56 protein-coding genes and 3 pseudogenes are annotated in these 55,669 nt (G+C 66.3%); 32 read left to right on the top strand and 27 right to left on the bottom strand.

All coding sequences use genetic code 11. From position 1 onward, the window contains the following. Positions 1-102: 102 nt before the first annotated feature. From C489_RS04940 to C489_RS04910, 7 genes are all read left to right on the top strand, one after another. Positions 103-996 carry a 1,4-dihydroxy-2-naphthoyl-CoA synthase gene (locus C489_RS04940; protein ID WP_006430062.1) on the top strand — a complete coding sequence of 298 codons (894 nt, stop codon included), beginning with the start codon at positions 103-105 and terminating at the stop codon, positions 994-996. 32 nt (positions 997-1,028) lie between these two features. Next, positions 1,029-2,240 (top strand): DUF7350 domain-containing protein, encoded by a 1,212-nt coding sequence (locus C489_RS04935; protein ID WP_006430061.1) that lies wholly within the window; start codon positions 1,029-1,031, stop codon positions 2,238-2,240. 67 nt (positions 2,241-2,307) lie between these two features. Beyond that, a complete protein-coding gene (locus C489_RS04930) occupies positions 2,308-3,252 on the top strand; it encodes a 1,4-dihydroxy-2-naphthoate polyprenyltransferase (RefSeq protein ID WP_006430060.1) in 945 nt (314 codons plus the stop codon). Continuing rightward, positions 3,249-4,340, top strand: a complete 1,092-nt coding sequence (locus C489_RS04925) for a mandelate racemase/muconate lactonizing enzyme family protein (RefSeq protein ID WP_006430059.1) — start codon at positions 3,249-3,251, stop codon at positions 4,338-4,340. The genes C489_RS04930 and C489_RS04925 overlap by 4 nt, the downstream gene beginning before the upstream one ends. Next, positions 4,337-5,971 carry a class I adenylate-forming enzyme family protein gene (locus tag C489_RS04920; protein WP_006430058.1) on the top strand — a complete coding sequence of 545 codons (1,635 nt, stop codon included), beginning with the start codon at positions 4,337-4,339 and terminating at the stop codon, positions 5,969-5,971. The genes C489_RS04925 and C489_RS04920 overlap by 4 nt, the downstream gene beginning before the upstream one ends. Before the next feature lie 72 nt (positions 5,972-6,043). Continuing rightward, entirely contained in the window at positions 6,044-6,880 is an 837-nt protein-coding gene (locus C489_RS04915) for an NRDE family protein (RefSeq protein ID WP_006430057.1), read from the top strand. A 72-nt stretch (positions 6,881-6,952) separates the two neighbouring features. Then, a complete protein-coding gene (locus C489_RS04910; RefSeq protein ID WP_006430056.1) occupies positions 6,953-7,303 on the top strand; it encodes a helix-turn-helix transcriptional regulator in 351 nt (116 codons plus the stop codon). A gap of 62 nt (positions 7,304-7,365) precedes the next feature. Here C489_RS04910 and C489_RS04905 read toward each other — a convergent pair whose 3' ends face one another. From C489_RS04905 to gatC, 3 genes are all read right to left on the bottom strand, one after another. Then, on the bottom strand, positions 7,366-7,779 hold the full coding sequence (locus C489_RS04905; RefSeq protein WP_006430055.1) for a hypothetical protein: 414 nt from the start codon (positions 7,777-7,779) through the stop codon (positions 7,366-7,368). A gap of 120 nt (positions 7,780-7,899) precedes the next feature. Beyond that, complete coding sequence (gatA, locus tag C489_RS04900; RefSeq protein WP_006430054.1) at positions 7,900-9,174, bottom strand: Asp-tRNA(Asn)/Glu-tRNA(Gln) amidotransferase subunit GatA; 1,275 nt, start codon at positions 9,172-9,174, stop codon at positions 7,900-7,902. A gap of 2 nt (positions 9,175-9,176) precedes the next feature. Beyond that, positions 9,177-9,455 (bottom strand): Asp-tRNA(Asn)/Glu-tRNA(Gln) amidotransferase subunit GatC, encoded by a 279-nt coding sequence (gene gatC, locus C489_RS04895; RefSeq protein WP_006430053.1) that lies wholly within the window; start codon positions 9,453-9,455, stop codon positions 9,177-9,179. A 363-nt stretch (positions 9,456-9,818) separates the two neighbouring features. Between gatC and C489_RS22850 the strand changes: the two genes are divergently transcribed. Next, the gene (locus C489_RS22850) at positions 9,819-9,944 is read left to right on the top strand and encodes a hypothetical protein (protein WP_006430052.1); all 126 of its coding nucleotides are present in this window, start codon (positions 9,819-9,821) and stop codon (positions 9,942-9,944) included. A 190-nt stretch (positions 9,945-10,134) separates the two neighbouring features. Here C489_RS22850 and nirK read toward each other — a convergent pair. Continuing rightward, positions 10,135-11,186: pseudogene (nirK, locus tag C489_RS04890) on the bottom strand (copper-containing nitrite reductase). A gap of 251 nt (positions 11,187-11,437) precedes the next feature. Between nirK and C489_RS04885 the strand changes: the two are divergent. Continuing rightward, positions 11,438-12,376 carry an alpha/beta fold hydrolase gene (locus tag C489_RS04885; protein WP_049890629.1) on the top strand — a complete coding sequence of 313 codons (939 nt, stop codon included), beginning with the start codon at positions 11,438-11,440 and terminating at the stop codon, positions 12,374-12,376. Here the strand turns inward: C489_RS04885 and C489_RS04880 are convergent. The 3 genes from C489_RS04880 to C489_RS04870 all read right to left on the bottom strand — a co-directional run bounded on the left by C489_RS04880 (position 12,360) and on the right by C489_RS04870 (position 13,261). Then, entirely contained in the window at positions 12,360-12,623 is a 264-nt protein-coding gene (locus C489_RS04880) for a DUF2249 domain-containing protein (protein WP_006430050.1), read from the bottom strand. The genes C489_RS04885 and C489_RS04880 overlap by 17 nt on opposite strands. A gap of 108 nt (positions 12,624-12,731) precedes the next feature. Continuing rightward, positions 12,732-12,965: a DUF2249 domain-containing protein gene (locus C489_RS04875; RefSeq protein WP_006430049.1), complete on the bottom strand. Its 234-nt coding sequence runs from the start codon at positions 12,963-12,965 to the stop codon at positions 12,732-12,734. A gap of 68 nt (positions 12,966-13,033) precedes the next feature. Then, complete coding sequence (locus tag C489_RS04870; protein ID WP_006430048.1) at positions 13,034-13,261, bottom strand: DUF2249 domain-containing protein; 228 nt, start codon at positions 13,259-13,261, stop codon at positions 13,034-13,036. A gap of 135 nt (positions 13,262-13,396) precedes the next feature. Here C489_RS04870 and C489_RS04865 point away from each other — a divergent pair, with 135 nt between their 5' ends. The 6 genes from C489_RS04865 (at position 13,397) to C489_RS04840 (ending at position 19,461) form a co-directional block, all read left to right on the top strand. After that, a complete protein-coding gene (locus C489_RS04865; protein WP_049890628.1) occupies positions 13,397-14,071 on the top strand; it encodes a helix-turn-helix domain-containing protein in 675 nt (224 codons plus the stop codon). Positions 14,072-14,437: 366 nt separating this feature from the next. Beyond that, positions 14,438-16,099 carry a 4Fe-4S ferredoxin N-terminal domain-containing protein gene (locus tag C489_RS04860; protein ID WP_006430046.1) on the top strand — a complete coding sequence of 554 codons (1,662 nt, stop codon included), beginning with the start codon at positions 14,438-14,440 and terminating at the stop codon, positions 16,097-16,099. After that, a complete protein-coding gene (gene nrfD, locus C489_RS04855; RefSeq protein ID WP_006430045.1) occupies positions 16,096-17,448 on the top strand; it encodes an NrfD/PsrC family molybdoenzyme membrane anchor subunit in 1,353 nt (450 codons plus the stop codon). Before C489_RS04860 ends, nrfD begins: the two co-directional genes overlap by 4 nt. After that, complete coding sequence (locus C489_RS04850; RefSeq protein ID WP_006430044.1) at positions 17,445-17,756, top strand: hypothetical protein; 312 nt, start codon at positions 17,445-17,447, stop codon at positions 17,754-17,756. Before nrfD ends, C489_RS04850 begins: the two co-directional genes overlap by 4 nt. A 142-nt stretch (positions 17,757-17,898) precedes the next feature. Next, positions 17,899-18,990 (top strand): Mrp/NBP35 family ATP-binding protein, encoded by a 1,092-nt coding sequence (locus C489_RS04845; RefSeq protein ID WP_006430043.1) that lies wholly within the window; start codon positions 17,899-17,901, stop codon positions 18,988-18,990. Positions 18,991-19,134: 144 nt separating this feature from the next. Next, entirely contained in the window at positions 19,135-19,461 is a 327-nt protein-coding gene (locus C489_RS04840) for a cupin domain-containing protein (RefSeq protein ID WP_049890627.1), read from the top strand. Positions 19,462-19,476: 15 nt separating this feature from the next. Here the strand turns inward: C489_RS04840 and C489_RS04835 are convergent, their stop codons facing one another. Further along, positions 19,477-20,610: an asparagine synthetase B family protein gene (locus C489_RS04835; protein WP_006430041.1), complete on the bottom strand. Its 1,134-nt coding sequence runs from the start codon at positions 20,608-20,610 to the stop codon at positions 19,477-19,479. Continuing rightward, positions 20,607-21,290, bottom strand: coding sequence for a PHP domain-containing protein (locus C489_RS04830; protein WP_006430040.1), 684 nt, complete (start codon positions 21,288-21,290; stop codon positions 20,607-20,609). Before C489_RS04830 ends, C489_RS04835 begins: the two co-directional genes overlap by 4 nt. Positions 21,291-21,419: 129 nt before the next feature. Here C489_RS04830 and purL point away from each other — a divergent pair, with 129 nt between their 5' ends. The 3 genes from purL to C489_RS04815 all read left to right on the top strand — a co-directional run bounded on the left by purL (position 21,420) and on the right by C489_RS04815 (position 25,080). Beyond that, the gene (gene purL / locus C489_RS04825; RefSeq protein WP_006430039.1) at positions 21,420-23,573 is read left to right on the top strand and encodes a phosphoribosylformylglycinamidine synthase subunit PurL; all 2,154 of its coding nucleotides are present in this window, start codon (positions 21,420-21,422) and stop codon (positions 23,571-23,573) included. Positions 23,574-23,740: 167 nt separating this feature from the next. Beyond that, positions 23,741-24,328 carry a response regulator transcription factor gene (locus C489_RS04820; protein WP_006430038.1) on the top strand — a complete coding sequence of 196 codons (588 nt, stop codon included), beginning with the start codon at positions 23,741-23,743 and terminating at the stop codon, positions 24,326-24,328. 71 nt (positions 24,329-24,399) lie between these two features. Continuing rightward, a complete protein-coding gene (locus C489_RS04815; RefSeq protein WP_006430037.1) occupies positions 24,400-25,080 on the top strand; it encodes a class I SAM-dependent methyltransferase in 681 nt (226 codons plus the stop codon). 39 nt (positions 25,081-25,119) lie between these two features. Here the strand turns inward: C489_RS04815 and C489_RS04810 are convergent, their stop codons facing one another. The 5 genes from C489_RS04810 to C489_RS04790 all read right to left on the bottom strand — a co-directional run bounded on the left by C489_RS04810 (position 25,120) and on the right by C489_RS04790 (position 31,204). Next, on the bottom strand, positions 25,120-26,976 hold the full coding sequence (locus C489_RS04810) for a sensor histidine kinase (protein WP_006430036.1): 1,857 nt from the start codon (positions 26,974-26,976) through the stop codon (positions 25,120-25,122). A gap of 233 nt (positions 26,977-27,209) precedes the next feature. After that, the gene (locus tag C489_RS04805) at positions 27,210-28,442 is read right to left on the bottom strand and encodes a GNAT family N-acetyltransferase (protein WP_006430035.1); all 1,233 of its coding nucleotides are present in this window, start codon (positions 28,440-28,442) and stop codon (positions 27,210-27,212) included. Between the two features lie 122 nt (positions 28,443-28,564). Next, positions 28,565-29,722 carry a pyridoxal phosphate-dependent aminotransferase gene (locus C489_RS04800; protein ID WP_006430034.1) on the bottom strand — a complete coding sequence of 386 codons (1,158 nt, stop codon included), beginning with the start codon at positions 29,720-29,722 and terminating at the stop codon, positions 28,565-28,567. Positions 29,723-29,724: 2 nt separating this feature from the next. Continuing rightward, entirely contained in the window at positions 29,725-30,210 is a 486-nt protein-coding gene (locus C489_RS04795; RefSeq protein ID WP_006430033.1) for an Lrp/AsnC family transcriptional regulator, read from the bottom strand. A 328-nt stretch (positions 30,211-30,538) separates the two neighbouring features. Further along, positions 30,539-31,204 (bottom strand): hypothetical protein, encoded by a 666-nt coding sequence (locus C489_RS04790; RefSeq protein ID WP_006430032.1) that lies wholly within the window; start codon positions 31,202-31,204, stop codon positions 30,539-30,541. A gap of 117 nt (positions 31,205-31,321) precedes the next feature. Here C489_RS04790 and C489_RS04785 point away from each other — a divergent pair, with 117 nt between their 5' ends. The 4 genes from C489_RS04785 (at position 31,322) to C489_RS04770 (ending at position 34,341) form a co-directional block, all read left to right on the top strand. Beyond that, positions 31,322-31,546: a hypothetical protein gene (locus C489_RS04785; protein WP_006430031.1), complete on the top strand. Its 225-nt coding sequence runs from the start codon at positions 31,322-31,324 to the stop codon at positions 31,544-31,546. Positions 31,547-31,627: 81 nt separating this feature from the next. Further along, positions 31,628-32,191 carry a thioredoxin family protein gene (locus C489_RS04780; protein ID WP_049890626.1) on the top strand — a complete coding sequence of 188 codons (564 nt, stop codon included), beginning with the start codon at positions 31,628-31,630 and terminating at the stop codon, positions 32,189-32,191. A gap of 80 nt (positions 32,192-32,271) precedes the next feature. After that, positions 32,272-33,060, top strand: coding sequence for an HpcH/HpaI aldolase family protein (locus C489_RS04775; RefSeq protein WP_006430029.1), 789 nt, complete (start codon positions 32,272-32,274; stop codon positions 33,058-33,060). 120 nt (positions 33,061-33,180) lie between these two features. Then, complete coding sequence (locus C489_RS04770; protein WP_006430028.1) at positions 33,181-34,341, top strand: mechanosensitive ion channel family protein; 1,161 nt, start codon at positions 33,181-33,183, stop codon at positions 34,339-34,341. 30 nt (positions 34,342-34,371) lie between these two features. Here C489_RS04770 and C489_RS04765 read toward each other — a convergent pair whose 3' ends face one another. Then, a complete protein-coding gene (locus C489_RS04765; protein WP_006430027.1) occupies positions 34,372-35,490 on the bottom strand; it encodes an NADH:flavin oxidoreductase/NADH oxidase in 1,119 nt (372 codons plus the stop codon). 136 nt (positions 35,491-35,626) lie between these two features. On the opposite strand from C489_RS04765, the gene C489_RS04760 reads away from it, so the two are divergent. Next, the gene (locus tag C489_RS04760) at positions 35,627-36,505 is read left to right on the top strand and encodes a BtpA/SgcQ family protein (RefSeq protein WP_006430026.1); all 879 of its coding nucleotides are present in this window, start codon (positions 35,627-35,629) and stop codon (positions 36,503-36,505) included. A gap of 17 nt (positions 36,506-36,522) precedes the next feature. Here the strand turns inward: C489_RS04760 and C489_RS04755 are convergent, their stop codons facing one another. The 4 genes from C489_RS04755 to C489_RS04740 form a co-directional block, all read right to left on the bottom strand. Beyond that, positions 36,523-37,761 carry a tripartite tricarboxylate transporter permease gene (locus tag C489_RS04755; protein ID WP_006430025.1) on the bottom strand — a complete coding sequence of 413 codons (1,239 nt, stop codon included), beginning with the start codon at positions 37,759-37,761 and terminating at the stop codon, positions 36,523-36,525. A gap of 159 nt (positions 37,762-37,920) precedes the next feature. Further along, on the bottom strand, positions 37,921-38,274 hold the full coding sequence (rpl12p, locus tag C489_RS04750; protein WP_006430024.1) for a 50S ribosomal protein P1: 354 nt from the start codon (positions 38,272-38,274) through the stop codon (positions 37,921-37,923). A gap of 21 nt (positions 38,275-38,295) precedes the next feature. Next, positions 38,296-39,345, bottom strand: a complete 1,050-nt coding sequence (locus tag C489_RS04745; RefSeq protein WP_006430023.1) for a 50S ribosomal protein L10 — start codon at positions 39,343-39,345, stop codon at positions 38,296-38,298. Between the two features lies 1 nt (position 39,346). Continuing rightward, on the bottom strand, positions 39,347-39,979 hold the full coding sequence (locus C489_RS04740; protein WP_006430022.1) for a 50S ribosomal protein L1: 633 nt from the start codon (positions 39,977-39,979) through the stop codon (positions 39,347-39,349). A 278-nt stretch (positions 39,980-40,257) separates the two neighbouring features. Here C489_RS04740 and C489_RS04735 point away from each other — a divergent pair, with 278 nt between their 5' ends. After that, the gene (locus C489_RS04735) at positions 40,258-40,863 is read left to right on the top strand and encodes a hypothetical protein (protein ID WP_006430021.1); all 606 of its coding nucleotides are present in this window, start codon (positions 40,258-40,260) and stop codon (positions 40,861-40,863) included. A 243-nt stretch (positions 40,864-41,106) separates the two neighbouring features. Here C489_RS04735 and C489_RS04730 read toward each other — a convergent pair whose 3' ends face one another. From C489_RS04730 to C489_RS04715, 4 genes and pseudogenes are all read right to left on the bottom strand, one after another. Continuing rightward, positions 41,107-41,595 (bottom strand): 50S ribosomal protein L11, encoded by a 489-nt coding sequence (locus C489_RS04730; protein ID WP_006430020.1) that lies wholly within the window; start codon positions 41,593-41,595, stop codon positions 41,107-41,109. A 91-nt stretch (positions 41,596-41,686) separates the two neighbouring features. Continuing rightward, positions 41,687-42,064: pseudogene (cutA, locus tag C489_RS04725) on the bottom strand (divalent-cation tolerance protein CutA). A gap of 50 nt (positions 42,065-42,114) precedes the next feature. Beyond that, complete coding sequence (locus tag C489_RS04720) at positions 42,115-42,306, bottom strand: HEWD family protein (RefSeq protein ID WP_006430019.1); 192 nt, start codon at positions 42,304-42,306, stop codon at positions 42,115-42,117. Between the two features lie 126 nt (positions 42,307-42,432). After that, positions 42,433-43,944 carry a phosphoenolpyruvate carboxykinase (ATP) gene (locus C489_RS04715; RefSeq protein ID WP_006430018.1) on the bottom strand — a complete coding sequence of 504 codons (1,512 nt, stop codon included), beginning with the start codon at positions 43,942-43,944 and terminating at the stop codon, positions 42,433-42,435. A 295-nt stretch (positions 43,945-44,239) separates the two neighbouring features. Between C489_RS04715 and C489_RS04710 the strand changes: the two genes are divergently transcribed. Beyond that, positions 44,240-47,539, top strand: coding sequence for a disk-shape morphogenesis protein volactin (locus tag C489_RS04710; RefSeq protein WP_006430017.1), 3,300 nt, complete (start codon positions 44,240-44,242; stop codon positions 47,537-47,539). A gap of 95 nt (positions 47,540-47,634) precedes the next feature. On the opposite strand, the gene C489_RS21480 is transcribed toward C489_RS04710, so the two are convergent. Next, complete coding sequence (locus C489_RS21480; RefSeq protein WP_006430016.1) at positions 47,635-47,766, bottom strand: rubrerythrin-like domain-containing protein; 132 nt, start codon at positions 47,764-47,766, stop codon at positions 47,635-47,637. A gap of 122 nt (positions 47,767-47,888) precedes the next feature. After that, the gene (locus C489_RS04705; protein WP_049890614.1) at positions 47,889-49,115 is read right to left on the bottom strand and encodes an MFS transporter; all 1,227 of its coding nucleotides are present in this window, start codon (positions 49,113-49,115) and stop codon (positions 47,889-47,891) included. 167 nt (positions 49,116-49,282) lie between these two features. On the opposite strand from C489_RS04705, the pseudogene C489_RS04700 reads away from it, so the two are divergent. Both C489_RS04700 and C489_RS21475 read left to right on the top strand, forming a co-directional pair. Next, positions 49,283-49,884, top strand: a pseudogene (locus tag C489_RS04700) (class I SAM-dependent methyltransferase). Positions 49,885-50,010: 126 nt separating this feature from the next. Continuing rightward, positions 50,011-50,151 (top strand): rubrerythrin-like domain-containing protein, encoded by a 141-nt coding sequence (locus C489_RS21475; RefSeq protein ID WP_152423099.1) that lies wholly within the window; start codon positions 50,011-50,013, stop codon positions 50,149-50,151. Between the two features lie 48 nt (positions 50,152-50,199). Here the strand turns inward: C489_RS21475 and C489_RS04695 are convergent, their stop codons facing one another. Next, positions 50,200-50,670: a hypothetical protein gene (locus C489_RS04695; protein WP_006430013.1), complete on the bottom strand. Its 471-nt coding sequence runs from the start codon at positions 50,668-50,670 to the stop codon at positions 50,200-50,202. Between the two features lie 244 nt (positions 50,671-50,914). Here C489_RS04695 and C489_RS04690 point away from each other — a divergent pair, with 244 nt between their 5' ends. Next, positions 50,915-51,700, top strand: coding sequence for an HAD-IIA family hydrolase (locus C489_RS04690; protein WP_006430012.1), 786 nt, complete (start codon positions 50,915-50,917; stop codon positions 51,698-51,700). An 82-nt stretch (positions 51,701-51,782) separates the two neighbouring features. Then, a complete protein-coding gene (locus tag C489_RS04685; RefSeq protein ID WP_006430011.1) occupies positions 51,783-52,010 on the top strand; it encodes a glycine zipper 2TM domain-containing protein in 228 nt (75 codons plus the stop codon). An 86-nt stretch (positions 52,011-52,096) separates the two neighbouring features. On the opposite strand, the gene C489_RS04680 is transcribed toward C489_RS04685, so the two are convergent. Continuing rightward, positions 52,097-52,546 carry an acyl-CoA thioesterase gene (locus C489_RS04680; RefSeq protein WP_006430010.1) on the bottom strand — a complete coding sequence of 150 codons (450 nt, stop codon included), beginning with the start codon at positions 52,544-52,546 and terminating at the stop codon, positions 52,097-52,099. Positions 52,547-52,717: 171 nt separating this feature from the next. On the opposite strand from C489_RS04680, the gene C489_RS04675 reads away from it, so the two are divergent. The 3 genes from C489_RS04675 to C489_RS04665 all read left to right on the top strand — a co-directional run. Continuing rightward, the gene (locus C489_RS04675) at positions 52,718-54,487 is read left to right on the top strand and encodes a TraB/GumN family protein (RefSeq protein ID WP_006430009.1); all 1,770 of its coding nucleotides are present in this window, start codon (positions 52,718-52,720) and stop codon (positions 54,485-54,487) included. Then, positions 54,487-55,125, top strand: coding sequence for a zinc metalloprotease (locus tag C489_RS04670; RefSeq protein ID WP_006430008.1), 639 nt, complete (start codon positions 54,487-54,489; stop codon positions 55,123-55,125). Before C489_RS04675 ends, C489_RS04670 begins: the two co-directional genes overlap by 1 nt. Positions 55,126-55,195: 70 nt before the next feature. After that, positions 55,196-55,669: AIR synthase related protein (locus C489_RS04665; protein WP_006430007.1), on the top strand; the 474-nt coding region annotated here is incomplete at its 3' end.

Genomic DNA, 55,669 nt, shown 5'->3' with positions numbered 1-55,669 from the left:
CCACGCTGCGTTCACATCGTATGGGTTGGGTGGACCGGCCTCAACTGCTGAAGAGATCTCGACGCGAACCTATTTCATATCCCGCGACCCAACGTCGAGCAAATGGTTTCGGAACTCTTCGACCCGGAGCAGTGGGAGCCGGTCGCGGACCTGAACGACGAGTTCGACGATATTACCTACCACCGCGCGGTCGACTCCGGCACGGTTCGGATCGCGTTCGACCGACCGGACGTTCGCAACGCCTTCCGGCCGGGGACCGTCGACGAGCTGTACGACGCACTCGACCACGCCAAGCGCCAGACCGACGTGGGCTGTATCTTGCTAACTGGCAACGGACCGTCTTCGAAAGACGAGGGCTGGGCCTTCTGTTCCGGCGGCGACCAGACGATCCGCGGCGAGGACGGCTATCAGTACGAGGGTGACGAAGAGCGAGCCTCCGAACAGGGGCGACTACACATTCTCGAGGTCCAGCGGTTGATTCGCCACATCCCGAAGGTGGTCGTCGCCGTGGTGCCGGGCTGGGCCGTCGGCGGCGGCCACTCGCTGCACGTCGTCTGCGATCTCACTATCGCGAGCGAGGAGCACGCGAAGTTCCTCCAGACCGATCCCGACGTGGCGAGCTACGACGCCGGCTTCGGCTCCGCGTACTTAGCCAAACAGATCGGCCAGAAGAAGGCCCGCGAGGTGTTCTTCCTCGGGAAGACCTACGACGCCGAGGAAGCCGCCGACATGGGCATGGTCAACGAGGCGGTCCCACACGACGAACTCGAGGAAACCGCCCTCGAGTGGGGAGACCGCATCAACTCGAAAAGCCCCACGGCGATGCGGATGCTCAAGTACGCGTTCAACATGACCGACGACGGGATGGTCGGCCAGCAGGTCTTCGCCGGCGAGGCCACCCGGCTGGGGTACATGACCGACGAAGCGGCGGAGGGACGGGACGCCTTCGTCGAGGGCCGCGAGCCCGACTTCGACGACTTCCCGTGGCACTACTGATCGGCTGATCGGTACCGACTCGAGTGACGACCATGAATCGACGAACGTTCCTCCGACGGACGGCACCGATCCCGGCCGCGCTCGCCGTCGCCGGCTGTGCGGCTCCGGGTAGTGAGAGCGACGGTCGGAACGCCAGCGGTGACCGCGAAAACGGGGGGAGTAGCGATGACGACGTTACGGGAACCGCGCCGATCCCGATGCTCGAGGACCCGCCGGAGGCGGTCTATCTCCCCGGCCACCGGAAATCGATGCGAGCGCTCGAGCCGATCACTGCCGGCGACTATGCGATAGCACCGATGCTCTCCTACCCGCATCCGTTCTGGGTCGTCACCGGAACCGACCGCCGGCTGGTCGAACCCGAGTCCGGACGCGGCGTCCACCTCATGCTCGTCTGCTGGGATCGGGAGACGGACACGGTCCTCCCCGGTGGGGCCGAGCCGACGGTGACGATCGAAGGCGACGGCGAGCGACTCGCATCGCGGTCGCTGTGGCCCATGCTCTCCCAGGAGATGGGGCTGCACTTCGGCGACAACGTCTCCCTGCCGGCCGACGGGACCTACGCCGTCAGCGTCGAACTGCCGCCGCTGCCGACCCGTCGAACCGGGTCCCTCGCGGGCCGGTTCGCGGACGGCGGGACCGCGACGTTCGAGTTCACCTACGACGAGGCCTTTCGCGAGGAAGTCGTCGACGGCATCGAATTGCTCGATCGGGAGCGATGGGGCGAACAGGGTGCGCTCGAGCCGATGACTCGCGGCAGCGACGGAGGAATGGACGGAATGGCCGAAATCCCATACTCCGCGCTCCCGCCGGCCGAGGAGTATCCCGGAACACGGCTGGTCGACCCAACCGCGGACCCAGACGGCGCGTCCGCTGGTGATCTCCCCAGAAGCGGCGACGCGGCCTTTGTGGTTACGTTGCTCGAGTCCGGCTCCCGGCTCGCCGACGGCGACGGTCGATACCTGCTCGTCTCGCCGAGGACGCCGTACAACCGCGTACCGCTGACGAACACCTCGCTGCGCGCCGTCGTCGAGCGCGACGGCGAACCGGTCGGCGACAGCCCGGTCGAACTGGGACAGACCCTCGACGGCGAGGTGGGGCTGCACTACGGGCGCTCGCTCGCCGATATCCGAGCCGGCGACGCGGTGACGATCGAGATCGAGTCGCCCCCGCAGACGGCGCGCCATCAGGGGTACGAAACGGCGTTTTTCGAGATTGAGCCACTCGAGCTAGCGGTCCCCGACTAGCTGTTCGCCCGCGGGTGACGACTCGCAATGCCAACGTTGACACTCTCTCGAGTGGGACACTCGAGCCATGAGTTCGGCCGAGGTCGAGATATCACGGACGAAGGCGTGGCTGATGGCGGCCCGCCCCCAGACCTTGCCCGCGGCTGCGGCCCCGATCATCGTGGGGACGGGACTCGCAGCCACTGAGGGCGTGTTCGCGCCGCTGCCGGCGGTGATGGCGTTCGTCGGGTCGGCGCTGATACAGATCGGGACGAATTTCGCGAACGACTATTACGACGCGATCAAGGGTGCCGACACCGAGGACCGCGAGGGCTTTACCCGCGTCACCCAATCGGGGCTCATCTCCCCCGAGCAGGTCAAGCTCGCGACCGTCGTGACGTTCGGGCTGGCGATCCTCACCGGGACGTATCTGGTCTACGTCGGGGGACTTCCGATCCTCGTCGTCGGGCTCGTGAGCGTCTTCTGCGGGTGGGCCTACACCGGCGGCCCCTACCCGCTGGGCTATCACGGACTCGGCGATCTCTTCGTGTTCGTCTTCTTCGGCCTCGTCGCGGTGACGGGAACGTACTACGTCCAGGCCGCGGCCGTCCTCGCGGAGCCGCTGACGACGACGGTTCCGGCGGGAACGGTCACGCGCGAAGCCGTCCTCGCGAGCCTGCCCGTCGCCGGCATCTCGACGGCGATCCTCGTCGTGAACAACGTCCGCGATCTGGAGACCGACGCCGAGACCGGCAAACGGACCCTCGCGGTCCGGCTGGGCTATGGATGGAGCCGCCTCGAGTACGTTGCCATGCTCGCACTCGCCTACGTCGTCCCGGTCTGGTTCTGGCTCGGTTCGGGATTCGGCTCGGGTGTGCTACTGCCGCTTATCACGCTGCCCTACGCCGCGATGGTCGCAAAGACCGTCTGTACACGAACCGACGGCGAGGCCCTCAATCCGGCCCTCGAGGGGACCGGCAAACTGCTCGCGATGTACGCGGTCACGTTCGCCGGGGGATTGGTGTTGTTATGACCCCAAACGACGACCTCACGCTCGAGTACCGCCCGTTTTCGCTCGACCTCGCCGAGCCGTTCGAGACGGCGGGCGAGACGATCGACTCCCGCGACGGCTTCCTCGTTCGGCTGGCCGACGAGGGAACGGACGCGTCCGACGCGGGCGACGAACCCGCCGTCGGCTACGGCGAGGCGACGCCGCTGCCGGGCTGGACCGAATCCCGCGAGGACTGCGAGCGGGCCCTCGAGCGCGCACGGGAGGCGATTCGAACGGGCGGGCCGAGCGAGGCCCTCGAGACGGTCGACCGGCAGGTCGCGGCCCGGCACGCGCTGTCGCTCGCCCTCGCGGACCTGCAGGCCACCCGCGACTCGACGCCGCTCTATCGCTACCTCGGGCAGGGGCCGATGGTCGGCCGCGTTCCGGTCAACGCGACGATCGGCGACGGCTCGCCGGCCGAGACCGCGAGCGAGGCCCGCGAGGCCGTCGACCGCGGGTTCGACTGCTGCAAGCTGAAAGTCGGCCTCCGGAGCGTCGAGGAAGACGTCGAGCGCGTCCGTCGGGTGCGCGACAGCGTCGGCGAGACCACGGAACTGCGGGCCGACGCGAACGAGGCGTGGACCTACGAGGAGGCCGAATCGGCCCTCGAGGCCTTCGGCGAACTTGGCGTCTCGATCCTCGAGCAGCCGTTACCTGCCGGCGCGCTCGAGGGTCACGCCGACCTCCGAGCGGGGAACCACGGCGTCTCGATCGCGCTCGACGAGGGGCTGCTCGAGCACGGCGTCGATTCGATCTGCGAGGCCGACGCGGCGGACGTAGTCGTCCTGAAACCGATGGCACTCGGAGGCATCGACGTCGCGCGCAAGGTCGCGGCGTGGCTGACGGAACTCGACGTCACGCTGCTGGTGACGACGACCATCGACGGGGTCGTCGCGCGGACCGGCGCGGTCCACCTCGCGGCGGCAATTCCGGATGTGCCCGCCTGCGGGCTCGCGACCGGCGACCTGCTCGCGACGGATCTGGGACGGGATCCCGTCTTGCTCGAGAAGGGGTCGGCCGTCGTCCCCCAAGCGAAGGGACTCGGTGTACAGGGTGTCTGGAAGGCATGACGGGCGAGCCCGTCGACTGGCCGACGCGCGATCCGGTCGCCCACCGCGTGGCGGCGACGCCCCAGCGGACGGCCCTGATCGACATCGAAACCGGCGCGGCGTGGAGCTTCCGCGAGCTCGATCGCCGCGTCGACCGCGCCGCGTCGGGGCTGGTCGCCGCGACTGAGCAGGACGATCGTGCCCGGATCGGCGTTCTCATGGACACTAGACCCGCCTTCGCGACCCTCTTTTTCGCCGCGATGCGGATCGGGGCGACCGCGGTCCCGCTGAACGTCCGCGAGACGGCCGGCGAACTCGCGTCGAAGGTCGACCGGACCGATCTCACCGCGATCGTTTGTGAGGCGGACACGGAGGAAACCGCACTCGAGATCGCGGCCGATCCGGCAGTCGTCGTGCGCTCGGTCGACGACCCGACCGCTGACCGGACGGAGCCGCTGATTCCGTCGGAGAGGAAGGGTGGACCCGGGCCCGGCTCTCGCTTCGATCTCGAGTCCGAATCCGCGCTTGAGCCCCAGCCAGAGTCAGAATCGCGGTCCGTCGACCCGGTCGCCCTCGAGCGCGAGGACACCCAGCTGATCATGTTCACGTCGGGGACCTCCGGCGAGCCGAAGGCGGTCAGGCTGACCGTCGGCAACCTCGTCGCGAGCGCGACCGCCTCGGCGTTCCGGCTGGGCGTCGATCCGAGCGATCGGTGGCTGTGCTGTCTCCCGATGTATCACATGGGAGGGCTGGCACCCGTCATCCGGTCGGTGCTGTACGGCACCACCGTCGTGATCCAGCGCGAGTTCGGGCCAGAAAGCACCGCACGCGCGCTCGCAGAGCACGACGCAACCGGCGTCTCACTCGTCCCGACGATGTGCAAGCGGCTGCTCGACGCCGGCTGGGAACCGACCGACGCGCTGCGGTTCGTCCTGCTCGGCGGCGCGCCCGCGTCGGACGACCTGCTCGAGCGCTGTCGCGACGCGGGCGTTCCGGTCTCCCCGACCTACGGGATGACCGAGACCGCGTCCCAGATCGCGACGGCGACGCCCGCGGAGACCGCCGCGCACGAGGGAACCGTCGGACAGCCGCTGCTCTTTACCGACGTCTCCATCCTCGAGGACGGTGAGCCGGTCGCGCCCGGAGAGCCGGGCGACCTCGTCGTCTCGGGGCCGACGGTGACGCCGGGGTATCTCGACGAGGAGGCGACTGCGGCGGCGTTCGGCGCGCGCGGACTCCACACCGGCGATATCGGCTACAGGGACAGCGACGGCCGGCTGTGGATCCTCAACCGCCGCAGCGACCGCATCGTCACCGGCGGCGAGAACGTCGATCCCGGCGAAGTCGTCGCGGCGCTCGAGTCCCATCCTCGCGTCGACGCGGCCGCGGTCGTCGGGCTGGCAGACGAAGAGTGGGGCGAACGAGTCGCGGCGCTCGTCGTCCCCGACTCGGAGCCGAACTCGAGCAACGGTGGCTCGCTCGAGCCCCGGTCCCTGCGCGCCCACTGCGACGACCGCCTCGCCGGGTTCAAATGCCCGAAGACGATCGCCATTGCCGACGCGCTTCCCCGGACGGCCTCGGGGACCGTCGACCGGGACGCGGTTCGGGAACGGCTGCTCGAGAACGGAACGGACGTAACCGAGTCGTCGTAATCCCGACGGCCCACCTCCTCGCAGACTGCCGCCGGACCCGGAGTTAAGGCGCTGGCACCCCTACCGCGAGTCGTGTGTACGCTCACGCTCGCGTGGCGGGTCTTCGACGACGCACCGGTCGCGGTCGCCGCGAACCGTGACGAGGCACTCGAGCGCGAGTCGAAGCCGCCCGCCGTCTACGACGACCCAGTGATCGTCGCGCCCCGCGACGCCGCGGCCGGCGGGACGTGGATCGGCTACAACGAGTTCGGCGTCGTCGTCGGCATCACGAACAAGTGGACCGACGCCGATCTCGCCGGCGAGCGCTCTCGCGGGCTGCTCGTCGCAGATGCCCTCACAGCCAGATCCGCGGCGGACGCGAAGTCGATCGTCGAGGACGCCACCGCGGCCGACGAGTACGGCGGCTTCTACCTCGTCGTCGCCGACGCGGCCGAGGCGTTCTGCTACCAGTGGGACGGCGACCTCGCCTTGACCGAGTTCGATCCGGGAGTCCACGTCGTCGTCAACGTCGCCGTCGACGACGATGTCGACGCGCCCTCGATCCGCCCGGATGCGAGCCGCGAGCAGGCGGAAAACGCTCGAGCGGTTCGAGACGCGCTCGCCGCCGAACCGGGAGAGACGGCCGCGGACTGGCTTGAGCGCGCCGGCGGCGTCCTCGGCGATCACGAGTATGGCGTCTGCATCCACCGGGACGGCTTCGGGACCCGGTCGTCGTCGCTGATCGCGCTCGGTCCCGAGACGACGCGCTACGCCTACGCGCCGGGGCCGCCCTGTCGAACGAGCTACGAGGACGTCGACCTCCCTGATCTCGACGGTCCCGGTCCCGCCGCCGGTGCTGACAGCGACCGCCGCGCCGAGGACGCCGAGGGCGGCGACGACCCGTCGCTCGAGGGGGAAGGGCACATTTAAGCGGCTCGCTCTCTCTGTTGTGGATATGGACGCACTCCTGCCAGTAGCGACGCGCACGGCGAGGTGGTCACCGTGAGCGTTTCCGCGGCCGAAGCCGAACTCACCGAGGACGAACGGGCCGGCCTCGAACTCGTTCGTGAGTCCGGCGGCATTCACCAGAGTGATTTCTGGAAGGAACTGGACGTCTCCTCGCGGAAGGGCAGCCGGATCGTCGAGTCCCTCGTCGAGAAGGAACTTGTCGATCGCGAGGACACCGTCTACGACGGACACAACACCTACTACATCACGCCGACCGCCCGCGATCTGGATTTCACCCTCCTCATGGCCGGCGACATGCTCTCGCCGTTTATCGGCGAGGAAGAGGTCGATCCCAACAGCGACGCCTTCTCGCAGTGGATCATGAACCTCGCCTACGAGGAGTAACGACGTCTCGGGACCGGGTGACCGGTTCCAGAACCAGTTTTCCGCGCTCGAGTCTCCGAGAGCTACTCGTAGAGGTCGAATCGCTCGATGAGAACGAACGGGTCGCGTTCGCGGTTGTAGTGGGGAACGTCGCCGTCGAGGGCTTCGATGAGGCGACGGTGGACTTCGCGTGCGGCCCGGCCTTCGTCGGGCTCTAAGTGGTGTTGGCCGCGCATGTCGGTCCAGAAGCCGCCGTCGAGCCAGAGCAGCGTCTCGTCGTTGGACTGGTAGACGACTTCTCCCTGTTCGGTCAGGCCATCGATCGCGAGTTGGCGACCGGAGAGCTGTGCGCGGGCGAGGACGGCGATGAGCTGACGGCGCGAGACGGGCGCGGACAGCGCGATATCGTCGATGGTCTCGCCGAAATACGCCTCGACGAGGTCGCATGCCCGCGAAAATTCGTCGAACTCGACTTCGTGATCCTGTGTGAGGTTCATGACATTCGATCCGAATGACTCGTTCGGTACCACTACTATCACGAAATAGTATAAAAGTTTATCCGTTATGTGAGTGCGGCGACACCGTCGACCGCACCCGGCCCCCTGAGTCGCCGGCGGTTAGGCGAGCGCGCTCGCAGCCCGGATCAGCCGCTCTTCGCCGAAGGCGGGACCGACGAGCTGGAGACCGACGGGAAGGCCGTCGGTCTCGCCCGCCGGAACCGAGATGGCCGGCAGATCCGCGAGGTTCACGGGGACGGTGTTCGCGTCGGCGAGGTACAACTGGAGCGGGTCGTCCAGGCTCTCGCCGAGTTCGAACGGCGGCACCGGCATCGTCGGCGACGCGAGCACGTCGGCCTCCGAAAGCGCCTCGTCGAAGTCCTGTTTGACCCACGCACGAGCGTCCTGTGCCTTCTTGTAGTACTTGTCGTGATAGCCCGCCGAGAGCGCGTACGTGCCCAGCAGGATCCGGCGCTTGACCTCGTCGCCGAAGCCTTCCTCGCGAGCCGTCGCGAAGGCTTCGTTCCAGTTGCCGTCGTAGCCGCCCGAACGGCCGTAGCGAACCCCGTCGAACCGCGCGAGGTTCGAGGAGGCCTCCGACATCGCGATCACGTAGTAGGCCTCCACGGCGTGTTCGACCGACGGCAGACTGACTTCGTGGTACTCCGCGCCGCGGTCCTCCAACTCGGCGAGGGCATCCCAGAACGTCTCGACGACGCCCTCGTCGGCCCCCTCGAGTAGCTCCGTCGGAACGCCGATACTGAGCCCGTCGACGTCGCCGGTGGCGGCGTCGGCGTAGCTCTCGTCGGCCTCGAGGGGCGTCTCGCGGGTGGTCGCGTCCCGGTCGTCGCTGCCGGCGATCACGTCGAGCAGCGAGGCGGCCTCTTCGACGGTCTCGCCGAAGGGGCCGATCTGCTCTAAGCTGTTGCCGTAGGCGACGAGGCCGTACCGCGAGACCAGCCCGTACGTGGGCTTGATACCGACGACGCCGCAGAAGGCGGCGGGACAGCGGACCGAGCCGCCGGTGTCGGAGCCGAGCGCGAGGTCGGCCTCGCCGGCGGCGACCGCGGCCGCGGAGCCGCCCGAGGAGCCGCCGGGGACGTGCCCCGGTGCGGCGGGGTTGTCCGTCTCGCCGAAGTACGACGTTTCGGTGGTCGTCCCCATCCCGAACTCGTCCATATTTGCTTTGCCGACGATGGTCGCACCGGCGTCTTTCAGGCGGGAAACGACCGTCGCGTCGTAGGGCGGGACGTAGTCCTCGAGCATCCGTGAGCCGCAGGTCGTCCGGACGCCTTCGGTCGAGATGTTGTCCTTGACCGCGACTGTTTTGCCGGCGAGCGGCCCGTCGTCGCTGCCGTCGATCCGCTCTTCGGTGATGAAAATGTTTTCCGACATGGTTACGAGACGTTCGGCCCCTTGAAGTAGCCGTCCTCGGTTTCCGGCGCGTTCCGGAGCGCCTCCTCGCTGTCGAGCGAGGCCCGTTCCTCGTCCGGTCGCATCACGTTCGCGAGGTCGGCGTCGCGATCGACTTCCGGCACCTCGTCTAGGGTCTCAAAGTACTCGAGGATGTCCGCGAACTGCCCGGTGAACCGGTCGACCTCGTCGTCTGCGAGGTCGACGCGAGCCAGCTCCGCGACGTGGCGGACCTCCTCGGGACTGACGGCGTCGTCGCTCATACGTGTTCGCACCGGCCTCCGGAGAGTAAGGGTTTCGATACCGCCGGCGCGATCGCAGTCGCTTCGGCCGTGCTCTCAGCTACCGGCTCTCGCTCCGCTCCTCCCGAGGTGCGGGTCCGTGACGCGGCTGCCCAGCGCGGTCGACGGCCGCTCGAGGCGACTCGTGGAATAATCTGAATCCCCGCGGGAACCGCTCGAGGGCGAAGCTAAAACGTCGGAGCGACTTCCCGGTCGAACCATACGCCAGGCTGTCGGGTCAATCGCGAATTACCGCTTCCTAATTCGGTATTACCGGGACGAGCGCTCGAGTACAACCAGTATAATAACTGTATACTCAAGACCGATAGTGGCGATCGAACCAGTATGCACTGCGATAACTGCGACGCCGACGAGGTCGCGTACACCTTAACGACCTACGTCGAGCCAGATGGGCAGGACGATGTCGAACTGCACTTCTGTTCGACCGACTGTCTCGACGTCTGGACCTGACGGCACACGGGTACGGATCGGATACTATCGGGAGACGAGCCGATCCGCCCCGAACTTCAAACGAACGGATCTCGGACAGTCGCTCGAGAAAAGGAGCCGCTGTGTGCGGGCGGTGCCCGCTCACGGATCTTCGTCGTAGACGTCTCGAGTGGGTTCGCCGTCGACGCTGACGACGCCGAGTGCGCCGNGCTCACGGATCTTCGTCGTAGACGTCTCGAGTGGGTTCGCCGTCGACGCTGACGACGCCGAGTGCGCCGCGGCGGGCGGCGCGGGTCAGGGCGTGGTCGACGATTTTGACCGGGCCGGGGACGGGGAACTCCATCTCGGCCGCGGCGGTGGTGCCGGGAGCGACGGGCGCGGTTTCGATGTTCAGATCGGGGTCGGTCAGGAGGTCGCCGTCGCGGTAGAAGCGACTCCAGACGTTCCCGATGGGGTGCCACGAACTCAGGAGGTTCGGGCCGCCGTTGGCGAAGTACACCCGGGCGGTTTCGCCCGTGTTAGCCTGCATAGGCTGGCCGCCATCGGGGGCGAAACCGTAGGCCTGGCCGTTGAAGACGACGTAGGTGGGCTCTTCCTTGAGCATGGCGTCGAAGTCGAACTTGTGGTGGCCCTCCTCGCCGAGGTCGCCGTCCGTGTAGATCTCGTGCTGGCCGAGGTAGTACTCGGTGTCGACCTCGGGGAGGCCGTCCTCGGGTTCGACGAGGATCGAGCCGAACATCCCGCTGCTGATGTGCTGATCCATGTTCGGGATCGNAAGCTGATCTGGGTCGGGTCGTCGCCGGGCGTGATCGTCGTCGCGTCGGCCCCGCCACCGGGGCCGTAGACCGCGTGGAAGTCCATGTTATGGGCGGCCGTGTTCAGGTCCTCCGGCACGTCGAAGGTCAGGTTCACCCGGTCGCCCCGGCGGACCCGGACCATCGGCCCCGGCACCTGCCCCTCGAAGGTCATGTACTCGAACGTGACCCCCGGCTCGATCTCCGCCGTGACTCGTTCCGTCTGAATCGTGATGTCGTGTTCCCGGGGCTCGTTCCAATCGACCGGGTCCGGAATGTCCGTCGGATCCCGCGCGATCCGGTCGACATCGACGTCTTTCGCCGCCGGCAGCCCCTCCTCGCTCGCTGACTGATCGCCTTCCGCACCGTTCCCCTCGGTCTCGCCGCCGAGACAACCGGCCACCGCAGCGACGCCGGTCGCCCCGAGCGCTTGCACCATCTGCCGTCGGTTGAGTCGAGTATTGGTCATCGGTCTTCCTCCTCACTTGGTAATTCGGGTGGACATATGATCAACCGCGGCGACGGTTCTCATCGATTAGTAATCCAATCGATCGATCCCACTATATCAGGGTCAATTAAATACCCCCTCGAGTCGACTCCCGTCCGAATCGGATTCGACTGGGCATCGGCGGCTTTCGAATCGGCTGTCGATCGCTTGAGGCCGGAGCACACACGATCGCGACCCAACCGATATGCCGATCCGCGATGCAGACTGCGACGATGCGATCGACCGAACCACCGGTGGCGGAAACGGACCTCGAGTCTGTCGTCCCACCAACGGTCACGGCGGAGTCGACGGTACGGACCGTCAACGGGGTCGAGTTACACGTCGTGGCCGCCGGCGATACAGCCGATCCGGCGGTCGTCCTGCTCCACGGCTTCCCCGAGTTCTGGTACGGCTGGCGAGCCCAGATCACACCGCTCGTTGAGGCCGGCTACCGCGTGCTTGTGCCCGATCAGCGCGGGTACAATCGAAGCGAGAAGCCGACCGGCGTCCGGGCGTACCAAACCCCCGAACTGTCGGCGGACATCGCCGCCCTGATCGCGACCGAGGGGCGCGAGACCGCACACGTCGTCGGCCACGACTGGGGCGGGATGGTCGCGTGGGACCTCGCGCTTCGGTATCCCGAAACTGTCGATCGGCTCGCCATCATCAACGCGCCGCATCCGGTCGCCTATCGCCGTCAGCTCCGCTCGAACCCCGAACAGCTCCGTCGGAGCTGGTACGCGATGGGGTTTCAGCTCCCGTGGCTGCCCGAAATCGCCTGTCGATACGACGACCACCGCCTGCTCGAGCGAGCGCTTCGAGACACGGCCGCACCGGGGACGTTCAGCAACGCCGATCTGGACCGCTACCGCCGCGCGTGGGGGCGAGACGGGGCGCTCACGGGAATGCTCAACTGGTATCGGGCGGCCGCGCGGTATCCGCCGCGCCCGCCGACGGAGCGGGTCGACGCGCCGACGCTCGTCATTTGGGGCGAGGACGACGCGGCGCTCGTCTCCGCACTGGCGATCGACAGCGCGGGGTTCTGTCGGGAACGCCGCCTCGAGTTACTCCCGGAGACGAGCCATTGGGCCCCCCACGAAGCAGCCGAGGCCGTAACGGCGCTGCTGTGCGAGCACTTTGGGGCCAACGCGGGAGTCAGGTCCGCCAGATGACAGTGACGACTTCGTCCTCGAGTTCAGTGGTCTCGTACTCGTAGCCCCGGTCCTCGAGTTTCGGGTAGAGGAACTGCGGGGCGCGGTCGTTGCGCTGGATCAACACCGTCTCGTCGGGTAGTTCGACGAGCAACTCGAGGGTCTGCTGGAGCGGGTTCGGCGGGCCGAGCGACCGCACGTCGAGGGTCTCCTGCGGTCGGTCGCCCGGCGCGTCGGTCCGGTCGACGACGGTGGTGGGTGAGGCCATACGTGCCGATTGGGTCGCCCGCTAGCTATCTTTCGTCCCGTACGTGTTCGGCGGCAGTGCAGTCCGGTGGGAACCGACGAGAGCGATACCGTCGGTCATGGAGCGCCGTTACGCCTCTCCCTTCGGGAACGTGGCGACGAACTCGTCGGGAGCGACCTGTTCGACCTCGTAGCCGTCCGCGTCGAAGCTGTCGACCTCGGCCTCGAACTCGTAGAACAGCGGTTTGGGTTCGTGGTCGTTGATGATCTGCAGCGACTCGCCCGGCTCGAGGGCCTCGAACGCGTCGTGGATTTTCGGATGGCGGTTCACCGGCGGAACGTCCCTGACATCGAGTTCCGTCATGCGGTTCGTACTCGGAACGAACGATCCATCGACGTTTGGGCGAATATGTTCGGTCTCGGTTCGGCCGGCTACGTGTGCTCGATGACTACGTGCCAGATACCGCCGTCGCGTTCCTCGCTCTGATGGTCGAACCCGCGGTCGTCGAGGACCTCGTAGAGCGGTTCCGGCTCGAAGGGGGCGATCAGCCGCAGTCGTTGCTGCGACTCGAGGCGCTCGAGTGCGGTCATGATGTCGTCGAACGGCGGTCCGTCGATCTCTCTGACGTCCAGCGTTCGTTCGGTGGATTCGGTTGCCATCGGTTTTGCGTTCGGCTCGCGACCCGTTGGGCGTTCGTCCGAACGTGTTCGCTACCCGTGATCTTCCCGCCCGGCGGGAATTCGACGAACATATTCGTAGCTACCGGCATATAGATGCGAACGGAACACGTTCGTATGGCTCAAGCCACGCTCACTCTCACGATGCCCGAGGAGGTCTGGATACAGCAGATATCGACTGATCACCCCGAGTCGACCTTCCGGGTCCTCGCCGCCGTCCCCGGCGCAGAGTCCGGCTTTGCGCTCGTCCGGATCACCGGCCCCGCCGTCCCCGAGGTAATCGATGACATGGACGATCACCCGCAGCTTACCGAACTCACGCTCGCCCAGTGGAGCGACAACGAGGCAACGATCCACTTCGAGACGACAGCGCCGCTCCTGTTGTTCTCCTCTCGAGAGTCGGGGATGCCGATCGAACTCCCGGTCGAGATTCAAGACGGCGAGGCGACGATCGACGTCACCGGCTCCCGGGAACGGTTGGCCGAACTCGCCGAACAGCTCGAGCACTTCGGCCTGCAGTATCGGATCGAGCACGTCCGCGAGCGACTCCACGAGAGCCAACTGCTTTCCGAACGCCAACTCGAGGTGATCGTCGCGGCCGTCGACGAGGGCTACTACGACACCCCGCGAGGGTCGTCGCTGACCGAACTGGCCGACCACCTCGACATCGCCAAGTCGACCTGCAGCGAGACGCTCCACCGTGCCGAGGAGGCGGTCATCAAGCGGTTCGTCGAGGATCTGCCGAGCGTCGACAGCGAGGACTCGCTCGAGGAGGAACTCGCGAGCACGTAATCAGGACTCGCTGCGATGGAATTCGAGGCGCGGCCGCTGTCACTCTCTCGTCGGTTGTCCGTCTCGTGGCGGCGAGACCTCAATTTTTGTCCGGGCATCTTTCTTCTTCGATCATAGATCGAATCGAGGGCTCAGCCGCTCCACTGCTCGCTCGAGCCCGGTTCTTCGCCGGCCGTGTCGTCGGCGCTTACTTAAATGCACGAATATGTTCGCAGTCATTCTCACGCGATGGAAATCGACTCGATACTTCATCCGAGTACGGTTGTGAGACGGGGAACGAGGAGCAACAAATGAACGATTTGAAGTGCATGCTTTCGAGTACAACCAGCATGACACCAGCGTCATATTCAGAGGTGTTCTGATCTAATGAGTACGGACGATGAATCATTCCACCCGCTCGGCGAAGAGTGGGAGGACGAACTCGAGACGATGCTCGACGATACCGAGTACGACAGCGACCTCGGTATGGAAATGGCCCAGGATGCGATGCGGGTCACGAAGGGCGAACTCTCCGAGGCCGAATTCCACGAACGCTATCACGAGGACGTGATGGAGGAGTTCGGCGAGGACGAACGCCCGACCAAGGAAGCCTACGAGGCTGCCCAGGAGGAGGCGAAAGGAACCGTCTCCAACATGCTCAACGCCTTCGACGGCGACGACGGAGAGACCCGCCGCGAGACGATGAAGAAGATGGGGGTCGGCGCAGCGGCCGTCGGTGTGGGCGCGTTCGGTGCTGCTTCCAACGGTCCCGAGCAGAGCGTCACCGCGGCCGAGGAAGGACACGGCCCCCGACAGGAGACCACCGAGGAGTCCGACACCCAGTGGGGGATGACGATCGACCTCGAGCGCTGTGACGGCTGTCTGAGCTGCATGACGGCCTGTTCCGAGGAGAACGATCTCGACCAGGGCGTCAACTGGATGTACGTTATGGCCTGGGAAGACGAGAACCACCACGGCCAAGAGGGCTCCGAATACGACGTCTACACCGACTTCAATATGGGGAGCGACTTCAACATGCTCGTGCGGCCGTGCCAGCACTGCACGGACGCTCCCTGTGAGAAGGTCTGTCCGACGACGGCCCGTCACACCCGCGACAAGGACGGACTCGTCCTGACCGACTACGACGTCTGTATCGGCTGCCGATACTGTCAGGTCGCCTGTCCCTACGGCGTCAACTACTTCCAGTGGGACGAACCCGACGTGGCCTACGAGGATATCGACGGCCTCGAGGATCCCGACAATCCCGACCAGATCACGCACGCCGAGTACGAACACGGCGAGCGCTGGGTTGACAGTCGCGCACCCCGGGGTACGATGAGTAAGTGTACGATGTGTCCGTCCATGCAGGACGGCAAGCAGGGCGAAGACAAGGTCGGAACGAGCGCATGCGAGTCGGCCTGTCCGCCGGGCGCGATCCAGTTCGGGAACGTCAAAGACGAGAGGAGCGATCCGTCCCAGCACCGCGAGCACCCGGTCAAGAGTCGCGCGATCGTTCACCTGACGAACAGCACTGACAGCACCAAAACGGCTCCATCGGCTGACCAGATCAACAGCGCCCTCAGCGAGGGCGACGATCTCCAGACCGCGATCGATCAGATCGAGGGTCTCACCGTGGATATCCTCGCGATCATGAAGTCGATTGAGATGGTCAGCGAGGGCACCGAGCCCGGCGACGAGGAGAACAACTCCATCCTCTCGGCCGAACAGGATATCCTTTCTGCAGTCGAGGCCTTCCAGCAGTACGTCGACCTCGAGACCGAGGAGGCGTACAGCGAACTGGGACTCGGGGATGGCAGCGAACAGCAGGCCCACTTCCGACTCGAGCAGTACACGGGCGACCCGAGTTCGTTCCAACTGCTCGAGGATGTCGGTACCAACCCGAACGTCACCTACCTCGGTCAGGAACCCGGTCCGGAAGCGCAGCAGGTCGAAGGACCGACCAAGTACGAGGACGTCGGGCTGCTCGACGAGCGACAGGAGTACCTCGACGAGGGCACCGTCGGGCGCATTGATGGGGTGTCGTTATGAGCACGAAGACTCCCTCTGAGGAGGACATCCTCCGCCCCATCAACACGCTCACGAAGAAGTACTTCATCCTGTACGGCGTTGCGGCCCTCGGCCTCGTGGCCTTCCTCGTGGCGTGGGCCTACCAGCTTCAGCAAGGGCTGATCGTCACCGGCCTCGGCGACTGGGGCTCCGGCGGCGGTTCGACGTGGGGGCTGTACATCGGCGCGTTCATTTGGTGGGTCGGTGTGGCACACGGCGGTATCATCCTCTCGGCCGCCGTCCGACTGCTCAATATGGACCGGTACATGCCGGTTGCCCGACTCGCAGAGATGACGACGATCGGTGGCCTCTCGGCCGCCGGCTTCTACATTCTGGTCCACATGGGCCGGCCGGACCGAATGGTCACGAGCGTCATCGGCCACTACCACATCACGGTCAACAACTCGCCGCTGGTGTGGGACGTGACCGTCATTACGGCGTACTTCGTGCTGTCGGCCACCTACCTCGGCCTGACGCTCCGGTACGACATCAGCCGCCTGCGTGACGATCTTCCCGACATGTTCGAGCCGGTCTACAAGATCCTGACGCTCGGCTACACTGAAGCCGAGGACAAAGTCATCGACCGGATGGTCTGGTGGCTCGCGGCGGCGGTCATCATCATGGCCCCGCTCTTGCTCCACGGTGGCGTCATCCCGTGGCTGTTCGCGCTCCTGCCGGCAATGCCCGGCTGGACCGGTGCGATTCAGGGGCCGATGTTCCTCAGTATCGCGCTGATGTCGGCGATCAGCGGCATCATGATCATCTCCTATGCGTTCCGTCGCGCCTACGACTGGGATCACATCATCACTGACGACATTTTCCGCGGGCTGCTCCTGTGGCTCGGGTTCTTTACCCTGTTGTTCCTGTGGTTCCAGCTCCAAACGATCATCAACGGCGTCTTCCTCGGCCCGACCAACAAGGCGGTCGCGATCGAGGCCAAGATCGCCCACCCCATCTACCAAGTCGCGATGACGATGATCTTCGGCACGCTCGTCTACATCTTCCTGCAGGGGATCCGTCCGGCCCTGTTCAGTAAGCGGCGAGCACTGATCGCCAGCGTGATCGTCCTCACCGGGACCCTCACCGAGAAGATCCTGTTCGTCGTTGAAGGGTTCCTGCACCCGACGTTCGACATCTACGCCAACACGCCCGGGACCTACTTCCCGAGCGCGATCGAGTGGCTCTCGCTCGTCGGCACGACTGGGCTGGTTGCACTTTTATTCCTCAACCTCTCGAAGCTCGTCCCAGTGGTCGAACTCCACGCAATCGAACACCTGCGCGGCGATCACGAGCACGGTGAGGAAGCGACCGAACCGGAGGTGGAAGCATGAGCTCAGCACTGACAACGATTCCGTTCGAACTCCTGTACCACGGCTACGACGGGACGGCCGGCTTCACCGGCTTCGCCAACGAAGGGACGTGGATCATCTTCGCCGTCATCCTGGTCCCGGTCTACATCATGCTCGCGGCGTGGTTCCTCGGTGAACCCCGCGACACGAAGACCGGACTGACTGGCGTGAGCTACCTCGTCGGTCTCACGACATCGATGTGGGTCGGCATGTTCGTTCTGACCGTCCTGATCGGTATCGTGTTCTACGGCGGCCCACCGGAGCCGTTCAGCAGCGTCGGCCCGCCGTAACCGTCGTCGAATCGCAGCCGAACTGACCGCCGGTTTCATTTTTTACAGCGGACAGAGCAGGCCCGATAGCGCCGTCGCTCGAGTCCCGAACCATCACACGTATCCCGTTCGACCCCCTCCATTCGGCTAGCACAGAGTCACTATGAGTATCACAGAACACGAACTCGAAATCAAACTCGAGGCGGTCGAAGATCCGGACCTCGGCGAGGATATCATCTCGCTGGGACTGGTCAACGACCTCACGATCGACGACGAGACGGCTCGGATCTCGCTCGCGTTTAACGCGCCGTATGCACCCTCCGAACTGGAGCTGGGCAACCGGATCCGCGACGTCGTCGAAGAAGCCGGGCTCGAGGCCGACCTGCGAGCGCACGTCGGTGAGGACCACGGCTTCGACGAGGAGGTACTCCCGCAGGTTCGCAACGTCATCGCCGTATCCTCCGGGAAGGGTGGCGTCGGCAAGACGACGGTCGCGGCCAACCTCGCGGCCGGGCTCGAGAAACGCGGCGCGATGGTCGGCCTGCTCGACGCCGACATTCACGGGCCGAACGTGCCCCAGATCCTGCCGCCCGAGAGCGATCCGGGCGTGACGCCGAACGAGGAGATCGTCCCGCCCCGCTCGAACGGGGTTCGCCTCATCAGCATGGGGATGATGATGGAAGACGACGACGATCCCGCCATCCTCCGCGGTCCGATGGTCAACAAGTTCATGGTCAAGTTCCTCGAGGGCGTCGAGTGGGGCCGACTGGACTACCTCATCGTCGACCTGCCGCCGGGGACCGGCGACGCGACGCTGAACCTGCTCCAGTCGATGCCGGTGACCGGATCAGTCGTCGTCACGACGCCACAGGAGATGGCACTCGACGACACCCGAAAGGGGATCCAGATGTTCAACAAACACGACACGCCGGTGCTCGGCGTTGTCGAGAACATGAGTTCCTTCATCTGCCCGTCCTGTGGCGACCAGCACGGCCTGTTCGGAACCGGCGGTGCAGACACTATCGTCGACAAGTACGACGTCCCGCTGCTGGGCCGCATCCCGATCCACCCCGACTTCGGTGCCGACGGCAGCGAAGGGGCGCTCGTCAAGGACGACGACAGCGAGGTCCAAGGTCACCTCGAGGACGTCGTCGGCGAAGTCGCCGACCGGATCGGCGAGCAGAACCGCCGCAAGGTCTCGGAGAACGTCACCTACGAACCGCAAAACAAGCTGCCGACCGAGACCGAGGACTGAGTCGACGCGGCGCGAGGTTGCGGCGCAGCGACGCCGATCTCTCTTCTACTGCGATCTCTGGTATCGCGAGGCGAGCCGCGCCGTTCGATCGCTCTCGCAAGCCTCTCCGCCGCCGTTTTAGTGGTCCCCGTCGAATCGAACGATATGCTCGACGAATACGCCGATTCGATCGCCGACCTCGAGCCGGGAGACGGCGAGGTCGCGACCGGGGAACTGGTCGTCACCGACGACGTCCTCGTGAAGGCCTTCGCCCTCGGCCCGGGCGCGGAACTCGAGGCACACGACCACGCCGAGAGCACGAACGTCTTTCACGTTCTCGAGGGGACGGTGACCGTGATACAAGGCGAGGAGAGCGAACGGATCGACGCGCCCGGTGTGGTCCACCACGAGCGCGGCGTCGGCCACGGTGCGAAAAACGAGACCGACGAGACGGTGGTCTTCACCGCGAGTCTCTGTCCGTTGCCGTCGTGAGAAGGGAGTGGGATATCACTCGGACGGGTCGCTATTGCCGTCCTCGAGCAGCGACGCGACGTACTTCGTGACGTGGTCGTCCATCCGGCGCTTGTAGCCGGCCTGCCGAGCGAGCCGGTCGAGTTCGCGGGCGACGAGGCTGCCGTACTGGACCGCCTTCTTGTCCCGGCCGGCGACTTCGGCCGGCAGGTACTCCGACGCGACTCGTCGGAAGCCGCGCTTCCGTTCGTCCGCGTCGGCCAGCAGGTCGTCGGGCAGTCGGAGCGCGGCCTCGACGACATCATCGTGGAGGAACGGCGCGACCGGCTCCAACCCTGCCGCGTCGATCGTCAGCACGTCCCGCGGAAGCTGATCGGGGAGGCTCCGGATCTGTTCGCGGACGGCTCCGCGGACCGTCTCGGCGTCGACCCGATGGTCGAGCCTGACAACCTTCTCGTAGCCGCCGAACAGTTCGTCGGCTCCCTGCCCGACGGCGAGCGCGTCGAAGCCGTCCGCGGCGACGCGTTCGCCGACCAGATACAGCGGGAGCGCGATCTGGATATCCATCGCGTTCGTGCGCCCGGTCGCCCGCGCCACCTCGGGGACGGCGCGCTCGAGATCGGCCGGCTCGAGGTCGACGACGGTCAGGTCGCGGCCCATCGCGTCGGCGGCCGTGCGCGCGGCCTCGATGTCGTGGCTGTCCGAGAAGCCGACGACGTACAGCGGCGCGTCGAGCAGTTCGGCGACCAGCGCCGAGTCGACGCCGCCGGAGAAGGCGACGGCGATCTCGCGGTCGTCGTCGCGGACGGCGTCGGTCGCCGTTCGGATCGCCTCCTTGAGCGCCTTGAGCGCGGCATCGCCCTCGAGCGGCTCGGGATCGGGCAGCGGCCAGTGTGATTCCGGTTCCGGGAGCGGGCCGTCGGCGGGCACGGCCGCACCGGCCGGGAAGAGCGTCGGCTCCTCGAGTGCGGTCGGCTCGAAGGCCCACGCCGGGCTGTCGCCGCGCTCGGAGTCGCTGTCGACGAACAGCGGGACGCGACCGAGCACGTCACGAACGAGGCGGCCGTCGACCGCTCCCGCGAAGCCGGCCGTGCCCGGGAACGGGTCGGCGTCCTCGAGTGCAGTACGAACTGTCGTCGGGTCGGCACCGCGGAGCGTCGGGTCGGTCATTGGAAGAGTTTCAGCACGTGGCTCAGTCGTCGCGTGACGCCGCCGGCGAACTGCTGGACGCTGATCCGCCACGGCGTTCGCTTTCCTTCGACGGTCGTCCGCCCGTCCGCGATGGCCGCGAGGATCGCCTCGGCGGAGCGCTCGTCGGCGTCGACGCGGGTGACTGCTTGCCCGACCATCTCGCTGATGTGGGCGTCGCTGCCGGCGGTCATCGGCAGGTCACGCGACCGAGCGTAGCGTTCGGCCTGTCGGTTCGCTCGTCCGGTGAATAGCCGGGAGTTATAGACCTCGATCGCGTCGCCCAGCGCGAGTTGCTCGCGGGAGATGCGGGCCATCACGCCGTGGCGCGACTCCTGAAACGGGTGGGGTACGACGGCCAGTCCGCCCTGCTCGTGGATCGCCTCGAGCGTCGATTCGAAGGAGAGCCCGGGCGGAACGGCTTCCTCGAGGCCCAACCCGAGCACGTGGCCCGCCTTGCTCGAGATCTCCATGCCCGGAATCCCGACCAGCCCGTAGTCGGCGGCGCGCTCGGCGGCCTCGAGACTCGCGTCGATCTCGTCGTGATCCGTCACTGCGATCGCGTCGAGACCGACGGCTTCGGCCTGCTCCAGGATGAGTTCGACCGGGTCGCGGCCGTCGTAGGACAGCGACGAGTGCGTGTGAAGTTCGACCGACAGCACGAGCACACGTTTAGGCGGCCTGATCAAAAGCGACTCGGTCCGCGACTCGACGGTCGTGCGGCCGCCTACTATATCCACGAACGTGCATATGGAAACCCATTTACCGACCGACTTTCACCACTTAGATGAATGAGTCTTGCCGATTCGGACCGCGAACTCGTCGTTTCCGAGCTGGGGCGGGAACCGACTCGAGCGGAGGCGGCGCTGTTCGAGAACCTCTGGAGCGAGCACTGCGCGTACCGCTCCTCGCGACCGCTGCTGTCGGCGTTCGACAGCGAGGGCGAGCAGGTCGTCATCGGGCCGGGCGACGACGCGGCGGTCGTCGCGCTCCCCGGAAACGAGCCGGGAGACGGTGACAGCACGTACATCACGCTTGGCATCGAGAGCCACAACCACCCCTCCTACGTCGACCCGTTCGACGGCGCGGCCACCGGCGTCGGCGGCATCGTCCGGGACACGCTCTCGATGGGTGCCTACCCCATCGCGCTCGCGGACTCGCTGTACTTCGGCGAGTTCGACGACGACCACTCGCAGTACCTCTTCGAGGGCGTCGTCGAAGGGATCAGCCACTACGGGAACTGTATCGGCGTGCCGACGGTCGCCGGCAGCGTCGATTTCCACCCCGACTACGAGGGCAATCCGCTGGTTAACGTCGCCTGCGTCGGCCTGACCGACGAGGAGCGACTCGTCACTGCTGAAGCCCAAGAACCCGGGAACAAGCTCGTGCTCGTCGGCAACGGCACGGGCCGGGACGGACTCGGCGGCGCGAGCTTCGCCAGCGAGGATCTCGCGGAGGACGCCGAGACCGAGGACCGACCCGCGGTCCAGGTCGGCGACCCCTACTCGGAGAAACTGCTCATCGAGGCCAACGAGGCGCTCGTCGACGAGACCCTGATCGAGTCCGCTCGCGACCTCGGTGCCGCCGGGCTCGGCGGTGCCTCGAGCGAACTCGTCGCCAAGGGCGGCCTCGGTGCACACATCGAACTCGAGCGGGTCCACCAGCGCGAGCCGAACATGAACGCACTGGAGATCCTGCTGGCCGAGTCCCAGGAGCGGATGTGTTACGAGGTCACACCCGAGAACGTCGACCGCGTGCGCGAGATTGCCGAGCGGTTCGATCTGGGCTGTTCGGTCATCGGTGAGGTCACCGACGGCAACTACACCTGCACGTTCGAGGGTGAGACCGTCGTCGATGTGGATGCGTACTTCCTCGGCGAGGGCGCGCCGATGAACGACCTCGCGTCCGAGGAACCGGCACAACCGGAAACGGACCTGCCCGACATCGATCTCGAGGACGCGTTCGACGACGTCGTCTCGAGCCCGAACACCGCCTCGAAGCGGTGGGTCTACCGCCAGTACGACCACGAGGTCGGCGTCCGGACGAGCGTCGGACCCGGTGACGACGCAGCGATCGTCGCGGTCCGGGAAGCCCAGCAGGGGCTGGCGCTTTCGTCGGGTGCCGCGCCGAACTGGACCGCCGCCGCACCCTACGACGGCGCTCGTGCCGTGGCGCTCGAGAACGCGACGAACATCGCGGCCAAGGGCGCGACGCCGCTGGCCGCTGTCGACTGTCTCAATGGCGGGAACCCGGAGAGGCCGGATGTCTACGGCGGCTTCAAAGGAATCGTCGACGGGCTCGCCGAGATGTGCGAGACGCTGTCGACGCCGGTCGTCGGCGGGAACGTCTCGCTGTACAACGACTCCGTCGCGGGGCCGATCCCGCCGACGCCGACGCTGGCGATGGTCGGAGCTAAGGACGGCTACGACGCGCCGCCGCTGTCGGTCGAGCCGGCGGGCGATCTGGTCCTCGTCGGCGACCTCGGTCTCGAGTCCGACGAGGCCCGCCTCGGCGGCTCCGAGTACCTCGCGCAGTTCGGCGGCAGCGACCGCTTCCCCGAACTGCCCGCCGACCCCGCGAGCCTGATCGAGGCACTCGCTGCAGTCGCGGACGCGGACTCGACGCTCGCGGTCCACGACGTCAGCCACGGCGGGCTCGCCGTCGCCCTCGCCGAAATGGTCACCGCGGACGCCGGCCTCGAGGTGTCGATCCCGAGCGCGGATTCCGCGGGCGCGCTGTTCGGCGAACAGCCGGGACGGGCGCTGATCCAGACCGAATCGGTCGAGGCGGTCCGCGAGGCGTTCGACGGCGTCGCGCCGGTCGTCGAACTCGGCGTTGGGACCGACGACGGAACTCTCACGATCGAGACCGGTGATCGAACGATCGAGACCGACGCAGCCGCGATCCGCGAGCGACGCGCGACGATCGAACGCGAACTCGAGTGAGCCGAGCCGGGCGATCGATTGCGTCGGATTCGAGTTCCTTTCTCGAGAATCTGCCGTGGGAATGCGGCAATACCCGTCAACGCCGCCAGTTTCGCCATCTATTGTCCGACATATTGATATACAGCCGCCATAAGTAGTCCAACGAGCCGACAATTTCGGAGGATTCGATGACTACCGACACCCCATCCGTCCTGATCGTCGAAGACGAGCCCGACCTCGCGAACCTCTATGCCGCGTGGCTCGAGGAGGTCTGTGCAGTCCAAACGGCATCGGACGGCACCGACGCGCTGGCGGCGATCGACGAATCGATCGACGTCGTCCTCCTCGACCGGCGGATGCCGGGACTCTCGGGGTCGACCGTCCTCGAGACGATCCGGGAGCGAGACCTCGAGTGCCGGGTCGCGATGGTGACGGCGGTCGAGCCCGACTTCGAGATCATCGAGATGGGGTTCGACGACTACCTGATCAAACCCGTCTCGCAGGACGAACTGGTCGCGGTTATCGACCAACTGCTGCTCCGGTCGTCCTACGACGAGCAGCTGCGGGAGTTCTTCGCGCTCGCCTCGAAGAAGGCGTTACTGGACGATCAAAAGAGCAGGGCCGAACGCCGCTCGAGTCAGGAGTACGCCGAACTCGAGGATCGGCTGGCCGTCCTTCGAGTCGAGGTCGACGACACGATGCAGGAACTCTTGGCCCAGGACGGCTACCGCCAACTCTGTCGCGATATTACTGGCAACTCGGTCGTTCAGGAGTGACGGCGCTGGGTCCTCGGTGGCCAATCGTCTCGTGCGTTCAGTGGGGTCCCGACGAACTAGAGCACACATACATGACGCAACCGAATCGGACCGACGACGCTGTCAAAGACCTCGTCCAGCAACACTGGAACGACCGCGCCGCGACGTTCGACGACGCGAGCCACCACGGCATCCACACCGACGAACAGCGCGAGCGGTGGCTGTCGGTGCTCCGCGAGTGGACCGGCGGCGACCCGCTGCGAGCCCTCGATCTCGGCTGTGGGACGGGGGTCGTGTCGCTACTGCTGGCAGACCTGGGACACGACGTTACGGGCGTCGACTTCGCCCCGGAAATGCTTGAGCGCGCACGGCTGAAAGCCGACCAGACCGACCGCTCGGTCGCGTTCCACCGCGGGGACGCGGAGACACTCGCGGTTCCCGACGACGCGTTCGACCTGCTTACGGCCCGGCACCTCATCTGGACGCTCCCGAACCCCGGCGCGGCGATCGAGGAGTGGCGTCGAGTCGTTGAACCAGGCGGTCGCATCCTCCTGATCGAGGGGTACTGGGACCACGACGAGCCGTGGGACGAGTACGAGGCGATCCACGACGACTTACCGATGTACGACGGCCGCCCGCCCGCCGACCTCCGCGAGTTCCTGGCGGGCAACGATCTCCGGGAACTCGAGTACGAATCGCTGTCGGACCCGGCGCTGTGGGGCAGAGAGCCACACCACGAGTATTACGTCATGACCGGGACGGTTCCCCGGTAACCCCCGTCTCGCCGTTCTCGCTCCGCCTCGGTCGCCCTCCTACTCGAGCCGGCGCTCGAGGGTCGTCACGTCGCGAATCTCGATCCGCGTTCCGCCGTTCGCGCCGTTGGAGACGGTACACTCCCAGTCGTGGGCTTCGGCGATGGCCCGGACGAGTGCGAGGCCGAGTCCGTCGATCGCGGTGTCGTCGTCGCGGGTCGGATCGAGCACGCGTTCGTGTGCGTTCGGGGGGATTTCCGCGGCGTCGTCGAGGAGGAAGAAGCCGCGACTGCCTCCGTCTTCGAATCCGACGAGGCCGATCTGAATCGTCACGTCACCGTCGGCCCGCGCGACGGCGCTGTCGAAGGCCGTCTCGAGGAGATGGACGAACCGGTCCGGATCGGCCCGGAGCGCGGCCGCGCCGTCGACGATGATACTGTCCTCGTCGAGACGTGACTCGCCGACGGCGTCGGTGATCGCGGACTCGAGGCGGAGCCGGCTGCGCGGGCCGATCGCGGAGGCGTTCCGGGCGAACTCCCGCACGTCGTCGACGAGCCCCTCCGCGCGGTCGAGCGTCGTTTCGACGGTGTCCTCGGCGAGCGGGAACTCCCACTCGTCGGCCGTGTCGTCCTCGAGCGCGTCGGCGACGGCCGTGAGTTGATCTTTCAGATCGGTCGAAAGCACGTCTGCGACGGCCTCGAGCCGTTCTGTCTGGCGCTCGAGTTCGGCGGTTCGATCCCGGAGGACCCGTTCCCGATCGGCTCGGTCGAGAGCGGCCCGCGTGTTCTCGACGAGCGTCGAGATGAGGTCAACGTCGGTCTCGTCGAATCGGTTGGGGTCGAGTGCGCCCGTCATGAGGACGCCGTGGGTCCCGATCGGGGCGATGATCTCCGATCGGAGCGGCGTGTCCGGATTGTAGAGTTCGCCGACGGTCTCGAGGTCGTCGAACCGTTCGACTTCGCCGGCCTCGAAGACGTCCCAGACGAGGCCTTCGCCGGGGTTGAACCGCGGCAGGCCGCCGAACTCATCGTGTGCGCCGGCGGTCCCGGCCACGGGCTCGAGATAGCCCTGCTCCTCCTCGAGCAGCCAGACGCCGCTGATCGGAAGGTCGAGCAGGTCGCTGCCGGCGTGGACCGAGATCGCACAGATCTCTTCCGGATCGTCGGACTCGAGGAGCCAGCGGGTGATCTCGTGGAGCGACGTGACGACGCGGTCGTACTCGTGTTGGTCGGTGATATCGCGGACGACGGCGGCGACGGTCGCGGTGTCGTCTTCGATCGGGACGAACCGGAACTCGCCCATCCGGTCGTCGCCGTCCGGACCGGTGTAGGGCAACTCGAGTTGTCGGCGATCCGCGTTGCCGACGTCGACGTCGGTAATCGCCCGGCCGATATCGACCGCGTGCTGATCGTCGATACCCGCCAGTTCGGTCAGGGTTTCGACGTGCTCGCCGTCCAGCGTCGACCGATCCGCGCCGAGGAGGGTTTCGGTCGCGCCGTTGATCGCGACGATTTCGCGGTTGCGATCGAGCGTGATGACGGCGTCGCGGATCGCCTCGACGACGGCGGCGTGTTGGGCCACCGTTGTCTCCTGTGCCCGCCGCTCGGTGACATCGCGCATGTACACCGAGAGCCCGTTCTGAGACGGGTAGGCCCGCGCTTCGAACCAGGTCTCGAGATGCGTGTGATAGATTTCGAACGACACCGGGACCTGCTCGTCCATCGCGCGGTGGAACCCGTCCGGAAACTGCGTTTCGACGGTCTGGGGGAATTCGTCCCACATGACCCGTCCGATCAGGTCCTCGCGGGAGCGTTTGAGCAGCGTTTCGGCCCGCTCGTTGAGATAGGTGAACCGAAAGCCGGTATCGAGCGCGAAGAAGGCGTCCGTCACCCGGTCGACGATCGGCACGGATCGCATGGTCACGACTCGCCACCCCCGCCCGACGACGGACGGGCCTCCCCCCCACGTTCGAGGCAATCGCCGCTCGCGGCCGTTGATCTCATCGACAGACAGTCAGCACATAGTTTGTGCAACCCCTATTTCAGTGTCGTGGCCGAGCACTAGTATGTCAATTGATGTCATGATGTGTCTCCGATCGCGACTCCGTCTGCCGCCCCGCACCGAACGGATACCCACGGTCAGCGAGCCGTTCAGAACCGGTCGGTCAGCGCAACCGCCGTTTCGGGGAAGAGCGTCGACATCGTCTCGAGCGAGGCCGACTCCGCTGCCTCGAGTCGCCCCGTTCGCTCGAGAGCGCTCGCCGATCGGAAGCCAACGACGAGCTGAGAGAGCGCGCCGATATCGAGGCGGACGTCGGCGGACGACTCCGGAGTTGTGCGGTCACCCAGTCGGCGACACTCCGCGCGGCCGTCCGAGACCGCGAGCCGGAACGTCCCGTCGTTCCACTCGGCGAGCGAGTCCTCGACGGCGAGCGTTACGGTCGCCTCGCGGTCCGGATAGGCGAGCGCAGAGAGCGTCTCCGCAACGTCGACGACGCGGACCATCGGCCCGTTCTCGACGGTCGTCTCGATCCGATCCGGCTCTCGAGCGATCGCACGAATCGGCACCGCTTCGGGCACGCGGAGGCGAACGCGCTGCACCTGGGACTCGTGATCGTAGCAAAAAGACAGCAGCGCCACCACGGCCTCGTGGTCGACGGCGACGAGTTCGGAGACGACCATCGTCCGGTCGCCGTCCGTCCCGTCCATCGTGTAGACGAGGTACCCCTGCACCCGCCCGTCGCGTTCGTACGCGTAGACGAAGGGATCGCGCTCGTGGCCGGCGAAGACGCGGTGTCGCCACCACTCCTCGTCGCGCTCGAGGGCGAGCGAGTACCGGTCGGCGTACGTCTCGTAGGCCGACTCGAGCGCGTCGTACTCGTCGGCCTCGAGTCGGCGGAACGAACCCGCGTCCCGGTCGACGGCGTCGGCCGCGACCGAGAGCACGCTCGGGTCACACTCGTGGGTCACAATCTGTGTGCCGGTGTCCCAGCCGTACTGCCGGTAGAACCGATAGCGGAACGGCCACAGGACCGAGAACCGCACGTCGTGGTCGCGGTACTCGGCGAGCGACCGGGCGAGCAACTGCCGGACGTAGCCGCGACGGCGGTACTCGGGTGGGGTCGCGACCGACGCCAACCCGGCGGTCCGATGGCCCTCGTCGCGCACGCGGGCCTCGATCCAGTAGTGCCGACAGACGCTGCGCGGCTCCGCGTCGTCTGCCGCCCCGTCCTCATACACGCCGCGCCGGGAGCCGAGGGTGTCCCGTGGCGTTTCGTGGTCCGCGGGATCGTACGCCGGAACCCCCTCCTCGGGCCGGAACGCGTAGCTGCGATACTCGTGGAACACGTCCCGTTCGTCCGGAATGGGACGATAGTCGACCATACTACCGAGAGCGCGGGCGACCGAGAAAACTGTTCGTGATGCCACCGCCGCCCGAGTCTCGGCTCACAGACGGCGCGAGGCGCTGTTGCGTTCAGTATCGACGGCAAAAAACGAGGCCGACCTCAGACGTGTTCTTCGACGAAAGCTTCGATCCGATTTAGCGCCTTCCGCAGGTCCTCGAGTCCGGTCGCATAGGAGATTCGCAGGTGGCCCTCGCCGCCGTCGCCGAAGACGTCGCCGGGAACGACGGCGACGCCCTGTTCGCGCAGGACTTCCTCGGCGAACTCCTCAGCGGTAAATCCTTCGGGAACCTCGGGGAAGCAGTAGAACGCCCCCTTGGCCTCGAAGACGTCCAGCCCGATTTCGCGGAATCGCGAGAGGACGAACTGCCGGCGGCGGTCGTACTGATCGACCATCTCCTGAACGTCGTTCGCACAGGAGTCCAAGGCCTCGAGTGCGGCGTGTTGGGCCGTCGTCGGCGCGGACAGCATCGTGTACTGGTGGATCTTGTTCATCGCGCCGATGGCGTCGGCGGGGCCGAGCGCGTAGCCCAGTCGGAGGCCGGTCATCGCGTGGGCCTTCGAGAAGCCGTTGAAGACGATGGTGCGCTCGCGCATGCCCTCGAAGCTCGCGATCGAGGTGTGCTCGCCGTCGTAGGTCAACTCGGCGTAGATCTCGTCCGAGAGGACCGTCAGGTCGTGCTCGCGGGCGAACTCTGCGATCGGCTCGAGGTCCTCGGCGGGCATGATCGCGCCCGTCGGATTGTTGGGATAACAGAGGACCAGCATGTCCGCGTCGGCCGCGCCGGCCGCCTCGAGGCCCTCCACGGTGAGTCGGAAGTCGTCTTCCTCTTTCGTGGGGACCGGCAGCACCTCGCCGCCGGCGAAGATGACGCCGGGCTCGTAGGAGATGTACGACGGCTGGGCGATCGCGACCGTGTCGCCGGGATCGACGAACGCCCGGAAGGCCAGATCGACCGCCTCGCTCGCGCCGGCGGTGACGAGGATCTCCTCGTCGGGGTCGTACCCCAGTTCGAACCGGTCGGCGACGTAGTCCGCGATCGCCTCGCGGAGTTCGCGCTTGCCACGGTTTGCCGTATAGGAGGTCTTCCCCTGCTCTAAGGACGTGATCGCCGCGTCGCGGGCCGCCCACGGCGTCGCGAAGTCGGGTTCACCGACGCCCAGCGAGATGACCTCGTCGCGTTCCTCGGCGATCTCGAAGAAGCGTCGGATGCCCGAGGGCGGCACCGTCTGCACGCGGTCTGACAGTTCGAACGTCATTGTCAGGGTGAGAACGAGAGGCGGTCGTCGCCCTCGCCGTCGCCGAGTTCGATCCCGTTCTCCTTGTAGGAGGTCATCACGTAGTGAGTGACTGTCTGGGTGATCTCGGGGACCGGCGCGACCTTCTCGCTGATGAACTGCGAGACCTCGCGGATGGAGTCGCCCTCGACCTCCATATCGAAGTCGTAATCGCCGCTGATCAGCCGCAGGGCCTTGACCTGCGGGAACCGTGCGAGGCGCTCTGCGATGTCGTCGTAACCCGTCTCGCGGTCGAGCGTGACGTTCAACTCGACCTCGGCTCGGACGCGTTCGTCTTCCAGTTTGTCCCAGTCGACGACCGCCTGGTACCCCCGGACGACGCCCGCTGCCTCGAGCTCCTCGATGGTCGCCTCGACCTCGTCTTCCTCGAGGTCGGTCATTCGCGCGATATCCGCCGTGGAGTACCGCGCGTTCTCACGAAGCAACTCGAGCACCTCGCGTTCGCTCATATGCACCCTCATCGCAGGGTGGGCAAAAAGGCGTTGCTACTCGCCGTCGATTTCGGTCCCGCTCGAAACGCTCGAGAGTGGTTCCGAATAGAACCGTCTCGAGGGTGTTTCCTAATGCAGCGACGACTCGCAGCGCGGACAGATTCGGGACTGCATCGGCACGCGCCGATCGCAGTCGGGGCAGGTGATCTCGTCTTCCAGCTGGAACCAATGTGGGCGACCCATCGTAACCGCTCCGAGGGTTCCACGTCCGGCGTATAAACCCCACTGCACGAAATACCGACTATCCAGACAGAAATATAGTCTCGAGTTCTGAACCGATCGAGCGCTATCGGTAGTTCTTGAACAGCAGCGCCCGCACGTCGTCTTTCGTCTGGACCTGTTCGCTCGAGCCGTCCGGGAGTTCGACGGTGTATCGGAAGTCCGCCGAGTCCGATTCCGTCCACTTGTCGTCGTGGGTCTCGAGCAGGCTCATCATCTCGTCTAACATCTCGTCGTCGTCGGCCGAGCCGTCGCCGTCTCCACCGTCGTCGCTGTCGTCGGCTGCCGTCTCGCCGTCCCCGTCGTCAGCGTCCGATTCGCCGTCGGAGTCCGCTCCGTCGGCGGACTCGTCCGCCGCGTCCGCCGATTCGTCTTCGCTCGAGGCGTCGTCGTCTGCCCCGTCCGTCTCGGAATCGGGGTCGTCGGCATCCTCGTCGAGCACCTCGTCGGCCGCCGGTGTCTCGCCTTCGACGTAGGAGACCTCCTCGAGTTCGTGGGGGTCGTCGTCGCCCTCGATCGCGGCCCCGACGGACGCCGAAACGTCGTCGGTCGCCGAGGAGTCGAACTCGCCGTCGATATCGATCTCGATGTCCTCGTCGAGGTTATCGATCAGGAACTGCACGGCGTCCCGTTCGCGGACGAACCCGTACTTGCCGACGACCGAATCGGAGATTTCCTCGCGGAGGTACTGGATGAACGCGTACTGTTCGTCGGTGACCTCGAGCGTCTTCATACCCAGTCGATGCGGCCCGGGGGTACTAATATGTAAGTCGTCGCGCGTGGTGTCTGAATCGAATCGCACGGAACGACACCGGAATTAAGTGGCTCCGGGAGCCAGTGTCGAACGGCTATGGACGAGGTACTCGAACTCGCCGACGTCGTCGCCGATTCGGAACTCGAGGGCCTGTTCGTCTGGCTGCTTCGACTGGTCGGCCTGCTAGCGATCCTGGGCGGCCTCGGACTCTGGCTGCTGACCGACATCAGCCTGCTCGTCCCGCTCGCCCTGATCGTCGGCGGGATCGCCCTGCTGGTCGTCCCCGGCTTGCTCCTCAAGTTCGCGGAACTGTTCGGCTAGGTGTCGCGGTCGGGGTCGACGGGACGTGACCCGACTCCCCCGAACGTGACGATTAAGGACGAACGACACGAACCGGTCGATATGGTTCTCAAAGAATCCGAATCCGAACTCGAGGCCGGCGACGCCGCGCCGGCGTTCGAACTCGAGGGCGTCGACGGCGAGACGTATTCCCTCGAGAACTTCGCCGACGACGAGGCGCTGCTGGTCGTGTTCACGTGTAACCACTGCCCGTACGCGCAGGCGAAGTTCGACCTGCTGAACGAGGTAGCCGAGGAGTACGACGACGTGTCGGTCGTCGGGATCAACTCGAACGACGCCGAGGAGTACCCCGAAGACTCGTTCGAGAAGATGCGGGAGTTCGTCGACGACGGAAGAGTCCAGTACGACGCCTACCTCCGGGACGAGAGTCAGGCCGTCGCCCGCGAGTACGGCGCGGTCTGTACGCCGGACCCGTTCCTGTTCGCACGCGAGGACGGCGAGTTCCGACTGGCCTACCACGGCCGACTCGACGACGCGCCGAACCCCGACGACGACCCGAGCCGGTTCCAGATCCGCGAAACGATCGACGCCGTCCTGGCCGGCGAGGACGTCGACCTCGAGTGGCAGCCCTCCCGCGGCTGTTCGATCAAGTGGAAAGACGAGTAAGCCGTTTTCGCCCGGGAAACCCGGACACTGCGTCGTTCGGCCCCAGACTTTAGTCGCCCGTCGGTGTGGAAGACAGCGGTATGAGTCAGGAACCGCGCGGTAACGCGCTCCGCGAGACGCTCGAGAACGACGAGGTCGCACTGGGCGTCCTCGAGAACACGTACAGCCCGGCGGTCGTCGAACTCTACGCGACCCTCGGCGCGGACTTCGTCTGGATCGACCTCGAGCACGGCGGGCCGAGCCCGCGGGACGCAGAGACGCTGGAAGCGCTTCTGCGGGCGGCCGACGGCACCGACACGGAGCTACTGGTGCGCGTGCCCGACACCGATCCGTCGCTGGTCCGGAAGGTACTGGACGCGGGCGTTCGGAACGTGTTCCTCCCGCGGGTCGGCAGCAGCGAGGAACTCGAAGCCGCAGCCCGAGCGGGCCGGTTCGAGTACGACGGCGAGCCCGGCCGGCGCGGGATGGCGAACCCGCGCGCGAGCCGCTGGGGACTGACCGACGACTACGTGACCAGCGAAGACGACTCGGTCGTCGTCGGCGTCACGATAGAGACCGCCTCGGCGCTCGACGACCTCGAGTCGATCCTCGCGGTCCCCGAACTCGGGTTCGTCTTCATCGGCCCGCTGGATCTCTCGGTCTCGCTCGGTCATCCCGGTGAGTTCGACCATCCCGAGGTCGAGGAAGCCATCGAGACGATCCGGTCGGCGGCCGTCGAGGCGGACGTGCCGGTCGGCGGGCTCGGGTTCGGTATGGAGGACGTCAACGAGAAGGCGCGGAACGGCTACCAGCTGCTGAATATCGGGACGACGACCGGCGCGTTACAGTCCTCGGTCACTGGCTGGCTGGACGACTACGACGGCCGCTAACCGGACCCGCTGGCCGTCTCTCGGCGATTGTCCGGCCGACGAGACCGACTGACAGCGATAGGGCGGTTGCAACTGCCGGGATGGCTCTCAAATGCTCCGACTCGCTACTATCGACGCCGGATGTTCCGTGTCCTCTCGAGCGTCTTTCCGCTTCGATCGTCCCTCCGACCGGAGCCGATCCCGTGGCTACAGGAGACCTATCTGTCGTCGTTCGAGGCGCAGGTGGTCGCGACGCTGCTGGTCGTCGCGGTACTCCCCGTCGGGATCAGGGCCGCCTCGCACGTCCGCTCGATCGTCCGCCGCCGCAACGGCAGGCAACTCGCCGAGGCGAGCGCCGTTCTCGTACTCGCAAGTATCGTTTTCCTGTCAGTCTACGCGTTCAGCGTGATTTGGCAGGTTACCTATGTGCTCAGCGTCACCCTCGAGACGATGCTGATCGATCGGTGGCTCGCCGCCCAGCAACTGATCAGCGTCGCGGTGGTCGTCATCGCCTATCTCGCGATCAGGTTCGTCAACCGGTCGATCGACAAGTTGGCCCAAACGAACGCGCTCACCAAACACCAGAGCGAGGTCGCCTATCACGTCACGGATATCGGGATCGTCGCCTTCGCCGGGACTGTCTTGCTCACCCTCTGGGGAATCGACCTGACCAACATCTTTATCGGCGCGGGTGCGATCACGGCGGTCGTCGCGCTGACGGCTCGCGAAACGCTGACGGCCATGCTCGCCGGATTCATCCTGCTGTTCTCGCGGCCGTTCGCCGTCGGCGACTGGATCGAGGTCGACGAGACGACCGGCATCGTCACCGATGTCACCATCTTCACGACCAAGATCCAGACGTTCGGCGACAAGCACGTCCTCATCCCCAACGATCAGGTCACGAACAACCCGCTGACGAACTACTCGAAAAACGACCAGCTCCGGATCGATGTCGACGTCGGTGTCGACTACACTGACGACCTCGAGCACGCCCGGTCGGTTATCGTCGACGCCGTCGGCGACCTCGAGGAGATCAAGAACGCGCCCAATCCGCAGGTGATCGCAAAACGGTTCGACGAGTCGGCGGTGGTCCTCGAATGTCGCGTCTGGATCGGCGATCCGACGATGCGACGCAAGCTCGACGCCCAGACGGCGATGATCGAGGCGATCATGGACGCGTTCGACCGCGAGGGGATCACGATCCCCTACCCCCAACGAGTCCACGCCGCTCGCGACGATTCCGGGTTTCGGGTGAGCGGTCCGAATCCCGAAGAGACGGGGATCAGACCGATAAACGACTGAGTGTGCTGAGAGCTGCGATAGACCCGGAGACTACCGCTGGACCGCGCGACGGTACTGGACCGGCCACTCCTCGGCGACCGCCTCGGGATCGCGCTCGAGGTCGCCGGCCGCGCGCAGCCCGAAGTACGGATCGCGGAGGAACTCCCGACCGACGAGGACGAGGTCGGCCCGGCCGTTCCGGACCAGCGCGTCGGCCTGTTCGGGTTCGGTGACGCCGCCGACCGCGCCGACGGCGACGTCGGCTCCCTCGCGGACTCGCTCGGCCAGTGGCACCTGAAAGTTCGGTCCCGCCGGGGGCGCTTGGTCAGGGTGGAGTCCGCCCGAACTAACGTCGACCAGATCGACGCCCAGTTCGGCGAGGTCGTCGGCCAGCCGCACCGACTGCTCGATGTCCCACGAGTCGCGGTCGTCGAGCCAGTCCGTGCCGGAGATGCGGACGAAGACCGGCTTGCCATCGGGCCAGACCTCGCGGACGGCCGCGACGACCTCGCGGACCAGTCGCGTGCGGTTCTCGAAGCTGCCACCGTACTCGTCATCGCGGTCGTTCGTGACCGGCGAGAGGAACTCGTGGAGCAGGTAGCCGTGTGCCGCGTGGACCTCGGCGATTTCGAACCCGGCCTCAAGCGAGCGCTCGGCCGCGGCGCGGTAGGCGTCGATCACGCCCTGAATGTCCTCGGCGTCGGCCTTCCGCATCGCCGGCCGGTCGCCGTCGAACGGCGGATAGGCCTCGGGCGACGGCGAGAGGACTTCCCAGCCCGACGCGCCGTCGGGGTCGGTCTCGTCCGGCCCGATCGGGACGTTCCCGTCCCACGGGCGCTTCTTGCTCGCCTTGTGGCCCGCGTGGGCGAGTTGAATCCCCGGGACCCCGCCTTGCTCGCGGACGAACTCGGTGATCGGCTCGAGCGCGGCCGCGTGCTCGTCGCTCCAGATGCCGAGGTCGTGGGGGGTGATCCGGCCCGCGGGGGAGACGGCGGTCGCTTCGGTCATGACGATACCGGCTCCGCCGACGGCTCGACTCCCGAGGTGGACCCGATGCCACTCGGTCGGCAGCCCGTCGGGGTCACAGGAGTACTGGCACATCGGCGAGACGGCGATTCGGTTCGATGCCTCGGAATCGCCCAACGACAGCGCAGAGAGTGCGTCGGTCATCGACCGGGCGTAGTCACGTCATCGGGAAAACGACCGCGGACGGGGATGGCATTGCCGCCTACTGTGGTACCGGATAGCGAGTCGCGCCCGCGGCGGTCCCACGACCACTTATCCCGATCGCGGGCAGAGAGCCGGTATGACCGCCTCGAGTCCGTTCGACGCGACCCCGTCGGATTCGGCCCTGTTCGAGACCGGCCGCCCAGTCATCGGCATGGTTCACCTCCCGCCGTTGCCCGGCGCGCCGGGGTTCGGCAGCGGGACCGAAGACGAGAACGGCCGCGAGGCCGTCCGAACTCGCGCGCTCGAGGACGCCGCCCGGCTCGAGGCGGGTGGAATCGACGGCATCATCCTCGAGAACTTCGGCGACGCGCCGTTCTACCCCGAGGACGTACCCAAACACGTCGTCGCGGAGATGACCGCGATCGCGACGGCGCTGACCGACGCCGTCGACGTGCCGGTCGGGATCAACGTGCTCCGCAACGACGCCGCGGCGGCGCTGTCGGTCGCCGCGGCCGCCGACGCCGACTTCGTCCGCGTTAACGTCCACGTTGGCACCGCTGCGACCGATCAGGGGATCCTCGAGGGCCGCGCCCACGAGACGCTCCGGCTGCGCGAGCGACTCGAGGCCGACATCGCGATCCTCGCGGACGTCCACGTCAAGCACGCGACGCCGATCGGCGAGACCGGTATCGACCGCGCGGCCCTCGAGACGGTCGAACGCGGCGGTGCCGACTGCGTCATCGTCTCCGGCCCCGGAACCGGCGCGGAAACGCCGCTCGCGGACATCGAACGCGTCGCCGAGGTGCTCGCCGATCCCGACGGCGACCGTGCGCCCGTGTTCGTCGGCAGCGGCGTGACGACCGAAACGGTCGCCGACTGTCTCGAGGCGGGCGCGGACGGCGTCATCGTCGGCACCGCACTCAAACGCGGTGGCGAGACGACGAATCCCGTCTCGCAGGAGCGCGTCGAGAGACTCGTAGCGAGCGCTCGAGCGGCCGGCTCGAGCGACGACTGAATCAGATCGGCGGCGAGTCAAAGACCCAACATTAGCGGCCCGATCAGCACGCCCATCAGATGCACCCGTCGGCACCGCAATCGAACCGGGACCAATCCGATCGCGGTCGCCGCGGCGAAGATGACGATGCCCAGCGGGCCGGTAAACAGGTACGAGAGGACGAGCAACAGGACGAGAACGGCGGCCGAAATCTTCCAGTAGGTGAGCCGGCCGACCACCTCGAGGTAGGCGTCCCCGACGACGATCACGAGCGCGAAGCCGAGCAGGCCCGCGAGGACCACGCCCGCGAGCAGGACCGGCAACTCGAGGGGCGCGGCCGTCTCCTCGAAGGCGACCAACACGCCGGTTCGGGGCTGACCGAGGGCGACCAGTGCGAACAGCGCGAAAATCGTGTTCGCCGTGTCGACGCCGCTGGTCGCGACGATGTAACCGCGGTCACTGGCTCCGTCGGGGACGACCGCCAGCACCGCGACGGCGGCGATAGCCGCTGAAATCCCCGGGATGTAGCCGACCACAGCCCCCGCGAGCGCGCCGGCGACCGCCGTCGTCCCGACGAACCGCCGAGATGTCGTGACTCCCTCACCGTCCTGTGGCGGAATCCCGCTCCCGCGAATCGCGTCGATCAGCACCGGCGCACCGAAGAGACCGGCGAAGAGGGGAGCGAGGGTGCCGCCCGCCTCGAGCGGGGCGTCCGCCGAGAGGTCGAGCGTGAGCGTGCCGAGGCCAGTCGCGAGCGCGAACGAGGACAGCCCGCCGAACCGGCCGCGCCACGTGGGTTCCGAGGCGATCAGCGCGACCGCAACCATCGCGAGGACGAGCGACAGGTGCGCCCGGATCGTCGGATAGGCGGTCGTCACGGCTCGAGTTACCGGGATGGCGAGCGGGACCGCCGCGAGCACGGCGAGGATACTGCCGAGCGCGGAGAGCCGGATCGCTTCGGAGCCTCGACCCTCGAGCACCAGCCGGTGGCCCGGCAGCGCGGTGATCGCCATCTCGGCGTCGGGTACTCCGAGCGCCATCGCGGGGACCGCGTTCAGGAAGGTGTGGACGACGCCCGCGGCGAGCATCGCACAGCCGACGAACAGCGGCGGGCCGGGGACCGACGGCGCGACCCCCGCGAGCAGGAACGCGAAGTTGTTGGCGTGGAGCCCCGGGACGAGCCCGCTACAGCTACCGAGCAGCGAGCCGGCAAGCACCCACGCGAGGAGCTGCAGGGTCAGCGCCGGCTCGGTGACGACCTCGACTGGGGCGGGCATTGCCGGCTCTGGCCGCGCCCTCGGTTATAGGTTCTCGGATCGCCACTCGCCGCTCAATCCAGCAGTCGGGCTGGTTCGAGACGGACGGCGTCGCCACTTGCCCTCGAGTCGAAAGAAAAATCGGTGTTGACAGATCGTCGAAACCGGATCGACGCGACGTTATCCGAAGAGTTCGCCGAGGCCTTCGCCGTCTGCCTCGTCGTCCTCGTCGTCGTCGTCCGTCGTGTCCGGCACGTCGCTGGTCTCTTCGGCTTCCTCCTCGGCTTCGTCGCCGCCTTCGTCAGCAGCGGCCTCGCCACCCGCGGCACCGCCTGCGGCGGCCCCGCCAGCGGGGACAGCTGCGGCCTCGGAGACTGCCTCGTCGATGTCGACGTCCTCGAGTGCGGCGACGAGCGCCTTGACTCGGGATTCCTCGACGTCGACGCCGGCGGCGTCGAGCACGTTCGTCAGGTTGTCTTCGTTGATCTCTTCGCCCGATTCGTTCAGGATGAGTGCAGCGTATACGTATTCCATTGTTGTGTCCTCGTGTCGTCGTTATCCGAACATTTCGCCGAGACCGGCCGCGCCGTCGCCGTCGTCTTCATCGTCGTCATCGTCGGCGTCAGCATCGGCGTCTTCGGTCTCAGCGTCGTCTTCGGTTTGGTCGTCGGCCGATTCGTCCTCGTCGTCGGCTGCCGCCGGCTCGGCGGCCGCCGCGACGTCCTGAAGCTCGTCAGGAAGCGCCTCCTCGTCGTCGATCTGGGCAGCGATCGCACGCAGCTGTGCGTCGGCCTTGCTGACGAGGTCGGGCATGAGGGCTTCGTCCTCGATTGCGGCCTGCAGGCCGAGGCTCTTGGCCTCGCCCGTGGCCTTCGCGACGAGCGTCGGCGCGGTCGACTCGGTCGGGTAGCTCGCGTTGACCGAGAGGTTCCGAGCGCGAGCGGCCGCCGTCGACACGTCGCTCCGGTAGGCCTCGATGTCGATGTCGAGATCCTCGGGGTCGAAGAGGACGCCGTCGGCGATGACGGCGCGAAGGTCGAGACCGACCTCCTTGGGCTCGATCCCGAGTTCGTTGAGGACGTTCGCCAGATCCGCGGAGACTTCTTCGCCGGCCTCGAGGACCGTCGAGTCTTCCATGACCTGGATCGATCCTTCTTCGATGCGCGCGTTCGCACCGATACCTTGGAGTTCACCGACGAACGGCCCCGGGTCGACACCGGTGTCCCCTTCGGGGATGACGATGTCGTTCGGGGCAACCTCGCCCTCGTTGATCGGGGCGGGCGTCTTCGATGCCTCGAGTTCCTTGTAGAGCGAGAACGGGTTCTCGTTGGTCGCGATGATCCCGACCTGTCCCCCGATGTGCTCGACGAGGTCGCCGAATCCGGCGTCCTCGAGGGCGCGCGTCTGCAGGGTGTTGCGGCTGACGCGCAACACGGCGGTTCCGTGCAGGTCGCGGCGCATGTCCTGAAGCTGTTTCGAGGGGATGCCGGCGATGCCGACGACGCCGACGCTCTCGTAGTCGTCGATGATCTGGCCGAGCTCGTCGACTTCCTCTCGCTTCCACTGGGGAAGGTTCTCGGTTTTGCGTTCAGCCTGTGCGCTCATATTAGGCTACCTCCACGGACGGGCCCATCGTCGTCTTGACGTAGACGGCGTCGATGTTCTGGGGCCCCTTCTCGAGGTCGGCGTGCAGTCGACGCAGGATGACGTCGATGTTGTCGCCGATGTCCTCGGCGTCCATGTCTTCGGCACCGACGAGCGTGTGGAACGTTCGTCGGTCGCCGGAGCGAAGCTGCACGGTGTTTTTGAGTCGGTTGACGGTTTCGACGACGTCGTCGTCGGGCGCGAGCGGGTCCGGCATCTTCCCTCGGGGACCGAGAATGGTACCCAGGTGCCGGGCGATGTCTTGCATCATCGCCTCTTCGGCGATGAAGAAGTCCGTCTCGTCGGCCATGTCCTTCGCGTCGTCGTCGTCCAAATCGGCCACGTCGTCCACCGAAAGGACCTCGTCCGCCGCCTCCTCGGCGCGGACTCCAGTCTCTCCTTCGGCGATGACGACGATCCGAGTTTCCTGGCCGGTTCCGGCCGGCAGGACGATCGACTCGTCAACGCGGTTCGACGGTTCGTTCAGGTCTAAGTCGCGCAGATTAATCGCGAGGTCTACCGTCTCGGTAAAGTTCCGGTCCGGCGAGTCCTCGAGTGCGCGGGCTACTGCTGTTTCAATATCCGAATCTGCCATCGTTCACCTCCGTAGTACGCAGGGTATGCTCCTACGGGTCAGTGAAACAGGCGATGCCTGTCTCCCTTGAACCAAGTGCCATCCCGAACTTAAACCCGTCGAACTGCCAGTACGATCGTCACACGACACCGTGTACGGTCTCGCCGTCCAACGCGGTACTGTGCTGGTCGAGACTGAAACGCAGCTGGCCCAGAACCGTTGCGTTCCGTGACAGTATCCGAATAGTAAATCTCTCAATAACCGAAAGTTCTATAATTCGAACTGCTGTAACGTAGTCCATGGGGCCAGTAGACTTATATACTATAGTTGGGGCGGCAGCGGTCGACTCGGTCGCGACGCTGGCGGGCGGCGGCGAACTCGAGGCGTATCGATCGCTCGAGCCGCTCGTTCGCGTGGGGATCCAATTTGCGGGGACCGTCCTCGTCGCGATAATCGTCCTCGGACTGTGTCAGCGATCCGGCACGCAGGCCGTGGCGAAGTCGCGTCGCAGTCCGATCATCTCGAGCTGTATCGGACTGCCGAGCCTGCTCGTCGTCGTCGGGCTCGCGAGTACGGGCTACCTGATCGTCGACTCGAGCATCGGGACGTTCTTCGGGATTCCGCTGGTGATTCTCGGCGTCGTCGTCCTGCCCGTGGCGACGGCACTCGGCCTCGTCGCGATCGGCCGCACCGTCGCGTCGCGACTCGGTGACGACCGGCTCGGCGTCGGGGTTCTCGCGGGCGCGCTCCTCTGTGGGATTGCCGGAGTGTCGCTGCCGGCGACCGTTGTCCTCGCCGGTCTCGCCGGCGTGCTCGGCATCGGCGCGAGCATCCGCGTCGTGTTCGGCGCGACCGGGGCGGCCCGGCCGGACGATCGAACCGTCCCGCCCGCGAATAAAATCTAGTCACGCGCGACCGCGACGCTCGAGTCGGTCACCCCTTTAGCCGTCTGTCGCAACACGCGCCGCTCGTTCTCGGTTCGGCGACACTGCCGAGCGACCGTACTCGATACTCGAGACTGGTCGGTGACTGGTCGACATCGATCGAGAGACCACTGGCTCGAGCGGGAGGTCAATAGAGAAATCCGGCGACGCGTTTCCGAACGGCCCCGAACAAGCGGGTGCTCGCTCGCGTCTCGAGCGCGTCGATTACGCTTCCGCTTCAGCCGCAAGCACGTCGTCGTACTCGCCGTCGTCGACTCGCTGCTTGAATTCTCGAGCGTCGTTGCCCTCGATCGTGACGCCCATCGAGGCGCAGGTGCCGACGACTTCCTTCGCGGCGTTGATGGTGTCGTAGGCGAGCAGGTCGGGGTGTTTCTGCTCGGCGATTTTCTTGACCTGTTCGACGGAGATGTCCGCGACGAAGTCCTTCTGGGGTTCGCCGCTGCCGGTCTCGAAACCGGCCTCGTCTTTGACCAGTGCGGCCGTCGGTGGGACACCGACGTCGATCTCGAAGGAGCCGTCGTCCTCGTAGTCGACGGTGACGGGGACTTCGGTTCCGTCGAACGCTTCGGTTTGGTCGTTGATATCCTGCACGACAGCTTGCACGTCGACGGGGGTCGGTCCGAGCTCGGGACCGAGCGGTGGGCCAGGGTTGGCCTGGCCACCCGGAACGAGCACTTCGATGGTTCCAGCCATACCCGTCACAACCCGTGCGCGAGTTTTAAGGGTTGCTAATTCGGGCAGTCATCGTCTGTGAGCGACTGACGTACGCTCCCCGCGGCCGCGATTACTCGATGCTGTCCGCTCGCCAGTCGGCGAACGACTCGAGGATATCGTCCTCGTCGAAGCGCTCGATACAGGGGAATGTCGTAGGGGCCCGCACGCGCGAGACGAGGTCGATCGGAGGCGTCGTCGGTCGTCTTCGTGAGCAACACGATTTCGTCGTCGCGGTGATCTCGCCCTCCCAGCGGTATAGTAGCTCTTGAAAGTCAATGCACACCCGATCGCGGATAGCGTTGCGATCGATGTGTGAATCGTTTCAAGAGCTACTAGAGGTCGAGGTCGTCTCGAGTCGATTGACGCAGGCGGCGAGTCGCTCCTCGACCAGCGTTTCGGCGAGTTCGTCGGCCGCGTCGGGCGGCGCTGTAATGTAGGCAGTCGGCATGGGGGTCGCTACGCTCGAGTCGGGCAAAAGCGCTCCTTTCGAGGCGTCGATCAGCTATCCGTCGCGTCGACCGGCGTGAAAGTGCCGGTGATATCCCACTCATGAATACAATGTGGATTGCCGACCTGTTTCTCGCCGTCGTCGCGGGCGATCTGCCAGGCCTCGAGGTCTTCGTCCCACTGTTCGCCTCGACCGCACGCTTCGCATACTCTTGCCATCGGTTTCCGTACCTGTGCGCTCATTACCCAACCGTGAGAACTCGACACATATAACGGTATTCGTGTACGGCAAGCGCCGCTCCGCAGTTCGGGGGTCGAATCAGGTCTGAAAGCCGGGGTCGTTCGTGCGTCGATACGTCCGAGGGTCGCTCAGTAGACGGCGTCTCTGATCTCCTCGCGGAGTTCGTCGAACTGCTCGAGGTACTCGCGGCGGTCGGCGCGCAGCTCCGCGACCGCGTCGTCGTAGTCGTCGACGTGGTCGGGGACGTAGTAGTCCTCGATGTCGAGTCCCGGAACGGAGTCGGGGATCGTCAGCCCCGTTCGCTCGTCGTGGGTCCACTCGATGGTGCCGCGGGCGGTTTCGGTGAGGATCGTCACGGATTCGGTGACGCCGATATCTTTCGATTGCTCGCCGAGATAGCCCGTATTGATCACGTAACAGTCGACGTCGAGGATATCGATGAGTTCGTGGAAGATGTTCCCTTCCTCTCCCTCGGGGCCGATGATGAAGGGGTTCGTTCCGACGACACGGATCGACTCGCCGGCTCGCGACGGGTCGCCAGCGCTGGTCTCGATGGACTCGCCCAGCATGAAGGCGACGGCGGCCTGTTCCTCGTCGAGTTTGGCTACCGGCGGCATCAGCGGGTTTCGGGTGATGAAGAAGGCCTGATCCATCCGGTCGAGATCGATCTCGTCGGCCGCGCTCTCGAGTTCGTCGCGGCGGATGATCGCCCGGGAGTTCGCGGTGTATCGATCCTCGTCGAAGTGGACGGTGCCGTCGTCGTCGACCGCGACGTTCTCGAGGATCGCCGACTCGCTGGTCGCGGCCTCGTAGAGTTCCGGCTGCTCGTCCTCGTCGAGGCCGATCGTCTTGATGAACAGCCCCTCGCCCTCGCTGCCGGCGACCGAGCCGTCCGAGAGGAGGCCGCAGACGTCGTCCTGCAACATCGCGGCGTCTTCGGGCTCCTCAAGCCAGCAGCCGTGAGAGGTCAGGGTCGATTTGCCGGTCGCGGAGAGGCCCATGAACACCTGTCCGACGGTCTGGAGTTCGCCATCCGCGTCGCGAACGCGGACCCGTTTGCTCCCCGCGTGAAGCCCGAGGCCGCCCTGCTGTTTGATCCGGTACATGTACAGCCGGAGGAACGATTTCTTGGCTTCGCCGATGTAGTCCGTCCCGAGGACGGTCGTGACGCCGGTGTCGGGACGGACGCGGATCGCGGTTTCGTCGTAGTCGGGCAGGTGGACGGTGTAGAGATCGGGATCTCGGCCGTCGGTCGGCTCGAACAGGCTCGCCCACGCGTAGGCGATTCGAGCGTGTTCGACGGGGACGAACAGGCGACAGCAGAACGTCGCATCCGAATGACGCCCCATCAGTCGATCGACGCAGAGCATCTCGCGGTCGCCCACGAGGTCGATCGCGTCGTCGACGAGGTCGTGATCGCGGTCGGTAAAGTCGTCGTCGACGGCGTTTTTCGTCAGATCCGCGCTCCGCGAGCGGGCCTCGCTGACGTACGACGCCGAGCCGAACTCGGTCGTCGTTTCGGCGGGCGCGGCGAGCTCGCGCAGTTCCTCGAGCGATGGATTGTACCGAACGTTCGACGCTGTGGTCGGATCCGGCAGCTGTCGGACCAGCGGACGGGTCTCCGTCCCGGATTCAGACATATACGTGACCCACCACTGCCCTGATGTATAAACATGGAGGATTTTGACCGTCGTGTGTCACGACCTACCAGCGACGCAGTGTGATATGGCGTTTCATACGCTGTATAGGGGTTGAATAACCGTTTCATTATCAGTCAGAAATAGTCTGATCTGGGATAGGTTTGGAATAGGTACTCGAGTAAGAAATAATTCTAATCGGAATATCTGGGACCGGACCGACGACCGATGAGAACCGATTTTCACATCTGGTATTGTGGGGCGAACTTCCAAGGGGGCGGTTCGAGTTGCCGAGGACATGGATTACGGTCTCGATATCGGACCGGAAGCGATCCGGGCCGCCAGCGATGCAGGCGACGGCCCGACGATCGAATCGGTCCCGCCGATCGCGATGCCGGTCAAGGACGCGCCCGACGCGACGGAGCTCTCCGGGGAAGGGAACACGATCGAGGCGGACGGAACGACGTACGCGGTCGGCTCGGCCGCTCGAGCAGCCGCCGAGGAAGCAGACGAAACACCACACTCGCTGTTCGCGAACGGCGTCCTCGAGACGGCAACGACACCCGACGCGACGGCGGCCGTGGCTGCGCTCCTCGACGACGTGCTGGCGGGTGCGACGGATGGCCGGCTCTGTTACACGACGCCGGGCCCGTTCGCCGACGCGTCGGCGTCGACCGACGCCCACCGCGATGCGATTGAGTCGGCCCTCGCCGACCGCGGGGTCGACGTGACGCCGATCAGCAAGGGATTCGCCGTCGTCTACGACCAGCTCGCGGGCGACAACTACACCGGTCTCGGCGTCTGTCTCGAGTCCCAGACGACCAGCGCCACGCTCGCGTACTACGGCGTCCCGGCGATGGCCGTCTCGATCCCGAAGGGACGCGAGTGGATCATCGAGCGCGCGGCGGGCGACACGGGTCACGATCCGTCGCAGGTCGCCGGCGTACTCGAGGACTTTGTGCTCGACCCCGACGCGGCCGCGGGCGGGATCGAGAGCGCGCTCGCGGCGGCCTACGACGACCTGCTCGCCGCGTTGATCGACGCGATTCGGGACGAAGCCGACGAGAGCGACGTCCAACAGGGGCTGTCCGTCCCGATCGCGATCGGCGGCGAGGGCGCGATCGAGGGCATCGAGTACCTGATCGGCGGTCGGTTCGACGCAGCCACGCTCCCGTTTTCCGTTCGCGGGGTGCGACTCGCGGACGACCCCGCGACGAGCGCCGCCAGCGGCGCGCTCGCGGCGGCTCGAGACGACGTCGAGGCCGACGCGACGATCAGCCGGTCCGCCGCGGATGCCGAACGCGACGACATTCCCGACACCGACGATCCCGCGAGCCCGGACGAGGCGATCCCGGCGAGCGACGCGACCGAATTCGCGTTCGACGACGGATCGGCCGAAGATCGGGCGACCGAACGCACCGACGACGCTATCGACCAGTTGTTCGACCGCCTCGCGAACCGCGACGCCGAGATCGAATCCGTCCGCGAGGATCTCGAGGCCGTGTTCGAGGACCTCGAGTACATCGAGGAACGAACGGCCGCGGCCGAAACGGTCGACGAACTCGACGAGCGACTCGAGTCCTTCGCCGACGAGCTGACCGATCTCGAGGCCGAAAGCGAGACCCACGCGAGCGACGACGCGGTCGACGACCTCGGCGACGATCTCGAGAATCTCGACGACGATCTCGGGGAACTCTCGGAGTCGATGGCGGCGCTAACGGACGAAGTGAACGACCTCGACGCCGAACTCGAGGCCGTCGAGACCGCCGCGGCTGACGAGCGAACAGCCCTCGACGAGCGGCTCACCGACGCGACGGCCGACTTCGAGACCGTCGCCGAACGGACGGACACGGTCGAAGACGGACTTGAGGCCGTTCAGACTGGCCTCGATGAGATTCGGACCGCTCTCACCGACCTCGAGGAGACCGCCGCGACCGAAGCGGCCCTCGAGGAGGTGAACGACCGCGTCTCCGAACTGACCGGCGACCTCGCCGACCTCGAAACGGACATCGACCGTACCGAAACGAGGGTCGACGGGGTCTCCGGACGACTCGAGGAACTGAGCACGCGGATCGACGGCGTCTCCGGCCGGCTCGAGGAGCACTCCGAGCGGACCGACGCGCGGTTCGACGCGGTCGAATCGACCGTCCACGAGGGGATCGCGGCCGTCGATGACGAGATCGAAGCCGTCGACGACGAACTCGAGGCTGTCCGCGAGACGGTCGACGACCGCGCCGCCGCGCTCGAGACCGATCTCGAGGCCGTTCGGGACGTAATCAACCACCTCGAGGAGACCGCGGCGGCCGACGAGCGAGTCGATGCCGTTAGCGAGGATTTAGAAGAACTCGAAACAGCGGTTTCAGACCTCAACGACGCGACCGCCGACGTTTCGGAAACGCTGGATACCCTCGAGTCGCGAGCGGCCACCGCGGGGACAGTCGACGAACTGGCAGCCGACCTCGAGGACACCGACGCGGATCTCGACTCCCTCGAGTCGGACCTGCGATCGCTCGAGGAGACCATCGAACAGCAACTCGACGAGACGGCCGCGGACCTCGAGAGTCGGATCGAGAGTGCGATGGACGCGATCGACGACGATCTCGCAGGGCTCGAGGCAACTATCGAGTCGCTCGAGGCCGAAACGGTGGCGGACGACGAACTCGACGAGGTGCGCGACTCGCTCTCCGACGCGACCGACGAGGTCGATGCAGTGACCGCGTCCGTGGACACCGTTGCGACGGATCTCGAGGCCGTCGCGGACCGGGTGGACGACCTCGACACCGAACTCGAGGCGCAGGTGAGTGAGCTTCGGACGAGTCTTGACGACCGAGTGAGCGACGTTCGATCGACGGTTGCCGAGGATGTCGACGAGGTAGCGGAGACAGTCACCGAACGGGTTGACGAAGTCGAGGAAACGGTCACCGATCGGATCGACGACGTGGAGGCGACGCTCGAGGAGCGAGTGACGACGGTCGAAACCGATATCGACGGCGTGAGCGATGACCTCGCGACGCTCGCAGATCGGGTCGACGAGACTGCCGAGACCGCAACCGCCGCCGCAAGCGACGACGGCCTCGCAGCGATCGAGGAGGATGTCTCGGGGCTGGCCGACCGCCTCGAGTCGCTTCGAACGGACCAGGACGATCTCGCAGAGGCCGTCGAATCGCTCCCCGACGACTCGGTGATCGAGACGCTGGATAGCGACGTTCGGACCCTCGACGGCGAGGTTCAGACGCTCAGCGGCGACATACAGGCGGTCGACGACGACGTCGATTCGGTGGACGAGCGCGTGACGACGGTCGCCGAGCAACTTTCGGGGCTCGAGCAGCAGGTCGAGGGGATCGAGACCCGAGTCAGTGATGTCGAGACGGAGACGGGCAAAACCGAGGAAATCGAGGCGCTCCGGGCAGATATCGAGACCGTTCGATCGGACGCGACCGCCGAGTCGTCGCTTCCGCAGGCGGTCGTCGCGGGCGGTGGCGGCGCGGGCGTCGTGGCCGGCAGCGTCGCCGCGCTCGCGGGCGATGCGATGATCGGCGGCGGCGCGGTCCTCGTCGGTCTCGTGCTCATCGGGGTCGCGGTGCTGCTCGCTCGCTGAGGACTGCAATCAGGTGTGACCTCGCTCCGCGGCGCTGGCGGACCGGCGCGACCGCTCGAGGGAGCGGCTATCGGTGCGGCCGATTCCGGCTGTCGTCAGTCGCGGACCAACTCCACGTTTCGCATCTCGCCCCCGCACTGCTGACAGGTGCTGAGGAGGGCGTCCCCGACGGTCTCCCGCCGCCCGCACTGGACGCAGACGTACTCGCGTCGCTCCTCGAGTGACATATAGTCCCATATTCGCGGAAGTGTGTTAACCCTTTGCACGGTGGCGTTGCGGGTACTTCCGTCGCAGTAGTGTCCCACTGTGACAACGGATCGAGTGTGGGTGGGCCAGTCCCCCAGCGGAATCACTCCTGTTCGGAAAGCAAGAGCAGGCCGGCGAGGAGCGTGGCACCGACGATGGCCGCCGCGAGCAACCAGAACGCAGCCCTGAAGCCGGCGGTTTCCGAGAGCGCGCCGACGATCGCTGGTGCGATCGCGCCGGCACCCATCAGCAGCGTGCGGACGACGCCCAGTCCGCCGCCGGCGACGTCGTCCGGGATGGCGGACATCAGGTACGCGCCCCTGACGGGCCGGAAGCCGTGCGAGCCGATCCCGACGGCGACGAGCAGTCCACCGAGCAGGACCGGGTCGCTCGTCCCGGTCAGGGAAACGAACGCGACCAGCGCGACCGAGGCGAATCCGAGCGTCGCGACGATGATGGGCAGTCGTCCCACCCGATCGCTGAGATTGCCGGTCACCAGCTGTACCAGACTTGCGAGAAAGAGGCTACTGTAGAGCAGGCTCGCAGTCGCCGTCGCGAGCCCCGCTTCCGCGGTGAGGTATCGCGGCGCGAACGCGACCAGCCCGTTGTAGGTGAACGAGAACAGGATCGTCACCATGGCGAACGTCGAGAACCGCCAGTCCCGGAAGAGCGACGCGTACTGTGCGATTCCGTCGCCACGCTCGCTCGAGGTCGGTTTCACCCCAGTCGACTCGTCTGGAAGCCGTCTGGGAACCCGAACCCGGAACGCCGCCGCGAGCGCGATCCCGACCAGCCCGCCGCCAAGAAAGAGCAGTCGCCAGCCCGCGACCGGGCCGAGCGCAAGCGACGCGACGGCGACGACGACCGCGGGCGCGACGACGCCGCTGAGCGCGCCGAACGTGTCCAAGACGCCGAGCGCTCGCCCCGTCCGGGCGGGGTAGGCTCGAGAGAGGAGGCGGACGGCGACGGTCTTGTGCGCGCCGGTGCCGGCTCCGATCACGAGCATCGCGCCGACGAGGACGACAAAGGGGGAGTCGACGACCAGTGCGAGCGCGGCGGCGGCCGCGACGGCCGCACCCGTCGTGATGACGGTCACCGAGCCGAGCCGGTCCGCGAGCACGCCGGAGGGGAACTGCATGGCCGCGTAGACGAGCAGCAGTCCGGAGAACGCGGTACCGAGGACCGCGTCGGAGACGCCGTAGCTCGCCTGAAACGAGTCGAATAGCGGCGGAAAGGCGTAGCGCAGGAATTTCGCGAGAAACCAGATCGCGGCAGTAAGGACGAGGGCGTCGTAGCGCACAAGTCGCCCCACCGTTCGTCGAACCGACATTCGTTCGGTCCGTGAGTCGCGACCGGACGACCGAGTATCCACCGATTCCGGCCCCGTCCGCCGGTGGCAGACGCAGGGAAAGTAATCGGGTCCGTGGGACGGTGGCACAGTCGGGCGGCGACCGGGGGTAACACAACGCGGAAGGCCGAGCGGTCCGGAACGATCGTATGGGATTTCACACGTACCCGGTCGACCGCGCCGACGCCCTCGAGGACCCGTCCCGATACCGGTACTGCTGTCTCTTATACACATCNGAGATGTGTATAAGAGACAGACCGACGGCGTCGTGGCGGATCTCGGCTCGGGAACGGGGTTCTACGCGGACGACGTCGCCCCGTTCGTCGACACCCTGTACGCGGTGGACGTGCAGTCGGCGATGCACGACTGGTATCGGGAGAAGGGCGTCCCCGATGTTGTCGAGTTCGTCACGGCCGAGGTGTCGTCGCTCCCGTTCGACGACGGGCAACTCGACGGCGCGTACTCGACGATGACTCACCACGAGTACGCGTCGCAGACGGCGGCCGATGACGCGGAGCCGACTCCGGCCGCCGAGACCGACGGCGCGCTCGCCGAACTCGCGCGAGTCATCCGGCCCGGCGGCCGACTGGTCACGGTCGACTGGTCCGCCGACGGCGAGTCGGCAGCCGGCCCGCCGCTCGAGGAGCGATTCGACCTCGCGACGGCAAGGGCCCGACTCGAGGCGGTCGGCTTCGATATCGCGTTCGCCCGCGATCGCCCGGAGACGTTCGCGGTCGTCGCGACTCGGTAAACCCCTCGGCAATACCCAAGTGGACATATGTCCAGTATGTAATCGTATTTAGTCCCTCCTTGTTGTATATACGATCGTGTTTGAACCTCCGTAACGCTTTTTCGCGATGAGATCCCAATGTGTGGTATGGTGTACCAAGATCCATACACGCCCGAGCGGTCGTACTACGAGTGTCTGGACTGCGGCCACAGAGAGCGAGCGGACTCCCTCGAGTCCTGCCCAGAGTGCGGCGGTCGAACGCGGAACATCGCGGTCCCTCGAGAATAGCGACTCTCACTCGGTCCAGCGATTGCACGCCCGTCTAACAGCTGCCGGTCAGTCGAAATCGGGCAGGTCCTCAGGCGGCTCGTATTCGGCTTCCCAGTCGACGTACTCCTCTTTGAGCGTGACCGAGACGATCTGTCCGAACTCGGTGAGTTCGGCGTTGATTGAGGAGACCGTCCCCCACGTGTCGAGGTCGGGGTGGTACTCGCGGGCCTGCCAGTCCTCCGGAATGCCGGGCGCGTGGTAGCCGACACGATCGGCGAAATCGTCCCAGAAAAAGTCGAAGCCGGCGAAGAGATCGAGGTCGCGCGCGATCCCGTATTCGTTTTCCTCGAGGTCCGTGTCTGCTCGCCACTCGTCGAACGCTTCCGTCCACGCGCCTTCCTCGAGGAACGCCTGTAACTCCTCGCGGCGGTAGTCGATCTCCTCGGCACCGTCGGCGCTGACGGTCGCGTCCTCGTACTCGTTCGGATCGACGAACTCCAACTCCGGCGGCTCGGGGGGTTCGACCTCGAGTGTCATGGTCGGTCGTAGGTCGGGTTCCCGGATAAGAATTCCCACCGCTCGGCGGGTCGCACAATCGGTCACCGCGTCCTCGGCCGGTTGCGAAGGGCGGTCGGGATCCCGGATGGAACTCCCTTGAGCTGTCGAGCACCAGCGCGATGGGGGCGAGAACCCCCGGGGCGATGGTCCAACCGACGCGCTCGCCGGACCGTCCCGACGGGCAACCAAACACTCAATCGCCGGCCGGTCGTACCGGGAGACGATGACCGAGTACGAGGCGGTAATCCTCGACGTCGACGGAACGATCGTCCGAGGCGAGGAGTTGCTCCCCGGCGCGACCGACGGAGTACGCGCGCTCGAGGCGGCGGGCTGTTCGCGACTGCTGTTCTCGAACAACCCGACGCGGGGAGCCGACCACTACAGAGAGCTGCTCGCGCCCCACGGAATCGATGTCGACCCGGGCACCGTCCTCACGTCCGCGACCGTCTCGGCGGAGTACCTCGCGGCGACCCACCCCGACGCGGCGGTGTACCTCGTCGGCGGGGAGCGACTCGAGGCGATTCTCGAGGACGCCGCGGTCGACGTGACGACGGACCCCGAGGCAGCGGCGGTCGTCCTCGGCTCGTTCGACAAGCGGTTCTCCTTCGGCACGCTCTGGGAGGCCCTGCGCGCCCTCGAGGGCGACGTGCCGTTCTACGGCACCGACCCGGATACGACGATCCCGGTCGACGAAGGCGAGATGCCGGGCTCGGGCGCGATCCTCGCCGCGATGGAGGCCGTCGCCGACCGCGAACCCGACGCGATCCTCGGCAAGCCGTCCTCGGTCGCGGCCGCGGCGGCCATGAACCGCCTGGACGTCGACCCACGGAACACGCTGGTCGTCGGCGACCGGCTCGATACCGACATCGAACTCGGGAACCGCGCCGGCATGGAGACCGCCCTCGTGCTCACCGGGGTCACCGACCGCGCGGATCTCGCGGCGGCCGACGCCGACGCCAGACCCGATCACGTCCTCGAGTCGCTGTCCGCGGTCGACGAAATCCTCTGAGATCCCGTTCAACCTCGGGGCTCGGTCCCACTGTGTGCGCTCGAGAGGTATATTTATCCGTAATAGTCACCATTGTCGACACATGAGAGAACGTATTACCGCAGTGTTGCTCCGCGCCCGATACGCGGCGATCGGCGCTGCCGTCGGCGCGGCGATCGGCGGACTGTTCAGTCGAAACGCGGCGAGTACCGGCGGTGCGATCGGCGGGCTCGTCGGCGCGACCGTCGCGGATACCCGCGGCACCCTCGACACGCTGCTCGAGGACGTCAAAGAGCGCGATCCACGGTCGCAGGAACCCGATACGGAGTAACGGTCTTAGCGAGAGCCCCGAGCGTATGAATCGCTATTTTTCGCGACCGGAGATCCGTCGGGCCGGACATCGGGTCTCGACTCGGATTAGTCGGCCCGCCCCATCTCGTCCGCGAGCGCTTCGTCTCGAAGCTGCTCGCCCTCCGCGGTGCTGACGGTCAGTTCGGGGACCGTCGTCGGCACGTTGTCCTCGTCGATCGCGACGTAGACGAAGTACGATTCGGTGGTCCGCTCGCGCTCGCGGGTCCGGAGGTTCTCGCGCTCGGCGACCAGCCGGACCCGCACGCTCGAGGTGCCCGCGTCGTAGACGTACGCGGTGATGTAGGCCGTGTCGCCGACGGGAATCGGCCGCTCGAAGTTCATCTGATTGACTCGCGCGGTGACACACATCTCGCCCGAAAACCGCATCGCGCTCATCGCGCCCACCTCGTCCATCCACTTCATCACGTTGCCGCCGTGGGCGACATCGAGCATGTTCGCGTGGTTCGGCTGGACCATCTCCCGGTTCTCGATGACGGTCTCCATGAGGTCGGTCATTGGCGGACGTTTCCCGACGCCGACAATCAGTCTTGCTTTCAGCGCGCCGGGCGCGAGGATTCGGGACGGCTCGAGGCGGCCGGGCCGCCGTCAGTCGCCACCGCGATGTCCAGTCGTTTTTCAGTTTCGTGTCCGATACTGGTAAAAGTCGCCGCCCAGTTGGAGCCAGTAATGAGCGATGCAGGCGAGGCCGACGTGCCGGAGCCGCCAGCCCCACCCGACCGCGAGCGCGGTTCCGTCGAGGTCCTCGGGACGGCACACGTCTCGCAAGCGAGTGTCGACGAGGTTCGCGAAACGATCGACCGCGAGGACCCCGACGTCGTCGCCGTCGAGTTGGACGAGGGCCGGTACCGCCAGATGCAGGGCGGAACGCCCGACGACATCGAAGCGGGCGACCTCCTCTCCGGGAACACGGTCTTCCAGTTTCTGGCCTACTGGATGCTGTCGTACGTCCAGTCGCGGCTGGGCGACCAGTTCGACATCGAGCCCGGTGCCGACATGCGGGCGGGCATCGAGGCCGCCGAAGCGAACGGCAGCGGGGTCGCCCTGGTCGACCGCGACATTCAGGTGACGATCCAGCGGTTCTGGAGCAGACTTTCGTTTACGGAGAAGCTGAAGATGGTTGGCGGCCTCGCACTCGGCGTCACCGACCCGCGAACGCTCGGGCTCACCTTCGGTGCCGTCGCCGGCGCGCTCCTTGGATTCCTCGTCGCCGCCTTTCTCGCCCCGCTGCTCGGATTCGGCGACCTCCTGCTCGTCGGGTTGAGCGACCCCACGATACTGCAGTACGCCGGCGGCGGCGTGATCGGCGCGGTCGTCGGCGCGTTCGTCGGCCTCGTCTTCCTCCCCTCCCTCGAGTCCGCCGGGCGGTACACCGGCGGCTACCTCTCCGGGTTCTCGGCCCGGGTTCTCGCCGGGCTCGCCCTCGGTATCGGCGGCTGTCTCGCGCTGGTCGCGACCGAGACCTTCGTCGGCCCGTTTTCGGCGTCGACTCTCGAGAGCGCCGGTATCTACGCGGTCCGCGGGGCGACCGGGACGCTGGCCGGTCTCGGCGTCGGCGTCGCCGTCGGTGCCGTCCTCGGACTCTCTCTCGATACCGTCAGCGGCGATGTCGAAGACGTCGACGAACTCGATATGGAAGAACTGACCGACGGCGACGTCGTCAACGCCATGATGGAGGAGTTCCGCCGGTTCAGCCCCCGCGGCGCGAACGCCCTGATCGACGAACGCGACGCCTACATCGCACACAACCTCCACGAACTCCGCGAACAGGGCTACGACGTCCTCGCCGTCGTCGGTGCCGGCCACAAGGCCGGGATCGAACACCACCTGCTGAACCCCGCGGAGATCCCCTCGCTCGAGTCGATTTCGGGGACCGCCTCGAGCCGCCGGTTCTCGCCGCTGAAGATCGCCGGCTATCTCGTCACGGTCGGCTTTCTGGCGTTCTTCTTCCTGCTGATCATGGCGGGCGTTCGGAACACGTTCCTGCTGAAGCTGTTCGGGGCGTGGTTCCTGTTCAACGGCGTCTTCGCGTTCACGCTGGCGCGGTTGGCCGGCGCGCGCTGGTCCAGCGCCGGCGTCGGCGGCGCAGTCGCGTGGTTGACGAGCATCAACCCGCTGCTCGCGCCCGGCTGGTTCGCCGGCTACGTCGAACTCAGACACCGGCCGGTCAACGTCCGGGACATCCAGACGCTCAACGAGATCGTCGGCGACACCGAGCGACCCGTCGGCGAGGCCCTCGATTCGATGTTCGACGTGCCGCTGTTCCGACTCATCATGATCGTCGCGCTCACCAACATCGGAAGCATGATCGCGACGGGGCTGTTCCCGTTCGTCGTACTGCCATGGCTCGCCCCCGAGATCGGCGGCGTCAACGCCCTGATGGGTGAACTGATCGCCGGGGCCGAAAACAGCCTCGAGCTACTCCGGGGGCTCCTCTGATGGGCTACCGTGCAACGCAGCAACACGAACCCGAACCGGAACTACGCTTTAGCGATACAGAGTTGCGCGACCTCGCGGTGGCGTGGACCGCGCTGAGCGTCGCCTTCGCGTTGTTGCTCGCACCCGTCCACCGCGGCGGGGCGAGCCTCGGCTTCTTCGTCACGATGGTCGGCCTGAGTTTCGTGACCGTCGGCGTCGGCTTCCTCCTCCACGAGATCGCCCACAAGGTGGTCGCGATCGAACACGGCCAACTCGCCGAGTTCAGGGCCGACTACCAGATGCTCTTTCTGGCGCTCATGGGGGCGCTGGTCGGCTTCCTCTTTGCCGCGCCCGGGGCCGTCTACCACCGCGGACGGGTCACGCAGCGGGAGAACGCGCTGATCGCACTCGCGGGTCCGGTGACGAACCTCCTGCTCGCGTTGCTCTTCCTCCCGATGGTGCTCTTTCCCGGGATCATCGGGACGGTCGGCCAGATGGGGATCTGGATCAACCTCTTCTTGGCCGCGTTCAACATGATCCCGTTCGGCCCGCTCGACGGAAAGTCCGTCCTCGAGTGGCATAAGGGCGTCTTCGCGCTGGTCTTCGTCCCGAGCGCGGCGCTTGCCCTCTTCGTGATTTTCCGAGTCGGGATGTTCTGAGACCCGCCTCGAGACGCAACCGCTGTGCCGGACCGGTGACCTTTTGCTCGCGCCGGGAGGTCGTTCGGGTATGACCGAGACGGACGACGAGCGAGGCGATTCGGAGGGACTCACCTACGCCGAGACCGGCGTCGACATCGAGGCGAGCGAGGACGCGACCGCGGCGCTGCTCGAGGCCTTCGGCAGCGACCTGCGAACCGAGTACGCCGGCCTGATCGACATCGGCGACCGCTATCTCGCGCTGGCGACCGACGGTGTCGGCACCAAGCTGCTGGTCGCCGAGGCGATCGAGGACTTCTCGACCATCGGCATCGACTGCATCGCGATGAACGTCAACGACCTCGTCGCGGCCGGCGTCGAGCCGGTCGCGTTCGTCGACTACCTCGCGATCGATGAGCCAGACGAGGAGCTGACCAACCAGATCGGCGAGGGCCTCGCGGTGGGCTTAGAGCAGGCCGACCTCACCATGCTCGGCGGCGAAACGGCGGTCATGCCCGAAGTCGTGAAAGGGTTCGATCTGGCGGGCACGTGTGCCGGACTCGCC

Source organism: Natrinema versiforme JCM 10478 (assembly GCF_000337195.1).
Classification (GTDB): domain Archaea; phylum Halobacteriota; class Halobacteria; order Halobacteriales; family Natrialbaceae; genus Natrinema; species Natrinema versiforme.
The sequence above is the reverse complement of the archived record's forward strand: the minus strand, read 5'-3'. Positions and strand labels throughout refer to the sequence as shown.

Bases quoted from the DNA above. Each gene is read 5' to 3' on its own strand.
- C489_RS04940 (WP_006430062.1), top strand. From the start codon at position 103: ATGGTTTCGGAACTCTTCGACCCGGAGCAGTGGGAGCCGGTCGCGGAC.
- C489_RS04935 (WP_006430061.1), top strand. From the start codon at position 1,029: ATGAATCGACGAACGTTCCTCCGACGGACGGCACCGATCCCGGCCGCG.
- C489_RS04930 (WP_006430060.1), top strand. From the start codon at position 2,308: ATGAGTTCGGCCGAGGTCGAGATATCACGGACGAAGGCGTGGCTGATG.
- C489_RS04925 (WP_006430059.1), top strand. From the start codon at position 3,249: ATGACCCCAAACGACGACCTCACGCTCGAGTACCGCCCGTTTTCGCTC.
- C489_RS04920 (WP_006430058.1), top strand. From the start codon at position 4,337: ATGACGGGCGAGCCCGTCGACTGGCCGACGCGCGATCCGGTCGCCCAC.
- C489_RS04905 (WP_006430055.1), bottom strand. From the start codon at position 7,779: ATGAACCTCACACAGGATCACGAAGTCGAGTTCGACGAATTTTCGCGG.
- gatA (WP_006430054.1), bottom strand. From the start codon at position 9,174: ATGTCGGAAAACATTTTCATCACCGAAGAGCGGATCGACGGCAGCGAC.
- gatC (WP_006430053.1), bottom strand. From the start codon at position 9,455: ATGAGCGACGACGCCGTCAGTCCCGAGGAGGTCCGCCACGTCGCGGAG.
- C489_RS22850 (WP_006430052.1), top strand. From the start codon at position 9,819: ATGCACTGCGATAACTGCGACGCCGACGAGGTCGCGTACACCTTAACG.
- C489_RS04885 (WP_049890629.1), top strand. From the start codon at position 11,438: ATGCGATCGACCGAACCACCGGTGGCGGAAACGGACCTCGAGTCTGTC.
- C489_RS04880 (WP_006430050.1), bottom strand. From the start codon at position 12,623: ATGGCCTCACCCACCACCGTCGTCGACCGGACCGACGCGCCGGGCGAC.
- C489_RS04875 (WP_006430049.1), bottom strand. From the start codon at position 12,965: ATGACGGAACTCGATGTCAGGGACGTTCCGCCGGTGAACCGCCATCCG.
- C489_RS04870 (WP_006430048.1), bottom strand. From the start codon at position 13,261: ATGGCAACCGAATCCACCGAACGAACGCTGGACGTCAGAGAGATCGAC.
- C489_RS04865 (WP_049890628.1), top strand. From the start codon at position 13,397: ATGGCTCAAGCCACGCTCACTCTCACGATGCCCGAGGAGGTCTGGATA.
- C489_RS04860 (WP_006430046.1), top strand. From the start codon at position 14,438: ATGAGTACGGACGATGAATCATTCCACCCGCTCGGCGAAGAGTGGGAG.
- nrfD (WP_006430045.1), top strand. From the start codon at position 16,096: ATGAGCACGAAGACTCCCTCTGAGGAGGACATCCTCCGCCCCATCAAC.
- C489_RS04850 (WP_006430044.1), top strand. From the start codon at position 17,445: ATGAGCTCAGCACTGACAACGATTCCGTTCGAACTCCTGTACCACGGC.
- C489_RS04845 (WP_006430043.1), top strand. From the start codon at position 17,899: ATGAGTATCACAGAACACGAACTCGAAATCAAACTCGAGGCGGTCGAA.
- C489_RS04840 (WP_049890627.1), top strand. From the start codon at position 19,135: ATGCTCGACGAATACGCCGATTCGATCGCCGACCTCGAGCCGGGAGAC.
- C489_RS04835 (WP_006430041.1), bottom strand. From the start codon at position 20,610: ATGACCGACCCGACGCTCCGCGGTGCCGACCCGACGACAGTTCGTACT.
- purL (WP_006430039.1), top strand. From the start codon at position 21,420: ATGAGTCTTGCCGATTCGGACCGCGAACTCGTCGTTTCCGAGCTGGGG.
- C489_RS04820 (WP_006430038.1), top strand. From the start codon at position 23,741: ATGACTACCGACACCCCATCCGTCCTGATCGTCGAAGACGAGCCCGAC.
- C489_RS04815 (WP_006430037.1), top strand. From the start codon at position 24,400: ATGACGCAACCGAATCGGACCGACGACGCTGTCAAAGACCTCGTCCAG.
- C489_RS04810 (WP_006430036.1), bottom strand. From the start codon at position 26,976: ATGCGATCCGTGCCGATCGTCGACCGGGTGACGGACGCCTTCTTCGCG.
- C489_RS04805 (WP_006430035.1), bottom strand. From the start codon at position 28,442: ATGGTCGACTATCGTCCCATTCCGGACGAACGGGACGTGTTCCACGAG.
- C489_RS04800 (WP_006430034.1), bottom strand. From the start codon at position 29,722: ATGACGTTCGAACTGTCAGACCGCGTGCAGACGGTGCCGCCCTCGGGC.
- C489_RS04795 (WP_006430033.1), bottom strand. From the start codon at position 30,210: ATGAGCGAACGCGAGGTGCTCGAGTTGCTTCGTGAGAACGCGCGGTAC.
- C489_RS04790 (WP_006430032.1), bottom strand. From the start codon at position 31,204: ATGAAGACGCTCGAGGTCACCGACGAACAGTACGCGTTCATCCAGTAC.
- C489_RS04785 (WP_006430031.1), top strand. From the start codon at position 31,322: ATGGACGAGGTACTCGAACTCGCCGACGTCGTCGCCGATTCGGAACTC.
- C489_RS04780 (WP_049890626.1), top strand. From the start codon at position 31,628: ATGGTTCTCAAAGAATCCGAATCCGAACTCGAGGCCGGCGACGCCGCG.
- C489_RS04775 (WP_006430029.1), top strand. From the start codon at position 32,272: ATGAGTCAGGAACCGCGCGGTAACGCGCTCCGCGAGACGCTCGAGAAC.
- C489_RS04770 (WP_006430028.1), top strand. From the start codon at position 33,181: ATGTTCCGTGTCCTCTCGAGCGTCTTTCCGCTTCGATCGTCCCTCCGA.
- C489_RS04765 (WP_006430027.1), bottom strand. From the start codon at position 35,490: ATGACCGACGCACTCTCTGCGCTGTCGTTGGGCGATTCCGAGGCATCG.
- C489_RS04760 (WP_006430026.1), top strand. From the start codon at position 35,627: ATGACCGCCTCGAGTCCGTTCGACGCGACCCCGTCGGATTCGGCCCTG.
- C489_RS04755 (WP_006430025.1), bottom strand. From the start codon at position 37,761: ATGCCCGCCCCAGTCGAGGTCGTCACCGAGCCGGCGCTGACCCTGCAG.
- rpl12p (WP_006430024.1), bottom strand. From the start codon at position 38,274: ATGGAATACGTATACGCTGCACTCATCCTGAACGAATCGGGCGAAGAG.
- C489_RS04745 (WP_006430023.1), bottom strand. From the start codon at position 39,345: ATGAGCGCACAGGCTGAACGCAAAACCGAGAACCTTCCCCAGTGGAAG.
- C489_RS04740 (WP_006430022.1), bottom strand. From the start codon at position 39,979: ATGGCAGATTCGGATATTGAAACAGCAGTAGCCCGCGCACTCGAGGAC.
- C489_RS04735 (WP_006430021.1), top strand. From the start codon at position 40,258: ATGGGGCCAGTAGACTTATATACTATAGTTGGGGCGGCAGCGGTCGAC.
- C489_RS04730 (WP_006430020.1), bottom strand. From the start codon at position 41,595: ATGGCTGGAACCATCGAAGTGCTCGTTCCGGGTGGCCAGGCCAACCCT.
- C489_RS04720 (WP_006430019.1), bottom strand. From the start codon at position 42,306: ATGAGCGCACAGGTACGGAAACCGATGGCAAGAGTATGCGAAGCGTGC.
- C489_RS04715 (WP_006430018.1), bottom strand. From the start codon at position 43,944: ATGTCTGAATCCGGGACGGAGACCCGTCCGCTGGTCCGACAGCTGCCG.
- C489_RS04710 (WP_006430017.1), top strand. From the start codon at position 44,240: ATGGATTACGGTCTCGATATCGGACCGGAAGCGATCCGGGCCGCCAGC.
- C489_RS21480 (WP_006430016.1), bottom strand. From the start codon at position 47,766: ATGTCACTCGAGGAGCGACGCGAGTACGTCTGCGTCCAGTGCGGGCGG.
- C489_RS04705 (WP_049890614.1), bottom strand. From the start codon at position 49,115: ATGTCGGTTCGACGAACGGTGGGGCGACTTGTGCGCTACGACGCCCTC.
- C489_RS21475 (WP_152423099.1), top strand. From the start codon at position 50,011: ATGGTGTACCAAGATCCATACACGCCCGAGCGGTCGTACTACGAGTGT.
- C489_RS04695 (WP_006430013.1), bottom strand. From the start codon at position 50,670: ATGACACTCGAGGTCGAACCCCCCGAGCCGCCGGAGTTGGAGTTCGTC.
- C489_RS04690 (WP_006430012.1), top strand. From the start codon at position 50,915: ATGACCGAGTACGAGGCGGTAATCCTCGACGTCGACGGAACGATCGTC.
- C489_RS04685 (WP_006430011.1), top strand. From the start codon at position 51,783: ATGAGAGAACGTATTACCGCAGTGTTGCTCCGCGCCCGATACGCGGCG.
- C489_RS04680 (WP_006430010.1), bottom strand. From the start codon at position 52,546: ATGACCGACCTCATGGAGACCGTCATCGAGAACCGGGAGATGGTCCAG.
- C489_RS04675 (WP_006430009.1), top strand. From the start codon at position 52,718: ATGAGCGATGCAGGCGAGGCCGACGTGCCGGAGCCGCCAGCCCCACCC.
- C489_RS04670 (WP_006430008.1), top strand. From the start codon at position 54,487: ATGGGCTACCGTGCAACGCAGCAACACGAACCCGAACCGGAACTACGC.